General features: G+C 67.4%; 52 protein-coding genes (1 of these 52 cut by a window edge). 36 read left to right on the top strand and 16 right to left on the bottom strand.

Annotated features, from left to right (window positions below):
• Positions 1 to 724 carry the 3' portion of a TerC family protein gene (locus EZJ19_RS13020; RefSeq protein ID WP_131448266.1) on the top strand. Its footprint begins 230 nt before the window's first position, so 724 of the gene's 954 nt are visible here — the last part of the coding sequence; the start codon falls outside the window, past its left edge; its stop codon occupies positions 722 to 724.
• Positions 725 to 728: 4 nt separating this feature from the next.
• Positions 729 to 1,241 (top strand): TIGR00645 family protein, encoded by a 513-nt coding sequence (locus EZJ19_RS13015; protein WP_131448264.1) that lies wholly within the window; start codon positions 729 to 731, stop codon positions 1,239 to 1,241.
• A gap of 11 nt (positions 1,242 to 1,252) precedes the next feature.
• On the opposite strand, the gene EZJ19_RS13010 is transcribed toward EZJ19_RS13015, so the two are convergent.
• Positions 1,253 to 2,194, bottom strand: a complete 942-nt coding sequence (locus EZJ19_RS13010; protein WP_165873573.1) for a Na/Pi cotransporter family protein — start codon at positions 2,192 to 2,194, stop codon at positions 1,253 to 1,255.
• A gap of 16 nt (positions 2,195 to 2,210) precedes the next feature.
• Positions 2,211 to 3,125 (bottom strand): LysR family transcriptional regulator, encoded by a 915-nt coding sequence (locus tag EZJ19_RS13005; protein WP_131448260.1) that lies wholly within the window; start codon positions 3,123 to 3,125, stop codon positions 2,211 to 2,213.
• Positions 3,126 to 3,269: 144 nt separating this feature from the next.
• Between EZJ19_RS13005 and EZJ19_RS13000 the strand changes: the two genes are divergently transcribed.
• From EZJ19_RS13000 to EZJ19_RS12955, 10 genes are all read left to right on the top strand, one after another.
• Entirely contained in the window at positions 3,270 to 4,691 is a 1,422-nt protein-coding gene (locus EZJ19_RS13000) for a form I ribulose bisphosphate carboxylase large subunit (RefSeq protein WP_131448258.1), read from the top strand.
• A 63-nt stretch (positions 4,692 to 4,754) separates the two neighbouring features.
• Positions 4,755 to 5,111, top strand: coding sequence for a ribulose bisphosphate carboxylase small subunit (locus tag EZJ19_RS12995; protein WP_131448256.1), 357 nt, complete (start codon positions 4,755 to 4,757; stop codon positions 5,109 to 5,111).
• A gap of 207 nt (positions 5,112 to 5,318) precedes the next feature.
• Positions 5,319 to 6,119: a CbbQ/NirQ/NorQ/GpvN family protein gene (locus EZJ19_RS12990; protein ID WP_131448254.1), complete on the top strand. Its 801-nt coding sequence runs from the start codon at positions 5,319 to 5,321 to the stop codon at positions 6,117 to 6,119.
• Between the two features lie 13 nt (positions 6,120 to 6,132).
• Complete coding sequence (locus tag EZJ19_RS12985; RefSeq protein WP_131448252.1) at positions 6,133 to 6,693, top strand: LbetaH domain-containing protein; 561 nt, start codon at positions 6,133 to 6,135, stop codon at positions 6,691 to 6,693.
• Positions 6,694 to 6,720: 27 nt separating this feature from the next.
• Positions 6,721 to 9,063: a nitric oxide reductase activation protein NorD gene (locus tag EZJ19_RS12980; RefSeq protein WP_131448250.1), complete on the top strand. Its 2,343-nt coding sequence runs from the start codon at positions 6,721 to 6,723 to the stop codon at positions 9,061 to 9,063.
• A gap of 320 nt (positions 9,064 to 9,383) precedes the next feature.
• On the top strand, positions 9,384 to 11,873 hold the full coding sequence (locus EZJ19_RS12975; protein WP_240754766.1) for a glycogen/starch/alpha-glucan phosphorylase: 2,490 nt from the start codon (positions 9,384 to 9,386) through the stop codon (positions 11,871 to 11,873).
• A gap of 365 nt (positions 11,874 to 12,238) precedes the next feature.
• Entirely contained in the window at positions 12,239 to 13,915 is a 1,677-nt protein-coding gene (locus EZJ19_RS12970) for an NADH-quinone oxidoreductase subunit 5 family protein (protein WP_131448337.1), read from the top strand.
• Position 13,916: 1 nt separating this feature from the next.
• Complete coding sequence (locus tag EZJ19_RS12965; protein ID WP_131448248.1) at positions 13,917 to 14,660, top strand: hypothetical protein; 744 nt, start codon at positions 13,917 to 13,919, stop codon at positions 14,658 to 14,660.
• The gene (locus tag EZJ19_RS12960; RefSeq protein ID WP_131448246.1) at positions 14,657 to 17,770 is read left to right on the top strand and encodes a DUF2309 domain-containing protein; all 3,114 of its coding nucleotides are present in this window, start codon (positions 14,657 to 14,659) and stop codon (positions 17,768 to 17,770) included. Before EZJ19_RS12965 ends, EZJ19_RS12960 begins: the two co-directional genes overlap by 4 nt.
• Positions 17,767 to 18,111, top strand: coding sequence for a P-II family nitrogen regulator (locus EZJ19_RS12955; protein WP_131448244.1), 345 nt, complete (start codon positions 17,767 to 17,769; stop codon positions 18,109 to 18,111). Before EZJ19_RS12960 ends, EZJ19_RS12955 begins: the two co-directional genes overlap by 4 nt.
• Positions 18,112 to 18,190: 79 nt before the next feature.
• Here EZJ19_RS12955 and EZJ19_RS12950 read toward each other — a convergent pair whose 3' ends face one another.
• On the bottom strand, positions 18,191 to 19,177 hold the full coding sequence (locus EZJ19_RS12950; RefSeq protein ID WP_206199425.1) for a LysR family transcriptional regulator: 987 nt from the start codon (positions 19,175 to 19,177) through the stop codon (positions 18,191 to 18,193).
• Between the two features lie 135 nt (positions 19,178 to 19,312).
• Between EZJ19_RS12950 and EZJ19_RS12945 the strand changes: the two genes are divergently transcribed.
• The 12 genes from EZJ19_RS12945 (at position 19,313) to EZJ19_RS12890 (ending at position 26,933) form a co-directional block, all read left to right on the top strand.
• On the top strand, positions 19,313 to 21,649 hold the full coding sequence (locus EZJ19_RS12945) for an alpha-carboxysome scaffolding protein CsoS2 (protein ID WP_206199424.1): 2,337 nt from the start codon (positions 19,313 to 19,315) through the stop codon (positions 21,647 to 21,649).
• A gap of 11 nt (positions 21,650 to 21,660) precedes the next feature.
• Positions 21,661 to 23,220 carry a carboxysome shell carbonic anhydrase gene (locus tag EZJ19_RS12940; RefSeq protein ID WP_131448242.1) on the top strand — a complete coding sequence of 520 codons (1,560 nt, stop codon included), beginning with the start codon at positions 21,661 to 21,663 and terminating at the stop codon, positions 23,218 to 23,220.
• The gene (locus EZJ19_RS12935; protein WP_131448240.1) at positions 23,217 to 23,477 is read left to right on the top strand and encodes an alpha-carboxysome shell vertex protein CsoS4; all 261 of its coding nucleotides are present in this window, start codon (positions 23,217 to 23,219) and stop codon (positions 23,475 to 23,477) included. Before EZJ19_RS12940 ends, EZJ19_RS12935 begins: the two co-directional genes overlap by 4 nt.
• Complete coding sequence (locus EZJ19_RS12930) at positions 23,477 to 23,728, top strand: carboxysome peptide B (RefSeq protein WP_131448238.1); 252 nt, start codon at positions 23,477 to 23,479, stop codon at positions 23,726 to 23,728. The genes EZJ19_RS12935 and EZJ19_RS12930 overlap by 1 nt, the downstream gene beginning before the upstream one ends.
• A 57-nt stretch (positions 23,729 to 23,785) precedes the next feature.
• Positions 23,786 to 24,082 carry an alpha-carboxysome major shell protein CsoS1 gene (locus EZJ19_RS12925; protein WP_126463435.1) on the top strand — a complete coding sequence of 99 codons (297 nt, stop codon included), beginning with the start codon at positions 23,786 to 23,788 and terminating at the stop codon, positions 24,080 to 24,082.
• A gap of 27 nt (positions 24,083 to 24,109) precedes the next feature.
• Positions 24,110 to 24,406 carry an alpha-carboxysome major shell protein CsoS1 gene (locus tag EZJ19_RS12920; RefSeq protein ID WP_131448236.1) on the top strand — a complete coding sequence of 99 codons (297 nt, stop codon included), beginning with the start codon at positions 24,110 to 24,112 and terminating at the stop codon, positions 24,404 to 24,406.
• Between the two features lie 77 nt (positions 24,407 to 24,483).
• Positions 24,484 to 24,822 (top strand): alpha-carboxysome major shell protein CsoS1, encoded by a 339-nt coding sequence (locus tag EZJ19_RS12915; protein WP_131448234.1) that lies wholly within the window; start codon positions 24,484 to 24,486, stop codon positions 24,820 to 24,822.
• A gap of 10 nt (positions 24,823 to 24,832) precedes the next feature.
• Positions 24,833 to 25,282 carry a ferritin-like domain-containing protein gene (locus EZJ19_RS12910; protein WP_131448232.1) on the top strand — a complete coding sequence of 150 codons (450 nt, stop codon included), beginning with the start codon at positions 24,833 to 24,835 and terminating at the stop codon, positions 25,280 to 25,282.
• On the top strand, positions 25,275 to 25,538 hold the full coding sequence (locus EZJ19_RS12905; RefSeq protein WP_165873571.1) for a 4a-hydroxytetrahydrobiopterin dehydratase: 264 nt from the start codon (positions 25,275 to 25,277) through the stop codon (positions 25,536 to 25,538). Before EZJ19_RS12910 ends, EZJ19_RS12905 begins: the two co-directional genes overlap by 8 nt.
• A 13-nt stretch (positions 25,539 to 25,551) precedes the next feature.
• Positions 25,552 to 26,196, top strand: a complete 645-nt coding sequence (locus EZJ19_RS12900) for a ParA family protein (RefSeq protein WP_131448228.1) — start codon at positions 25,552 to 25,554, stop codon at positions 26,194 to 26,196.
• On the top strand, positions 26,193 to 26,408 hold the full coding sequence (locus EZJ19_RS12895) for a hypothetical protein (protein ID WP_131448226.1): 216 nt from the start codon (positions 26,193 to 26,195) through the stop codon (positions 26,406 to 26,408). Before EZJ19_RS12900 ends, EZJ19_RS12895 begins: the two co-directional genes overlap by 4 nt.
• 228 nt (positions 26,409 to 26,636) lie before the next feature.
• Positions 26,637 to 26,933, top strand: a complete 297-nt coding sequence (locus tag EZJ19_RS12890) for a hypothetical protein (RefSeq protein WP_131448224.1) — start codon at positions 26,637 to 26,639, stop codon at positions 26,931 to 26,933.
• Here EZJ19_RS12890 and EZJ19_RS12885 read toward each other — a convergent pair whose 3' ends face one another.
• Positions 26,934 to 27,338 (bottom strand): hypothetical protein, encoded by a 405-nt coding sequence (locus EZJ19_RS12885; RefSeq protein ID WP_131448222.1) that lies wholly within the window; start codon positions 27,336 to 27,338, stop codon positions 26,934 to 26,936.
• A 35-nt stretch (positions 27,339 to 27,373) separates the two neighbouring features.
• A complete protein-coding gene (locus tag EZJ19_RS12880; RefSeq protein ID WP_131448220.1) occupies positions 27,374 to 28,282 on the bottom strand; it encodes a LysR family transcriptional regulator in 909 nt (302 codons plus the stop codon).
• Between the two features lie 177 nt (positions 28,283 to 28,459).
• Here EZJ19_RS12880 and EZJ19_RS12875 point away from each other — a divergent pair, with 177 nt between their 5' ends.
• Positions 28,460 to 29,839 (top strand): ribulose-bisphosphate carboxylase, encoded by a 1,380-nt coding sequence (locus EZJ19_RS12875; protein WP_131448218.1) that lies wholly within the window; start codon positions 28,460 to 28,462, stop codon positions 29,837 to 29,839.
• An 82-nt stretch (positions 29,840 to 29,921) separates the two neighbouring features.
• Here the strand turns inward: EZJ19_RS12875 and EZJ19_RS12870 are convergent, their stop codons facing one another.
• Positions 29,922 to 30,389 (bottom strand): nuclear transport factor 2 family protein, encoded by a 468-nt coding sequence (locus EZJ19_RS12870; protein WP_131448216.1) that lies wholly within the window; start codon positions 30,387 to 30,389, stop codon positions 29,922 to 29,924.
• Positions 30,390 to 30,468: 79 nt separating this feature from the next.
• On the opposite strand from EZJ19_RS12870, the gene EZJ19_RS12865 reads away from it, so the two are divergent.
• Both EZJ19_RS12865 and EZJ19_RS12860 read left to right on the top strand, forming a co-directional pair.
• Complete coding sequence (locus tag EZJ19_RS12865) at positions 30,469 to 31,017, top strand: TetR/AcrR family transcriptional regulator (protein WP_240754765.1); 549 nt, start codon at positions 30,469 to 30,471, stop codon at positions 31,015 to 31,017.
• A 265-nt stretch (positions 31,018 to 31,282) separates the two neighbouring features.
• Positions 31,283 to 32,044: a cation efflux transmembrane domain-containing protein gene (locus EZJ19_RS12860; RefSeq protein WP_206199423.1), complete on the top strand. Its 762-nt coding sequence runs from the start codon at positions 31,283 to 31,285 to the stop codon at positions 32,042 to 32,044.
• A gap of 25 nt (positions 32,045 to 32,069) precedes the next feature.
• Here EZJ19_RS12860 and EZJ19_RS12855 read toward each other — a convergent pair whose 3' ends face one another.
• On the bottom strand, positions 32,070 to 32,726 hold the full coding sequence (locus EZJ19_RS12855) for an SOS response-associated peptidase (protein ID WP_131448210.1): 657 nt from the start codon (positions 32,724 to 32,726) through the stop codon (positions 32,070 to 32,072).
• A 108-nt stretch (positions 32,727 to 32,834) separates the two neighbouring features.
• Positions 32,835 to 33,683 carry a LysR family transcriptional regulator gene (locus EZJ19_RS12850; protein ID WP_131448208.1) on the bottom strand — a complete coding sequence of 283 codons (849 nt, stop codon included), beginning with the start codon at positions 33,681 to 33,683 and terminating at the stop codon, positions 32,835 to 32,837.
• 114 nt (positions 33,684 to 33,797) lie between these two features.
• Between EZJ19_RS12850 and EZJ19_RS12845 the strand changes: the two genes are divergently transcribed.
• Positions 33,798 to 34,136 carry a TusE/DsrC/DsvC family sulfur relay protein gene (locus EZJ19_RS12845; RefSeq protein ID WP_240754764.1) on the top strand — a complete coding sequence of 113 codons (339 nt, stop codon included), beginning with the start codon at positions 33,798 to 33,800 and terminating at the stop codon, positions 34,134 to 34,136.
• Complete coding sequence (locus tag EZJ19_RS12840; RefSeq protein ID WP_240754763.1) at positions 34,133 to 34,870, top strand: HPP family protein; 738 nt, start codon at positions 34,133 to 34,135, stop codon at positions 34,868 to 34,870. The genes EZJ19_RS12845 and EZJ19_RS12840 overlap by 4 nt, the downstream gene beginning before the upstream one ends.
• On the opposite strand, the gene EZJ19_RS12835 is transcribed toward EZJ19_RS12840, so the two are convergent.
• Genes EZJ19_RS12835 through EZJ19_RS12825 form a run of 3 tightly spaced genes read right to left on the bottom strand, consistent with a single transcriptional unit; the run spans position 34,836 to position 38,558 of the window.
• Positions 34,836 to 35,339: an MEKHLA domain-containing protein gene (locus tag EZJ19_RS12835; RefSeq protein WP_240754762.1), complete on the bottom strand. Its 504-nt coding sequence runs from the start codon at positions 35,337 to 35,339 to the stop codon at positions 34,836 to 34,838. The genes EZJ19_RS12840 and EZJ19_RS12835 overlap by 35 nt on opposite strands.
• A 34-nt stretch (positions 35,340 to 35,373) precedes the next feature.
• Complete coding sequence (locus EZJ19_RS12830; protein ID WP_131448206.1) at positions 35,374 to 37,416, bottom strand: HD domain-containing phosphohydrolase; 2,043 nt, start codon at positions 37,414 to 37,416, stop codon at positions 35,374 to 35,376.
• A complete protein-coding gene (locus tag EZJ19_RS12825; protein WP_131448204.1) occupies positions 37,392 to 38,558 on the bottom strand; it encodes an FIST signal transduction protein in 1,167 nt (388 codons plus the stop codon). The genes EZJ19_RS12830 and EZJ19_RS12825 overlap by 25 nt, the downstream gene beginning before the upstream one ends.
• Positions 38,559 to 38,746: 188 nt before the next feature.
• On the opposite strand from EZJ19_RS12825, the gene EZJ19_RS12820 reads away from it, so the two are divergent.
• The 4 genes from EZJ19_RS12820 (at position 38,747) to EZJ19_RS12805 (ending at position 49,393) form a co-directional block, all read left to right on the top strand.
• Complete coding sequence (locus EZJ19_RS12820) at positions 38,747 to 39,556, top strand: CbbQ/NirQ/NorQ/GpvN family protein (protein ID WP_131448202.1); 810 nt, start codon at positions 38,747 to 38,749, stop codon at positions 39,554 to 39,556.
• Positions 39,557 to 39,649: 93 nt separating this feature from the next.
• Positions 39,650 to 41,917: a nitric oxide reductase activation protein NorD gene (locus tag EZJ19_RS12815; protein WP_240754761.1), complete on the top strand. Its 2,268-nt coding sequence runs from the start codon at positions 39,650 to 39,652 to the stop codon at positions 41,915 to 41,917.
• Between the two features lie 453 nt (positions 41,918 to 42,370).
• Positions 42,371 to 48,418 (top strand): ATP-binding protein, encoded by a 6,048-nt coding sequence (locus EZJ19_RS12810; protein WP_131448200.1) that lies wholly within the window; start codon positions 42,371 to 42,373, stop codon positions 48,416 to 48,418.
• Positions 48,419 to 48,775: 357 nt separating this feature from the next.
• The gene (locus EZJ19_RS12805) at positions 48,776 to 49,393 is read left to right on the top strand and encodes a class I SAM-dependent methyltransferase (protein WP_131448198.1); all 618 of its coding nucleotides are present in this window, start codon (positions 48,776 to 48,778) and stop codon (positions 49,391 to 49,393) included.
• 6 nt (positions 49,394 to 49,399) lie between these two features.
• Here EZJ19_RS12805 and EZJ19_RS12800 read toward each other — a convergent pair whose 3' ends face one another.
• From EZJ19_RS12800 to creB, 5 genes are all read right to left on the bottom strand, one after another.
• Positions 49,400 to 49,918 (bottom strand): murein hydrolase activator EnvC family protein, encoded by a 519-nt coding sequence (locus tag EZJ19_RS12800; RefSeq protein ID WP_131448196.1) that lies wholly within the window; start codon positions 49,916 to 49,918, stop codon positions 49,400 to 49,402.
• Positions 49,915 to 50,424, bottom strand: a complete 510-nt coding sequence (locus EZJ19_RS12795) for a metal-dependent hydrolase (RefSeq protein ID WP_131448194.1) — start codon at positions 50,422 to 50,424, stop codon at positions 49,915 to 49,917. Before EZJ19_RS12795 ends, EZJ19_RS12800 begins: the two co-directional genes overlap by 4 nt.
• A gap of 4 nt (positions 50,425 to 50,428) precedes the next feature.
• Positions 50,429 to 51,748, bottom strand: a complete 1,320-nt coding sequence (creD, locus tag EZJ19_RS12790) for a cell envelope integrity protein CreD (RefSeq protein ID WP_131448192.1) — start codon at positions 51,746 to 51,748, stop codon at positions 50,429 to 50,431.
• A gap of 64 nt (positions 51,749 to 51,812) precedes the next feature.
• Positions 51,813 to 53,255 (bottom strand): two-component system sensor histidine kinase CreC, encoded by a 1,443-nt coding sequence (gene creC / locus EZJ19_RS12785; protein ID WP_165873570.1) that lies wholly within the window; start codon positions 53,253 to 53,255, stop codon positions 51,813 to 51,815.
• Entirely contained in the window at positions 53,252 to 53,941 is a 690-nt protein-coding gene (gene creB / locus EZJ19_RS12780; protein ID WP_131448188.1) for a two-component system response regulator CreB, read from the bottom strand. The genes creC and creB overlap by 4 nt, the downstream gene beginning before the upstream one ends.
• A gap of 107 nt (positions 53,942 to 54,048) precedes the next feature.
• On the opposite strand from creB, the gene EZJ19_RS12775 reads away from it, so the two are divergent.
• The 3 genes from EZJ19_RS12775 to EZJ19_RS12765 form a co-directional block, all read left to right on the top strand.
• A complete protein-coding gene (locus EZJ19_RS12775) occupies positions 54,049 to 54,447 on the top strand; it encodes a phosphate-starvation-inducible PsiE family protein (RefSeq protein ID WP_131448186.1) in 399 nt (132 codons plus the stop codon).
• 23 nt (positions 54,448 to 54,470) lie between these two features.
• A complete protein-coding gene (locus EZJ19_RS12770) occupies positions 54,471 to 55,319 on the top strand; it encodes an ATPase (protein ID WP_131448184.1) in 849 nt (282 codons plus the stop codon).
• A 90-nt stretch (positions 55,320 to 55,409) separates the two neighbouring features.
• Positions 55,410 to 56,248 (top strand): hypothetical protein (locus tag EZJ19_RS12765; protein ID WP_131448182.1); only part of this gene is annotated, 839 nt, incomplete at its 3' end.

Below are 56,248 nucleotides of genomic sequence, written 5' to 3'. Positions count from 1 at the left end.
GGCGCTCGAGTTCCTGACCGGCTACCTGATCGAGCTGTCCCTGTCGGTGGACAACATCTTCGTGTTCATCATGATCTTCGCCTTCTTCGCCGTGCCGGCCGAGTATCAGCGCCGGGTCCTGGTCTACGGCGTGCTCGGGGCGATCGTCATGCGCGCGGCGATGATCCTGGGCGGCGCCTGGCTGGTGCAGCAGTTCCACTGGGTCCTGTACCTGTTCGGCGCCTTCCTGGTCATCACCGGCTTCAAGATGCTGATCTTCGCCGAGGCGGCCTCGGACCTCGACCGCAACCCGGTCCTGAGGTGGCTGCGCGGCCACCTGCGCGTCACCGACGGCTACCGGGGCGAGCGTTTCACCGTGGTGCAGGACGGCGTGCGCTGGTTCACCCCGTTGTTCCTGGTCCTGGTCCTGATCGAGACCTCCGACGTGATCTTCGCGGTGGACAGCATCCCGGCCATCTTCGCCGTGACCACCGACCCGTTCATCGTCTTCACCTCCAACATCTTCGCCATCCTGGGCCTGCGTTCGCTGTACTTCCTGCTCGCCGACCTGAACGGGCGCTTCCACCTGCTCAAGTACGGCTTGGCCCTGGTCCTGGTGTTCGTCGGCCTGAAGATGCTGATCGCCGACCTCTACAAGGTGCCCATCGGCCTGGCCCTGGGCATCGTCGCCATCATCCTGCTGTCCTCGGTGGCGGCCAGCCTGTACGCAACCCGAAGGAAATAACCCGATGAAACAAGTCGAACACACTCTGGAACGCCTGATCTTCGGCAGCCGCTGGCTGCTCGCCCCCTTCTACCTCGGCCTGGTGCTGGCCCTGGCCATGCTGCTGGTCAAGTTCGCCAAGGAATTCCTGCATTTCGTACCCCTGGTGTTCGCCGGCGAGGGTGGCGACGTCATCATCGGCATTCTGTCCCTGATCGACGTGGTGATGGTGGCGAACCTGCTGATCATCATCGTGTTCGCCGGCTACGAGAACTTCGTCTCCCGCATCGACACCGGCGAGCACGAGGACCGGCCGTCCTGGATGGGCCACGTCGGCTTCGCCGAGCTGAAGATGAAGCTGATCGGCTCCATCGTCGCCATCTCGGGCATCGAACTGCTCAAGGCCTTCATGCACGTGGAGGCGATGACCAACGAGCAGCTCGCCTGGAAGGTGGGCATACACCTGACCTTCGTCCTCTCGGGCGTCCTGTTCGCGGTCATGGACCGGGTCGCGGCCGGCAAGAACGCCGAGCACTGAGCCGGGCCGGCTCAGTCCGGCTCGCCGCGCTGCAGCCAGCGCTGCAGGCGTGGCCACAGGTAGGGCAGGACCGGCAGGGCGGCGAGGGCGGCGGCCAGGTTGAACAGGGTGTGCACCAGCGCGACCTGGCGGGCGGGCGGCAGGGCGGCGGCCAGCACCTGGCCGATCAGCGGTTGCAGCACGGTGGCGAACAGGCCGACGCCGAGGACGTTGAAACCGCTGTTGAGCAAGGCCAGGCGGCGCGACCGGGCATCCAGCGCCGTGCCGGTGAGGAGGGCGGTGGAACTGGTGCCGAGGTTGGCGCCGGCGACCAGCCAGACGGCCACGGACGGCTCCAGGAGGCCTTGCTGCACGGTCAGCACGGCGACCCCGGTGACCACCGAGGACGACTGCACCAGGGCGGTGAGCACGGCGCCGAAGACCAGGGCCAGGGCGGGCGACTGGAGCAGGGCCTGCCATTCGGCGATGTCCACCCGCTGGGCGACCGGGGCGAGCGCCTGGCTGATCAGGTCCAGGGCCAGGAAGACCAGGCCGAAGTAGAACACCGCCTTGCCGTAGGCCCGCCAGGGCCGCGGCCCGGCCAGCGACCAGAGGCCGCCCAGGCTGACGAACACCGGCCCCAGGCCGGCGATCTGCAGGGCCACCAGCCAGGCGGTCAGGGTGGTGCCGATGTTGGCGCCGATCATCACCCCGAAGGCGGCGCGCGCGTCCAGAGTGCGGTTGTGGGCCAGGGCGACGGCCATCGAGGTGATGGCCGAGGAGGATTGCACCAGAGCCGTGGTCAGGGTGCCGGTCAGCGCCGCCGTGACGTCGTTGCGGGTGAGCCGGCGCAGGGCGTCGCGCAGGCGCTCGCCGCCCAGGCGGGCGACCTCCTCGGTGAACGCCGCCAGGCCGTGCAGGAACAGCATGACGGCGGCGACGACCGAGAATATCCAGGCGATCAGGGGAGACATGCCGGGGGCCCGCCGTTCAGGGGGCCGCGCAGCGGGCCTGGGCGGCGTCCTGGGCCAGCAGGTAGTCGAGGAAGGTGGCGGCCACGGCCGAGAGCGGCCGGCCGGCCGGGTAGACCGCATACCACTGGCGCAGGATGGGAAAGCCGCGCGCCTTCAGGACGGCGAACTGGCCGGGCGGATTCAGGGTCAGCGAATGGGTGGACATCACGGCGATGCCGAGGCCGGCCAGGATGGCCTGCTTGATCGCCTCGTTGCTGCCCAGGTCCATGCGCGGGCGGAACTCGATGCCCTCGTCCTCGAACAGGCGCTCCACCGCCATGCGGGTGCCGGAACCCGGTTCGCGCATCAGCCAGGGCTCCTTGGCCAGGCGGGCGAGCGGGATGTCCACCTGGCCGGCCAGCGGGTGGTCGGGGGCGGCCAGGATCACCAGCGGGTTGCACATGAACGGCTTGGCCTCGACCTCGATGTCCTCCGGAGGCTGGCCCAGTATGTACAGGTCGGCCAGGTTGTCGGCCAGGCCGGCGAGGACCTGTTCCCGGTTGGTGACCTTGAGTGACACCTCGATGCCCGGGTACTTGTGCGAGAACTCGCCCAGCAGGCGGGGTGCGAAGTAGGACGCGGTGGACACCGCCATCAGCGCCAGGCGGCCCTTCTTGAGGCCCTGGCGCTCGGCCATCGACATGGTGAAGCGGTCCATGATGCCGAACACCTCGCGGCTGGCCTGGGCCAGCTCGCGTCCGGCATCCGTCAGCTTGATCTTCTTGCCCACCTGCTCGATCAACTGCACGCCGACCGTGTCGGCCAGCTTCTTCATCTGCATGGAGATGGTCGGCTGGGTCAGATAGAGCTCGTCGGCCGCGCGCGTGAAACTGCCGAGGCGGGCGATGGCCTCGAAGATTTCCAACTGGCGGAAGGTCGTGTGGTGGCGCATGGAAACAAAGTATAGATATATATCTATATCAAATATAGAAAAGTTTGACTGTTATTGATGATCTGGTTTTTGCATCATTCGTCCCACTTCACGCGTCGGCGTGAAAGCCAAGTGAAATGCAACTCGACCAAAAGGAGTACACAGATGGCTGTCAAAACCTATAACGCGGGCGTAAAAGAATATCGCCAAACCTATTGGATGCCCGAATACACGCCGCTGGATACCGACATCCTGGCCGTGTTCAAGATCACGCCGCAGCCTGGCGTCGACCGTGAAGAAGCGGCCGCCGCCGTGGCCGCCGAATCCTCCACCGGCACCTGGACCACGGTGTGGACCGACCTCCTGACCGACCTCGACTATTACAAGGGCCGTGCCTACGCCATCGAAGACGTGCCGGGCGACGACACCTGCTTCTACGCCTTCATCGCCTACCCCATCGACCTGTTCGAAGAGGGTTCCGTGGTGAACGTGTTCACCTCCCTGGTCGGCAACGTGTTCGGCTTCAAGGCCGTGCGCGCCCTGCGCCTGGAAGACGTGCGCTTCCCGATCGCCTACGTCAAGACCTGCGGCGGTCCCCCGATGGGCATCCAGGTCGAGCGCGACATCATGAACAAGTACGGCCGTCCGCTGCTGGGCTGCACCATCAAGCCGAAGCTGGGCCTGTCCGCCAAGAACTACGGCCGCGCCGTTTACGAATGCCTGCGCGGCGGTCTCGACTTCACCAAGGACGACGAGAACGTCAACAGCCAGCCCTTCATGCGTTGGCGTCAGCGTTTCGACTTCGTCATGGAGGCGATCAACAAGGCCGAGCGTGAGACCGGCGAGCGCAAGGGTCACTACCTGAACGTGACCGCCCCGACCCCGGAAGAGATGTACAAGCGTGCCGAATACGCCAAGGAAATCGGCGCGCCGATCATCATGCACGACTACATCACCGGTGGTTTCTGCGCCAACACGGGCCTGGCCAACTGGTGTCGCGACAACGGCATGCTGCTGCACATCCACCGCGCCATGCACGCCGTTCTGGACCGCAACCCGCACCACGGTATCCACTTCCGCGTCCTGACCAAGATCCTGCGTCTGTCCGGCGGCGACCACCTGCACACCGGTACCGTCGTCGGCAAGCTGGAGGGCGACCGCGCCTCCACCCTGGGCTGGATCGACCTGCTGCGCGAATCCTTCGTGCCGGAAGACCGCAGCCGCGGCATCTTCTTCGACCAGGACTGGGGCTCCATGCCCGGCGCCTTCGCCGTCGCGTCCGGTGGCATCCACGTCTGGCACATGCCGGCCCTGGTCACCATCTTCGGTGACGACTCGGTGCTGCAGTTCGGTGGCGGCACCCTGGGTCACCCGTGGGGCAACGCCGCCGGCGCCGCCGCCAACCGTGTCGCGCTGGAAGCCTGCGTCGAGGCCCGCAACCGCGGCGTCGCGATCGAAAAGGAAGGCAAGGCCGTTCTGGAGAACGCCGCCAAGTCCAGCCCCGAATTGAAGATCGCCATGGAAACGTGGAAGGAAATCAAGTTCGAATTCGACACCGTCGACAAGCTGGACGTCGCTCACAAGTAATGAACCGATTCCGGTGCGCCGCAACCGCGTGCCGGAAATTCACACCCATATCAGGAGTAAGACATGTCTGAAGTGATTGATTACAAAAGCCGTCTGAGCGACCCCACCAGCCGCAAGTTCGAGACCTTCTCCTATCTGCCCGCCATGGACGCCGCCGGTATCCGCAAGCAGGTCGAGTACATCGTCGGCAAGGGCTGGAACCCCGCCATCGAACACACCGAGCCCGAGCACCTGATGGACTCCTACTGGTACATGTGGAAGCTGCCGATGTTCGGCGAGACCGACGTGGATCGAATCCTGGGTGAAGCCGAAGCCTGCCACAAGGCGAACCCGAACAACCACGTTCGCCTGGTCGGCTACGACAACTTCGCGCAGAGCCAGGGCGCCGCCATGGTGATCTACCGCGGCAAGACCGTCTAAGCGCGGCGGACTGAACTAGCACAGCCCCCGTCGCGCTCACGCGTGGCGGGGGCTTTGTTCATCCGCGAGGGGCGCGACCAGTCGTAACCGGTGGCTCCGGCCAGCCAAAGACCTGAACGCCAATGCGGCTTAACACCGCGACGCCGTAGGTCGTCGTTCACGACGTACCGCGTGCTGCGCGGATGAATACACCAAGGACATCTCAACATGAGCATCATCGAACAATACCGCATCGAGAAAGAACCCTACTACCGCTCCGTTGCCGACGAGGTGGAGCTCTACGAAGCCGCCTACTCCGTGCGCATGCCCATCATGCTCAAGGGCCCGACCGGCTGCGGCAAGACCCGTTTCGTCGAATACATGGCCTGGAAGCTGGGCAAGCCGCTGATCACCGTGGCCTGTAACGAGGACATGACCGCATCCGACCTGGTCGGCCGCTTCCTGCTCTCCGCGTCCGGCACCGAATGGCAAGACGGACCGCTCGCCATCGGCGCCCGCCACGGTGCCATCGTCTACCTGGACGAAGTGGTGGAAGCCCGCCAGGACACCACCGTCGTGATCCACCCGCTGACCGACAACCGCCGCGTCCTGCCCCTGGAAAAGAAGGGCGAGCTGGTCAACGCGCACCCCGATTTCCAGATCGTCATCAGCTACAACCCCGGCTACCAGAGCCTGATGAAGGACCTCAAGCAATCCACCAAACAGCGTTTCGGCGGCCTCGACTTCACCTATCCCGAACATGCCATCGAGACCGAGATCGTCGCCCACGAAGCCGGGGTCAACGCCGAGGTCGCGGGCAAGCTGGTGTCCATTGCGGAGCGTTCCCGCAACCTCAAGGGCCATGGCCTCGACGAGGGCCTCTCCACCCGCATGCTGATCTACGCCGGCAGCCTGATCGCCAAGGGCGTGGCGCCGCTGGCCGCGTGCCGGGTCGCGCTGGTGCGCCCGATCACCGACGATCCGGACATGCGCGACGCCCTGGATGCCGCCGTGACCACCTTCTTCTGAGACGGCGGACGACATGATCCGAAAGAACCCGAGCGGCGACCTGCCGGTGATCGACGAGTCCGCCTTCGTCGACCCGACCGCCATCCTGTGCGGCAAGGTCTTCGTCGGCGCCAACGTCTTCATCGGACCCTATGTGGTGATCCGCGCCGACGAAACCAAGGACGACGGCACCATGGATCCGATCGTCATCGGCGCCAACTCCAACATCCAGGACGGCGTGGTGATCCACTCCAAGTCGGGCGGCAAGGTCGTCATCGGCGAGTTCAGCTCGATCGCGCACCGCTCCATCATCCACGGGCCGTGCGAAGTCGGGAACCGGGTCTTCGTCGGTTTCAACTCGGTGCTGTTCAACTGCGTGGTCGGCGATGAGGCCGTGGTCCGGCACAACTCGGTGGTGGAGGGCTGCCACGTGCCGCCCCGCTTCCACATCCCCTCGACCACCGCCATCCACTCCGACACCGACCTCAGCACGATCGAGCAGGTGACGCCGGACTTTGCCGACTTTTCCGAGGACGTCGCCCACACCAATATCAACCTCGTCCAGGGCTACAAGAGACTGCAGAACGAGTTCTAGCCCTGCTGGCGGCGAAAGGTAACGAAAATGTCCATCAACCTAGACGACTACGCCGAACTGCTCGAGGACCTCTCCGAGCACACCCGGCATGCGCTGGAGGCCAACTGGCACGAGGTGACCAAGGTCTTCTCCCCGCGCGGGCTGGACAACTATCTGAAGGGCGTTTCCGCCATCCGCGGCCTCGGCCGCGGCGATTCGCTAGTGGAAACCTGGATCGAGGAAGCGCCGCGGGTGGCCAAGGAAGTCGGCGAAGACGTGGTCGCCGACCTGGCGACGGCGTGCTTGATGCTGGCCTCCAAGACCTCCGGCTCGGTGATCGAACTGCTGCTGGCGACCGCGCCGACCGCCGCCAACCGGCTCGGCGACGGCCAGCTGTTCCTCAACTACCTGCAGTTCGTCAATATCCTGATCGCCCAGGCGCCACGTGGCGTCCGGCCGATGCTGGATAAACTCGAAGTGCTGTTCCAGCACCTGACCCTGGGCGGTCTGCGCCGCTGGGCGCTGTGGGGCGCGCACGCGCACCGCACCGACTACCCGGAACAGGTCAAGTACTTCGGCCTGGAGTCCAAGGAATCGCTGGCCATGCTCCAGAAGGAGCGCAAGGGCACCCTGCTGGTCGATGTCCAGCGCCGCATCAACATGTACCTGCGCGCGCTCTGGGCACGCGACTTCTTCATGCGGCCGACCTCGGGCGACTTCGAGAACCGCGAAGGCTACCGTCCATACATCGAGGATTACCTGCTGCACCTGCCCGATGCCTTCGACGACTTCCGGCCATCCGAAGAGGCCGATCCCGTCTCGGGTATCGAGCTCTACCGTGCCGCATCGGCGCACTGTGCCGCGCACGTGGTCGAAACCAAGGTGCCGATTTCGGCCGAGGCGTTGAGCCCGTTCCAGATGGCCGTGATCTCGGCGATCGAAGACGCGCGCGTCGAGACCCTGTCCATTCGCCGCTTCCCGGGCCTCCGGCAGCTGTGGAGCCAGTTCCACACCGCCACGCCGGCCATGGGCGCGACGGTGGCCAACTACCTCGACCGCCTGGCCCGTGCCCTGCTCGACCCGGACTACCAGGACGACGATCGCTGGATCGCCGAAGGCCGGATGCTGTTCGCCCAGGCGCAGGACAAGCTGGATACCAACCAGACCTCCTGGGAAATCGGCGTGCAACTGGCGCACAGCTTCGGCGAGAAGAAGATTCCGTTCAATCCGCGTACCGACCTGCAGACTGCGGTCTATCGCGACGACAACCGCTACTTCTGGGAGTTCGAGGAATTCGATTTCGAGAAGGCCGCCAACGCCGGTTACGACACCGTCAAGCAGGTCCGCAAGTACGTCAACATCATGGAGATGGTGAACGAGGTCGACAACGAGCTGGCCGGCGACGATGCCCAGGAGATTTGGGTCCTGCCGACCGAGTTCCACCTCGACCAGGAAGGCGTCACCATCAATTCGCTGGAAGGCAAGGAGCCGGTCTCCGACCCCTTCCACTATTCCGAGTGGGACTACCAGATCCAGCTCGAACGCCCGGCCTGGGCCACGGTGATGGAAAAGCGCGGCAAGCTGGGCGACCTGCAGATGATCAACGACATCGTCGCCGAGCATAAGCGCGAGATCCATCGCATGAAGTTCCTGCTCGACGCCATGCAGCCGCAGGGCGTGCAGCGCATCCGCAAGCTGGAGGACGGCGACGAGATCGACATCAATGCCGCCATCCAGGGCTTTACCGACATCCGGCTCGGCAACCAGCCCGACCCGCGCATCATGATGCGCAGTGTCAGGAAGACGCGCGACTTCTCCATCCTGGTGCTGCTCGACTTGTCGGAATCGACCAACGAACTGGTGCACGGCCAGGAATACTCGGTGCTCGACCTCACCCGGCGCGCCTGCGTGCTGCTCTCCGACGCCATCAGCAAGGTCGGCGACCCGTTCGCCATCCACGGCTTCTGTTCGGACGGCCGGCACAACGTCGAGTATTACCGCTTCAAGGATTTCGACCAGCACTGGGACGAAGAGCCCAAGTCGCGTCTGGCCGGCATGACCGGCCAGCTCTCGACCCGCATGGGCGCGGCCATCCGCCACGCCGGCCACCATCTCAAGCTGCAGCGTTCGGCCAAGAAGCTGCTCATCGTCATCACCGATGGCGAGCCCGCCGACGTCGACGTGCGCGATCCGCAGTACCTGCGCAACGACACCAAGAAGGCGGTCGAAGACGTGGCCAAGTCCGGCGTGATGACCTATTGCATGAGCCTGGACCCGCGCGCCGACAACTACGTCAGCCGCATCTTCGGCCAACGCAACTACATGGTCGTGGATCATGTCGAACGGCTGCCGGAAAAGTTGCCCCTCCTCTACGCCGGTTTGACCCGATAACGGTGGATTCGACCTGCCTATCCATTCCGTGTGATGGTGGCAACTTTCGCTGCGGGCCAACTTGCGCCGGCAAGCTGAGTCCCCAGCGGCGGCGGGAGCCAAGAACTCCCGCTGCTACATGCGGCCCTGACGCGGTGACGAAACAGGCCGGGGCCGCCCGGGTTGATGTTCCGGACCGGCGTTGTCCAGCCTTGGCTGCCGGCACGCCGGCTGCCGTGTTGTTCCGCGCTGTGTAGCCATCTATGCTTGGGGTCGCTTCCCGAAGACTTGCCAACACGACCATGCCGCCCGACAAATATTCCCCTTCCCTGCAAACTCCGTTGCGTACCAGCAAACCCACTCCCGAGCTTTACCAAGCCCCACCGCTCGGCATGGATCCGGAGTCGCTGGCACTCGATATCCGCCGCTATTTCGGCAACTTCCTCGGCCGCGACCGTCACTGCCATTCCGCCCACTATCCCTACCAGGCCCTGGTGCTGGCGTTGCGCGACCGCCTGATGGAACGCTGGAAAAACACCAGTTACGCCTACGAGGCGCAGGACGCCAAACATGCCTACTACCTGTCGCTCGAATTCCTCATGGGGCGGGCGCTGAACAATGCCCTGCTCAATCTGGGCATGGGCGAGACCACCGACGCGGCCCTGCGCAATCTGGGTCTGGACCTGGAAGAGTTGATCGACGTCGAGCACGACGCCGGCCTCGGCAACGGCGGCCTGGGCCGCCTGGCGGCCTGTTTTCTGGACAGTTGCGCCACCCTGCAATTGCCGGTCGTGGGTTATGGCATTCGCTATGCCTACGGCATGTTCCGCCAGCATATCGAAGGTAGCCGCCAGGTCGAGGAACCCGATCACTGGCTGCGCGATGGCCACCCCTGGGAACTGGAACGTCCCGAGCATACCCACCGTGTCCGCTATTACGGCCGGACCGAGCGGCATACCGACACCCGGGGCCGCGTGCACGTGAGCTGGGTCGACGGCCATGACGTGCTGGCCGTGCCCTACGATGTGGCCGTGCCGGGCTACCGTAACGGCACCGTCAACACCTTGCGGCTGTGGAGCTCCGCGGCCACCGACGAGTTCGATCTGGGCGAATTCAACAGCGGCTCCTACCCCGAATCGGTAGCCTCCAAGAACGCCGCCGAAAACATCACCATGGTGCTGTACCCCAACGACGCCAGCGAGAACGGCAAGGAACTGCGCCTGCGCCAGCAATACTTCCTGGCCTCGGCCAGCCTGCAGGACATCCTGGCTCGCTGGCTTCAGAACCACGGCGAGGATTTCAGCCGGTTCGCCGAGAAGAACTGCTTCCAGCTCAACGATACCCACCCCAGCTGCGCCGTGCCGGAATTGATGCGCCTGCTGATGGACGAACACGGGCTGGAGTGGGAGGAAGCCTGGAACATCACCAGCCGGACCATGGCCTACACCAACCACACCCTGCTGCCCGAGGCGCTGGAAAAGTGGTCGGTGCGCCTGTTCGGCCAGTTGCTGCCCCGCCTGCTGGAGATCGTCTACGAGATCAACGCCCGCTTCCTGGCCGAAGTGGCGCGCCGTTGGCCGGGCGACAATGGCCGCCTGGCGCGCATGTCGCTGATCGAGGAAGGGGACGATCCTCAGGTGCGCATGGCCTACCTGGCCATCGTCGGCAGCTTCTCGGTCAACGGCGTGGCCGAACTGCATTCCGACCTGCTCAAGCAGGGCCTGTTCCACGACTTCTACGAGCTCTGGCCTGGCAAGTTCAACAACAAGACCAACGGCGTCACCCAGCGCCGCTGGCTGGCCGCCGCCAACCCCGAGCTCGGCCGCCTGATCGACGCCCGCATCGGCACCGGCTGGGTCACCCGGCTGGACGAGCTGCGCGGCTTGGCCGCGCTGGTCGACGACGCCGACTTCCGCCAGCAATGGCGCGCCGCCAAGCGGGCCAACAAGGCACGCCTGGCCGCCCTCGTGAAACGCGACTGCGAGGTCGATTTCGACCCCGACGCCTTGTTCGACGTGCAGGTCAAGCGCATCCATGAATACAAGCGCCAACTGCTCAACATCCTCCACGTCATCCACCTGTACGCCAGGATAAAGAGCGGCGGGGTCGGTGACTGGACGCCCCGCTGCGTACTGATCGGGGGCAAGGCCGCGCCCGGCTACTTCATGGCCAAGCGCATCATCACCCTGATCTGCAAGGTGGCCGAGGTGGTCAATACCGACAGCGACATGGCGGGCCGGCTCAAGGTCGCCTTCCTGCCCAACTACCGCGTCTCGGCCATGGAGATCATCGCCCCCGGTACCGATCTGTCGGAGCAGATATCCACCGCCGGCAAGGAGGCCTCGGGCACCGGCAACATGAAGTTCATGATGAACGGCGCGGTGACCATCGGCACCCTGGACGGCGCCAACATCGAAATCCGCGAGGAGGTGGGCGACGACAACTTCTTCCTGTTCGGCCTGACCGCCGAGGAGGTCGAGGCCACACGGCACAGCTACGATCCGAACCTCCTCATCGAAGCCGATCCGGACCTGAAACGCGTGATGACGTTGATCGAATCGGGCCATTTCAACCAGTTCGAGCCCGGTCTGTTCGATCCCGTCATCCACGCCATACGCAGCCCTCACGACCCCTGGCTGGTCGCCGCCGACTTCCGAGCCTACGTCAACGCCCAGGACCGCGCGGCGGCGGCCTACCGCGACGGCGACCGCTGGACTCGGATGAGCATCCTCAACACCGCTTGCAGTGGCAAGTTCTCCACCGACCGGACCATGCAGGAATACAACGCGGAAATCTGGAAACTGGCGCCGGTGGCGGCGAGTGGAGGATGAAACGGGGAACAGCGAGTGCGTGCCAAGGCCTTTAGAGCCGGACTACTGCAGGCGTGCGGAGATCGCACGTCCTGACGTGGCCGGCCAGGTGAATGAAGGTCTGCGACGGCCGCCGTCGCAGAAGCCCACGCTGGCGCAGCTTCTGCCATCCAACTCAACGTACATGCCACGCAGCAGGCACCTCGCGCGAGCCTGCTGATTGATTAACAATAGTTAATATATTTCATAAAAAACGAAAATTTTTGTTTATGTAAGGCCTTGCATACCATCGGCTCGTAACCCAATCGGGACGACTATGCGAGGTCTTCGATGCAGCGCCAGATTGCCTGGATAAACATTCTTGCCGGCCACGGAGAGGTGGCGTGATGGATCGACTGGCCATCCTCCTCCCCGTCGCGCCGTTGCTCTCGGCCGTTCTCATCACCCTGTTCGCGGGCCGCATGGCGCGGCCGTCCGTGGCGCGCCTGAGCGTGGGCTTCGCCGCTTTCACCACCGTGCTCGCCATCGGCCTGCTGACCCTGCACTTCCAGCAGCCGCAGTCGCATACGGTGTCGTTCGGCTGGGGCGCGCTGTACCTCGATCCGCTCGGCAGCGTCATGGCCGTGCTGGTGTCGGCGATCAGCCTGGTGGTGCATGTCTATTCCGTCCGCTACATGGCCGAGGACGCGGGCTATGGCCGTTTCTTCGCGCTGCTCGACCTGATGACGATGACCATCCTGCTGATGGTCACGGCGGGCGATCTGATCACCCTGCTGGTGGCCTGGCATCTGGTCGGCGTGCTGCTCTATTTCCTGCTCGGCCACGACCTGCGGCGCGAGGAGGCGCAGCGCTACGCCTTCTGGACCTTCATCACCTATCGCCTCGGCGACGTGCCCATGGTGCTGGCCGCGCTGCTGCTCTACCAGGCCTTCGGCACGGTGTCGCTGCCGGAGCTGTTCAGCCACATCGCCGAGACGCCGGACGTGGCGACCATCCTCGGCCTGCCGCTGGCGCCCACCGTGGCGCTGCTGGTGGCGCTGGCGGCGTTCGCCCGCTCGGCCCAGTTCCCGCTCCACACCTGGCTGCCCTACACCATGGAAGGGCCGACCCCGGTCTCGGCGCTGATGCACGCCGGCATCGTCAACGCCGGCGGCTTCGTCATCAACCGCTTCGCGCCGGTCTACGTCCATGCCGGCGACGTGCTGCACCTGGTGTTCGCGGTCGGCCTGGTCACGGCCATCCTCGGCTCGGTGCTGATGCTGACCCAGAACGACATCAAGAAGTCGCTCGGCTATTCGACCATGGGCCAGATGGGCTTCATGTTCGTCGAGGTGGGCGTGGGCGCCTTCTCGCTCGCCATCTACCACCTGATCGCGCACGGCCTGTTCAAAGGGACGTTGTTCCTCGGCGCCGGCGGCATGATCGGCAACGCCCGCAAGCAGGACGGCGTGCCGCACGACGAGGTCTACACCTTCGTCGTCGAGCGCCGCGCGGCCGGCTCGCGCCTGCCCTGGCTGCTGGCCGCGGCGATCACCGTGGTGGTGCCGTTCGTCCTGCTCGGCCTGTCGCACTGGCTGCTGGGCGGCGGCTTCGTCGGCGAGCAGGGCGCCATCATCCTGCTCTTCTTCGGCTGGGTCACCGGCGCGCAGCTCTTGTTCGCCACCTACCGCATGCAGGCCGAAAGCCCGTGGCGGCTGATGGCGATGATCGTCCTGTCGCTCACCGTCGTGGTCGCCGGCTACACGCTGATGGAGCATGCCTTCGGCCAGTTCCTCTATCCGGATTCGACGCTCAGCCAGCGCATCTACGAGGCGGCCAGCATTCCGCTGAGCACCTTCTACGGCCTGGTCGGGCTGGTCACGGCGGTGGTGGTGCTGGGCTGGCTGGCAACCTTCTACACCCTGGCCAATCGCGGCCGGCAGAACGGCCCGGCCTCGGCCTTCCGGCTGGCGCTGTATTCGCTGATCTCGCGCGAGTTCTACGTCGCCGACATCTTCGCCTGGCTGTCGCAGGCGGTGCTCGGCATCTCGCGCCGTCTCAACGTCTGGTCGAGGTGGGTGTGATATGACCCTACTACTGATCGCCGCCCTGTTCCTGCCGCTCTATCCGCTGAGCGTGCCGCTCAATGCCCTGCTGGCGCGCGTGCGTTCGCCGGTTGCGCGTTTCGTCCTGCTGCTGATCTGGCCGCAGGTCGGCGTGGCCGTGCTGGCGCAGGCCGGGACCGCCGTGCCGTCGTGGCTGGTCGGCTGGGCCTTGTTCACGGCCGCGCTGTACGCGCTGCGTCTGCTCACCTGCCGCGACCTTGGGCGTGCGGCCGGGTATCTCGCGACTTCTGCAATTGCGCTGACCTGGGGGCTGGCGGCGAGTGCGTCCGGCATCGAGCAGGTCGCGTTGTTTGCCCTCTGGATGAGCCTGCCGGCGGCGTTGACGACGCTGCTCGACGGCATGCTGGTGCGTCGCTTCGGCGCGGCCTACGCCGGGCTGTGTCCCGGCCTGGGCAGTGCCTTGCCGCGTTATGCCGGGCTGCTGGTGGTGACCGTGCTGGCGGCCGTCGCCACGCCGCCGTTCCCGGGCTTCTTCGCCTTGCTGGGGTTGATGCATGGCCTGGGCAGTTCGGCCGCCGTGGTCGTCCTGCTGATCTGGCTGGTCTGGGCCTGGGCGGCGGTGCGCCTGCTCCAGGGCTTTGTCGCCGGCACCTGCCGAGAGGAGGGCATCGAAGATCTGCAGCCGGGTTCCGTCCTGGCCTGGGTCGGCGTGCTGGCCGCCTTCGTCGGCGCCGGCTTCTTCTTCACCGGAGGGGGACTATGAGTCTGCGTCTCGGCCGTCGCCTGAACATCCGCACGCTGGTCCACGTCGCCGGGGAGGCCATTCCCTTCTTCTGGCCGATGCGGACCTTCATCCACCACAACCCGCTCTACGGCCTCGAACACCTGAAGTTCGAGCAGGCGGTGGCCGAGGGCGAACGCCTGTTCCACGGCCACGGCTATCTGGAACGCGGGCAGTACCAGCGCTTCCTGGCGCAGGGCCGCATCGAGGTCGATGCGCTGGCGGCACAGGTCGGGCGCTTCCTGGCCTCGCAGCCAGTCATCGAAGGGCTGGACCTGCACGCGCTGCTGATGGCGCTGCTGACCCGGCCGGACCCGGCGCACGGGGCCGCGGACGCACTGGCCGATCCAGCCGATGTGCACGCCGTGCTCAACGGCGCGGCCCTGCCGGCGCGAGCCATCGGCGATGCCGCGCTGGCCGGCATCGTGAAGGCCGAGGCGCGCCCGGACCGTCCGCTGTATGCCAGCGTCGACGCATTGTTCGGCACCGAGATCGGCAAGACGCTGGATGAACTGGTCATCAAGAGCTGTCTCGATTTCTTCGACGAAGGCCAGTCGGTGTGGCGCATGCCGGGCCGCAGCCAGGGGCTGTTTCAGTCCTGGAGCGCGGTGGCGCGGCGCAACCTGCGCCTGTTCTTCCGCGGCCTCCACGTCAAGCGCATCCTGGCCGTGGACGAAACGCCGGAGGGCATCATCAGCTACGTGATGACCGAGCTGGGCGTGCCCGAGGACGCGTGGATGGAGTACTTCACCGCCGAGCTCACGCGCCTGCACGGCTGGGCCGGCTTCATCCGCTGGCGCACCGGCGCCAAGCGCCACTACTGGAGCCAGCGCTATCCGGCCGACCTGGTCGATTACCTGGCGATCCGTCTGGTGCTCGGCCTGGCGCTGCTGCGCGAGCATGCCCAGCGCCGGAAGACGCCGGCCACGGTCGAGGCGCTGACCGCGTTCGTCGACGGCCATGCCGGCGAGGCCTACCTGCGCCGCGAACTGCACGGCGGCCAGGTCCTGCCGGCCCTCGCCCACACGGTCGAGGATGCGCTCGACAGCGGGAATGAAGTGCGCCTCGCCAAGCTGGTGCCGGTCTACCTCTCGCGCAAACGCGACGAGGAAGCCCGCCGCCTCGCGGCACGACTGCGCAAGCTGGCGGCGGCGGCCGGCCAGGGCGAGACCCTGCACCGGCTGGCGCCGCCGGCCATCGCCCAGTTGCTCGATACCCTGGCGCGGTTCGAGGCCGAGGAAGGCGCGATCTGGCTCAAGGCCCAGGAAGCGCGCTACATGAAACGGCTCCTGGGCGGGCTCAACCTGGCGGCCACGCCGCCGCGCGAGAAGCGGCCGTTCGCCCAGGCCATGTTCTGCATCGACGTGCGTTCCGAGCGCATCCGCCGCCACCTGGAAAAGGTCGGCGACTACCAGACTTTCGGCATCGCCGGCTTCTTCGGCATCCCGGTCGGCTTCGTCGGCCTGGAGAAGGGCAGTGAGACGCATCTATGCCCGGTGGTGGTGGCGCCGAAGAATCTCGTCGTCGAGCTCGACATCGCCCGCAGCGCCGACCAGGAGGCCTTCTTCTCGGTGCTGGACCACGTCTTCCACGAACTCAAGGCCTCGGTCCTGTCGCCCTACATCACGGTCGAGGCCATCGGCCTGCTGTTCGGCCTGGACATGTTCGGCAAGAGCCTGGCGCCGCGCGCCTACCACCGCTGGCGCAGCCGGCTGCATCCGGAAAAGCCGGACAGCCGCCTGTTGCTCGACAAGCTCAGCCGCGAACAGGCCGATTCCATCATCCGTTCGCTGCAGCGCGCCATGATCGTGAAAGCGGTGGTGCGCGAACTGGACATCCAGCGCGAGGCGATCACCGACGAGATCATCCGCGACCTGCGTGAGACCGCGCTCGGCAACTGCGAGGGCCAGACCGAGCTGGCGCGCCGGTTCAAGCTCGACGCGGCCGCCGAAGCACGCCTGATCGAACGCCTGCGCAAGGTCTACCGCATCGACGCCGGCTACGCGCAGATCCAGCTCGAACGCCTGGGCCGCATCGGCTTCACGCTCGATGAACAGGTCAACTACGTCAGCGTCGCGCTACGCTCGATCGGACTCACCGAGGGCTTCTCGCGCTTCGTGCTGTTGACCGGCCACGGCAGCCAGTCCGAGAACAACCCCTACGAGTCGGCGCTCGACTGCGGCGCCTGCGGCGGCAACCACGGCCTTGTCAATGCCCGCGTGCTGGCGCAGATCGCCAACAAGCCGGCGGTGCGCACCCGGTTGCGCGAGCAGGGCATCGACATCGCCGACGACACCTGGTTCGTGCCGGCCCTGCACAACACCACCACCGACGAGCTGAAGTTGCACGATCTCGACCTGCTGCCGCCCAGTCACCTGGTCTACCTGGACCGACTCAGCAACGGCCTGCAGGCGGCCTCGCGGCTGTGCGCGGCCGAGCGTCTGCCGACACTGGCGTTGGCGGCTGGCGAAGTCGACCCGGCGCAGGCCTTCCGCAGCGCGCAGCGCAATGCCACCGATTGGTCGCAGGTGCGGCCCGAGTGGGGCCTGTCGCGCAACGCCGCGTTCGTCATCGGCCGCCGCGACCTGACCGAGAAGCTCGACCTGGACGGGCGTTCGTTCCTGCAGTCCTACGACTACCGCCACGACCCGAAGGGCCGCCTGCTGGAGAACATCCTGGCCGGGCCGCTGGTGGTCGGCCAGTGGATCAACATGGAGCACTACTTCTCGACCGTCGACAACGAGTGTTACGGCAGCGGCAGCAAGGTCTACCACAACGTCGCCGGCCGCTTCGGCGTGATGACCGGCAACCTGAGCGACCTGCGTACCGGCCTGCCGGCGCAGACCGTGCTCAAGGACGGCTTGCCCTACCACGAACCGATGCGTCTGCTGACCGTGATCGAAGCGCCGTTCGAACACGCGCGCAACGCCATCGAGCACGTGGTCAACGTCAAGACGCTGGTTCGCAACGAATGGGTGCGCATGACCGTCGCGGACCCCGAGACCGGCACCTATCACATCTACGAGGACGGCAGCTGGCACGCATATGCGGCCGACGCGTTCGGCAACGACATCAAGGAGCTCGCGGCATGAAGAACCTGAACTTCAGTCCCCTCAAGAAATTGGAGATCATCCTCGAAGGTGCCCACCAGGACTTCGCCACCGATCTCCTGGATCGCGCCGGCGTCACCGGCTACACCATCGTCAACAACCTCTCGGGCAAGGGCCAGCACGGATTCCACGAAGGCCACCTGATGTTCAACGAGGACGCCGTGCTGATCATGATCATCGTGGCCGTGCCGGAGGAGTTGGTGAAGCCGATCCTGGAGGGCTATGCGCCCTTTTTCGGCAAACACACCGGCGTGGTATTCATCTCCGACATTCAGGTCACGCGGCTGGTGAAGTTCACCGGCGCCGGCGAGCAGGCGGGCTGACCGCTGACGTGGTGCCGGGGCGCCGCCGCAACTCGCCACGCAGCCGTGACGCGCGGCTGGCCGGCCGGGCCTCGGCGGCTCAGGTCGATCTCTTGCGCGGCGCGGGGCGCACCGCCTTTGCGCTCGGCGCGGGCGTCAGGTGCGTATGCGGTTGCACCTTTTCCCAGATGCGCGCGCCGTCACGCAGCAGGAAGTCGCGGAACTTGCGTGCCGTGTTCGACAGCTTCTTGCCTTTCAGGTGCACGGCATACCACTGCCGCATGAGCGGGAAATGCTCCACGTCGAGCACCGAAATCAGCCCCGCTTCCAGTTCCACGGCGAGGTTGTGCTTGGATAGCACGGAGATGCCCAGGCCGGCCATCACGGCCTGCTTGATGGCCTCGCTGCTGCCCAGTTCCATGTAGACGTTGGCGTCCAGGCCGTGTTCGGCGAACAGCCGGGTGCGCGCGGCGCGCGTGCCGGAGCCGGGTTCGCGCGCCAGGAAGCGTTCCTCGGCGATGCGCGCCAGCGGGATGTTCTGCTCGCCGACCAGCGGGTGATCGGGATGGGCGACGACCACGATCGGGTTGTCTAGGAAGAGCTCCGCCTCCAGCTCCATGTCTTCCGGCAGGGTGCCCATCACCACCATGTCGTCCAGATTGGCTTCCAGGCGTTCCACGACGCGGGCCTGGTTGGTGATGGTGAGGCGCGGCGTCACCTCCGGATAGTCGCGCAGGAAGGCGCCCAGCAGATGCGGCATGAAGTACTTGGCGGTGGTGATGGCGGCCAGGTTGATCGGGCCCTTCACGCCGCTTTCCAGGCCGATCATGTCCTCGTTCAGGACGCGCAGGCGCTCGAGCACGTCACGCGACGCGTCATACAACTCGCAGCCGGCCTCGGTCAGAAACAGACGCTTGCCCATCTGCTCGACCAGCGGCATGCCCACGCTTTCCTCCAGGCGCTTGATTTGTATGGAGACGGCGGGCTGGGTCAGGAACAGTTCCTCGGCGACCCGGGTGTAGCTCCGGTGAGTGCCCAGGCTATGGAAAAGCCTGAGCTGGTGCAGGGTGACGTGGCGGATGTTCATGATTAACTCCTGTTAATGAACACCATATTAACAATTAACTGTAGTTCATTACACGCCATCCCTATAGTCGCAACCGTCTGGCGGGCATTTAGCGCCAGAGGGATTCCGGATAGTGATTTCTGTAGAGGAAGCATCATGCCAGAACAATCTGCATCGATAAGTACCGCCGGCCTCAGCGGCAAGGAGCTGGCACGCGCCCGTCGCGCCATGCTGGCCCAGGGCGGCAAGAAAGGACTCGGCATGGTCAGCGCCAGGACACGGACCCAATCGCGGACCGCTGAAGCTGCCGTCGCCACGGCCCCGGCCCTCGAGCCGACACCGGTCGGCGCGCCGCGGCCCGCGGGCGAAGGCATCGTCGAAAGCCAGGCCGACACCCAGGCGGTGGCGGAACAACTGGACACCCTGTGCGCCATCGTCGAGGAAAGCCCCGACGCCACCGGCGAGGATGCCAACAGCGTGCGCCAGCTCTGCCGCGACCGCCGTCGCGCCATGTCCAGCCAGGGCAAGTCCGCCGTGCCGAAGAAGTCCTCGGCCAACGGGTATCGCGCGGCCGGCGGCGGCGAGATGACCGGCCGCGACATCGCCCGCAAACGCCGCGCCGAGCAGTGCACCAACGGCCGGTGCGAAACCGCACCCAGCCGCCCGAGCGGCCGCATGCGTCCCCAGTCCATGGAAGCACCGGCCAAGGTCGAGACCGGCACCACCCTGTCCGGCCAGAGCGTGACCGGCAACCAGGTGGACCGCACCAGCAAGGTCACCGGCAATGAGTCCGGCGGCTGCCGCGCCATCACCGGCACCGAGTACGTCGGCAGCGAGCAGTTCGAGTCGTTCTGTTCGAGCAAGCCCGAGGCCGGCCAACCCATCGCGGGTCGGGCCAAGGTCGGCATGAGCGCCACCAGCCGCGGCCAGTGGGTGAGCGGTACCGAAGTCGGCCGTTCGGCCAAGGTCACCGGCGACGAACCCGGCAGCTGCAGGCCGGTCTCCGGCACCGAGTATCTGGGTAGCGAAGGCTTTGCCGAGTTCTGCCAGAGCAAGGGTCTGATGTCGCGTCCCGAGAAGGTCGTGGCCGGCACCACCGAGCGCAAGGGCCTCACCATCACCGGTTCCGACGAGGCCCGCGCCAAGCGTGTCACCGGCACCGAGCCGGGTGCGCAGAAGGCCATCACCGGCTCGCAGTATGCCGACGCCGGCGCTGCCCGCATGACCATCAACGGTCCGAGCAAGGTTGCGCTGACGCACACCCTGGCCGGTCGTCCCGTGTCGGGCACCGAGGTTGGAAACTCGCGCAAGGTCACCGGCGACGAGGCCGGCTCCTGCCGCACCATCTCCGGTACCGAGTACCTGTCGAACGAACAGTTCCAGTCGGTCTGCAACACGCGCCCGGCGCCGGGTCCGGCCAAGGTCGGCATCGACGCCAGCGAACGCGGCCAGCGCATCACAGGCAACCTGGTGGACCGCAGCGAACGGGTGACGGGCAACGAGCCCGGTTCCTGCCAGCGCGTCACCGGTTCCCAGTATGCGCGGGGCACGCTGTGCGGCGGCGCGCCGGACAAGGCCTCGCTGATGCACACCATGGCCGGCCGCGCGCTGACGGGTTCCCGCATGGGAGGCGCCTTGCAAAGCCCAAAATCGACCGGTGACGATCACGGGGGGTGCCAGCCCGTCACCGGTACGGAGTATTACGGCCAGGAACACTTTGCCGGTTCCTGTCCCAGCACCCCCGACGTGGTCTCGCCTGCCGCCTACAAGGTGGGCGTGAGCCAGACCCCGCACGGCCTGCCGGTCTCCGGCACCATGGTCGGCGGCGCCGCCCACGTCACCGGCGACGAGCCGGGCAGCGGCTTGGCCATCAGCGGTACGCCCTACGGCGGCAGCGAGGACATCGCCACCCCGTGCGGCTGCCAGCATGGCGACACCATGGCGCCGCGCTTCCGGAATCCGGCGATGCGGCCCGCCATGGCCATGACCATGAAGCCGGCGGCGCCGCGTCCCGAGTCGTTCAGCGTGTCATCCCCGGCGCGCGAGATGACCGGCCGCATCACCGGCACGGGCTACGGCGGTTCCGGCCGCATTACCGGTCCGGTTAACATGGCCGGCGGCCTGGTCTCGGGTACGCCCGAGTTCCGCTACAACGACGGCTACCGTCCGATGGGCGCGCCGATGGCCATGAGGACCCCGGCGCCGGTCGAACCCGAATCCATGGCCGAGCGCATCACCGGCGAAGGTCGCGAGGCCGGTCCCCGGATCACCGGCGACGACTGGGCCCGCAGCGGCAACGTCACCGGCACCGAGGGCCGCTGGGCGCAGTCGCGCAATCCCACCCTGCGCGGGATGCAGCGTGGCATGGGCGTCGGCGCACGGGCCAACAAGGAGATCGAGCGCCCCGAGGTGCCGATTGCCAAGGTCACCGGCAGCAGCGGCAACGCAGGCAAGGGCGCCGTGATCACGGTCTCCGGCGGCGCACGAGGCTAAGGGGCTGACCGATGAACACCCGCAACGCCCACGCCCTCCGCCTCCGCTCTGCCCAGCGCAGCCGGGCACACGCCCAAGGCGCCGCGCCCTACGGCCTGGGCACGCCGGCGGCGACGATGCAGACGCGTCCGGTCGAAACCAACGACGCCGCGCTCAAGCCGCGTGCCTCCGACCAGCCGCGCCGGCACCCGCTGGCCGACCGCAACACCAATGCCCGCCTGGCGCATTGCGAGGATGCGGTGAAGGGCCGCTTCGAGGCGATCGTGCCCACCTTGCGCAAGCTGTCTTCCCTGCAGCATCTGGAGGACTTCCCGGCGCGGGCCCAGGCCATTGCCCGGGATGAGCTCGGCTACACGCTGCCCGAAGAAACGCTTACCGATTCCTGGGTGGCCGGCATGGACATGAAGGCGCTCTATGCCCACTGCGCGTTCAAGGCCCTGACGGCTTCGGTCGACCAGTTCGCCCGCGACATCAAGGAGCAGCGCGAAGTGGTCCAGGACACCCGCAACTTCTTCCTGGATTGCGGCTACCACGCGGTCAACGTCAGCGCCTGCGCTGACGGACGGCTGAAGGGCCTTTCGCGCTACATCCTGCGCCTGCCGCTGACCTCACTCACCCGCAACAAGGCGTATCGCGGCACGCTGTTCGACGTCGAGAGCGACGTGCGCGACTGGGTGTCCACCGAACTGCGCCGGTTCCGCGAGGGCGTGCCGACCACGGCCGACGCCGGGACGCGCTACCTGAAGATCGCGGTCTACCACGGCAGCTCGTCCGATCCCTGTCACCAGGGCTGCGCCGCGCACGGCAGCAACGAGCACAAGGCGGTCGAGGCCGCCCTGGAACGGCTCAACCAGTTCCGCCAGGCGATCCAGAACTCGTTCTGCTGCGGCGCCAGCACCGACATCCTGATGATCGGGGTCGACACCGACAACGATACGATCAAGATCCACGTGCCGGACGCCAAGGGCGACCTGTCCGCGCACCGCTATATCGACAACGCCAAGCTCTATGCCGATACGGCCGGTCTTTCGACCGACGGCGCGCGCGCGGCGGTCTACGAGACGATCCGCAAGGCCAGTGCCACCACCGGCTGGGGCGCGGGCCAGGGCGAGCCGCACGACGGCATGCGCCGGCTGATCGCCAACCTGCTGATCAACAACTTCTCGCAGATCGAGTACGTGGCCGACGTGTACGGCGACCGCTATCCCGATGTCGGCCATGCCGAACGGTTCATCAGCGTCGGCGACGGCTTCGAGGAAGTCCAGATGCGCAACATCGCCTACTACGCCCACTTGAGCACACTGGAAGAGGGTGCGCCGGATATGGACGTCGGCATCAAGATCTTCAAGGGCCTGAACGTCAAGCACGGCCTGCCGGTTCCGATCGCCATCCACTACCGTTACGACGCCCGCGTGCCGGGTGCCCGCGAACGGGTCGTGGACAAGACCTACCGTGTGCGCGACGCGATCCTGGCCCGCTATCCCGATTTGGCCGCTCAAGGCCTGCTGATCTGCCATCTCTCAGTCCAGGACTTGCCTACGGGCAGCGCCATGGAGGAACTCGAATCATGAAGATCATGCAAGTCGAGAAAACCCTGGTCTCCACCAACCGCGTCGCCGAGCTGGGCCACCGCCCGCTGCTGGTGGTGCGCGAAAAAGTGGGCGGGGGACGCCAGGTGGCGATCGATGCCATCGGCTGCATCCCCGGCGACTGGGTGCTCTGCGTCGGCTCGTCGGCGGCCCGCGAGGCGGCCGGCAGCAAGGACTTTCCGTCCGACCTGACCATCGTCGGGATCATCGACCACTGGCAAGTTGAGGAGAAAGCCTGATGGAAATCATGCGCGTCGAATCCGACCTGGTGGTCACCCGGCGAATCGAGGGCCTGAAGAAGATGTCCCTGCGTGTCCTGACCGACAGCAAGGGCAACCGGAGCGTCGCCTGCGATCCCGTGGGCGTGCCACCGGGGAAGTGGGTATTCACCATCGGCGGCTCGGCCGCCCGGTATGCGGCCGGCGATTACAAGGTCCTCACCGACATGACGATCGCCGGAATTATCGACAACTGGAATCCCGAAGGCTGAGTCCCGAGGAACACGTTAGCAGTACTGATTTTTTACCTGACCTTAAGGAGATTTGAAATGGCTGAAGTGACTGGAATTGCATTGGGCATGATCGAAACCCGCGGCCTGGTGCCCGCCATCGAGGCGGCGGACGCGATGACCAAGGCCGCCGAGGTGCGCCTGATCGGCCGCCAATTCGTCGGCGGCGGCTACGTCACCGTGCTGGTGCGTGGCGAGACGGGTGCCGTCAACGCCGCCGTCCGCGCCGGTGCCGACGCCTGCGAGCGGGTCGGTGACGGCCTGGTCGCCGCCCACATCATCGCCCGCGTCCACAGCGAAGTGGAAGGCATCCTGCCCAAGGCCGGCGAAGCCTGAGCAACCACCGAACTTAGGAGAACTGAAATGGCTGAAGTGACTGGTATTGCCCTGGGCATGATCGAAACCCGTGGTCTGGTGCCCGCCATCGAGGCGGCGGACGCGATGACCAAGGCCGCCGAAGTGCGCCTGATCGGCCGCCAATTCGTCGGCGGTGGCTATGTGACCGTGCTGGTCCGTGGCGAGACGGGTGCCGTCAACGCGGCGGTCCGTGCCGGCGCCGATGCGTGCGAAAGGGTCGGTGACGGCCTGGTGGCCGCCCACATCATCGCCCGTGTCCACAGCGAAGTCGAAGGCATCCTGCCCAAGGCCCCGGGTGCCTGATACGTGAGGGGGTGTAGGCCGGCGCGGCCGATCACCCGACCTCTCCGTGCAATCGAAGATATCGAAGGAGAATTGAAATGGCTGCAATCACAGGGATCGCCCTGGGCATGATCGAAACCCGTGGTCTGGTGCCCGCCATCGAGGCGGCGGACGCGATGACCAAGGCCGCCGAGGTGCGCCTGGTCGGCCGCGAGTTCGTCGGCGGCGGTTACGTCACCGTGCTGGTGCGCGGCGAGACGGGTGCCGTCAACGCCGCTGTACGTGCCGGTGCCGACGCCTGCGAACGGGTCGGAGACGGCCTGGTCGCCGCCCACATCATCGCCCGCGTCCACAGCGAAGTGGAAAACGTCCTGCCCGGCAAGCCGACCTCGGCCGGCGGCGGCCGCGACGGCGAGATCATCACCGAGCGCAGCTGAGAGCGCGAGCATGTGGACCAATCCCCGCACTGCGGGCTTCCTATCCCAGGCCCTGAGCCACGAGATGACCGTGGTCCAGCAGTACCTCACCCAGGCCAACCTGTGTGACTGCTGGGGCAGGGGCGAGGAGTGCGCCTACTTCCGTCGCGAGGCGGGTGAGGAGTTGGAACACGCCGGCAAGATCATCCGCCACATGCTCACGCTCGGCCTGGCGCCCAACGCCACCCGTCTGGAACCGGCGCACCCCGGTCGCGACATGACCGAGATGCTCGGCTTCGACTGGCATCTGGAGGCCGAAGCCGTCCGCCTTTACGACGACGCCCTGCGTCATGCCCAGCGCTGCCGGGACGACGCATCGAGCAGACTGTTCGCCGAGCTGCTGGCCGACGAACAGGCCCATCTTCAGGAACTCGACCGCATGCTGGCCGAGCTCGCCCAAAAGGAGAATCGCCATGGCTGATCGAACCACCGATTGGAACGTGCAACAACGTCCCGCACTGATGACCCGCCGCTACGACTTCGCGTCGTACGCCGAGACCCGCCAGTTCCTGGACGACCTCGCGGCACTGTCGGAACGGGCCGGCTACTACCCGGACCTGAACTTCGGCAAGACCCACGTCAACGTCAGCGTCGCCGCGCAGAGCCAAGCCCTGGGCGCCATCGAGTACGAATTCACGGCGGAGGTCGACACCCTCGCCGCCCGGCTGACCCACTGAGCCGGCCGAGCCCATGGCCGCCCGGTTGATCGCCCTGGCCAGCCTGAAAGGCGGTTGCGGCAAGTCGACCCTGGCCTTCAACCTGGCGGCCGGCTTGCTGCGCAGGGGGTCGGTCGGCCTGGTGGATGCCGACCCGCAGGGTGCGGTCCGGCACTGGCTGGACTGGTCGGCGGATCTGGCCGGGGAAAGCGCGTTGCCCGAGGTATCGGCCATCGGCGACGACCCGCACAGGACGCTGGCCGACATGGCCCGGCGTTATCGGAACGTCGTCGTGGACTGCCCGCCCTCGCTGGACATGGTCGTCACCGGCGAGATCCTGAATCAGGTCGACGTCGTGCTGATACCGGTACTGCCGTCGCCGCTGGATCTGTGGGCCGGCGCCAGCACCGTCGCCGCGGTGCAGCGGGCACGGGAGCGCAATCCCGGACTGCAGGCCAGGCTGCTGCTCAATCAGGTGGAGCCGTCCAGCGCCTTGTCGAGAGCGATGAGCCTGGCCCTGGCACGGCTTGAGGTGCCGACCCTGGCCAGCATGGTCCGCCGTCGCGCCGCCTTCCGCACGGCCGCGGTAGAGGGTGTGAGCGTGTATCAACTGGGTGCCCGCGGCCGCGAGGCGGCGCGGGAAATGGATCAGGTCATTGAAGAGCTATTTCGAACATGAGCAAACTTGACGAAAAGCTGGCCGCGAGCGTGACGCCGGCCACCGAGAAAGCCTCTCCGAACACGCCGGCCGGCAAGGGGGGCGCGACCGCCAAGCGCGCCGCCGCGAGGCCCCCGGCCCGGAAACCGGCCCGGCCCGCGAAACCGGCGTCGTCGGCCGATCTCAATGCGCCGGAGCCGCCGCTATTCCCGGCCCGAATCTGGCCCGATTGAGCCGAGGGGCGCCGCCGGCCGGCCGGCGCGACGGAAGCGAAGAATGCGAAGGTGACAGCCGAGGTGAAAACCTCCTTCCAATGCCCCGCCCGTCGGGGCATCTTTTTTCGCAGGGCCGATCGGGTCGCCGTCGGTTTTGCTCACCCCGAAGGCTGCCGCTGGCAATGCTGGCCTTGTCCTTCCGGGACATGTAGAGTCGTCCTCCAATACGAACAAAGGTGGCGCAGCGTGGAACAAAAATACGTGGGTTTCTTCAACGACAAGCATGGCATCACTCAACTCGGCCGCATCGTGCTGGACGGCTGGCTGTTCGGCCTCATCCCGGAGACCGAGGACTGTTCCGGCTGGGAACTCGGCCGCATGCAGGCATTGACGGAGCGGGTCGAAAAGGAATGGGACAAATACGGCAACCTGCCCAGCCGGTTGCCGGACGATCTGCGCCGGCGCCACTCCGAACTGTACGACCGCGCCGTGTCCGATGCCCGCGGCAAGGGCTGGAACCCGGAACTCGACGACGAGACCTGATCAGCCGGCCGGACGTTCGAACTTGAGTACCCGGGCCTGGCCGTCCAGGCGTTCCTTGCCGGACAGGGCACTCAGCGCCTTGGCGAATTCGGGCTGCAGGCGGCGCATCAGCTCGGTGCCGTCGGCCTGGTAGTAGACCGCCTCGTAGGGAACCGGGTCGTCGAGCGCGGCACGCGCCTGGGGCCGGAAGTTCCGCCAGGCCACCTCGACCCAGCTCTTGTGCTGGTGGTCGAGGAAGATGATCTCCTCGGCATCGACGATGGCCAGGTACTGGGCCGCCCGGATGGGGACGAACAGGGTGCCTGGGCTGCGCGCCAGCAGCGAATGGGCCAGGTTGTAGAGTGCCGCCGGCAGTTGCCGGGGTTCGCTGGCGACCGGGCGGTCGCGGTATACGGTGATCTCCATGGTGCGGCACTCCGGGGGGATACGCCGCGATTATCTCAGACGAAGCCGGCCGCGCGGTTGGCGCGCGTGAGGACGAACTTCGCGAAGGCGCTGGCGGCGAGCGAGAAGTGCTTGTTGCGCCGGTGCACCAGGTGCCATTGCCGGCGGATCGGAAAACCCTCGACGTCCAGGGTGACCAGGCGGCGGGCCGCCAGTTCCAGGATGACGGTGTGGCGCGACACCACGCCCAGGCCCAGGCCGGCCTCGACGGCCTGCTTGATGGCCTCGTTCTTGTTCATCTCCATGGCCGCGCGCAGGGTCAGGCCGTGCGACTGGAAGAACGCCTCGGTCGCGCTGCGGGTACCCGAGCCCGTTTCCCGGGCGACGAAATCCTCCTCCGTGATGCGCGCCAGGGGGATGTCCTTCTGCTGGGCGAGCGGATGGCCGAGCGGCGCGATCACCACCAGCGGGTTCTCCATGAACGGCGTCGACTCGAGGTCCTGGTCGGCCGGCGGCTGGCCCATCAGGGCGAGGTCGACCTGGTTGTTGGCCAACTGATCGAGCAGCTGTTCGCGGTTGACCACGTTCAGGGTGATGCGGACCTCCGGGTGCTCGTGGCGGAACTGGCTGATCAGGCGGATGGCGAAATGGCTGACCGTGCTCACCACGCCGACCGTCAGGGCGCCTTGCTTGAGTCCGCGCAGGTCGTTCAGGGTGTCCTCGAGGTCGACCAGCTGCTGGGCCACGGACTGGCTGGCCCGGAGGACTTCGCGGCCGACCTCGGTGAGGAACAGGCGTTTGCCGAGCTGCTCGAACAGCGGCCGGCCGAGCGCTTCCTCGAGTTGCTTGATCTGCATCGAGACGCCGGGCTGGGACAGGTGCAGTTCCTTCGCGGCGCGCGAAAAGGACAGGTGGCGGGCTGCCGATTCAAAGACTTGGAGTTGACGGAGGGTGAGGTGCAGCATCGCGGATAGGTGTATCGTTGGTGTTCTTAATCATAAGTTATGGCTTATCCAATTCATAAAAAAATATGAATTTTGCTTATGAACGGGCGCGGTTATAGTGCAGCCCTGTTTCAAGTAGGGAAATCGAGCAGCGACGGTTCCCCGGATTTTTATAACGTACCCACCAAGGAGCACAGCATGGATCAATCCGCACGTTACGCCGATCTCTCCCTCAAGGAAGATGAACTGATTGCCGGTGGCAAGCACATCCTGGTCGCCTACAAGATGAAGCCCAAGGCCGGCCATGGTTACCTGGAAGCCGCCGCCCACTTCGCCGCCGAGTCGTCCACCGGCACCAACGTCGAAGTCTCCACCACCGACGAATTCACCAAGGGCGTCGACGCCCTGGTCTACTACATCGACGAAGCCACCGAGGACATGCGGATCGCCTACCCGATCGAGCTGTTCGACCGCAACGTCACCGACGGCCGCTTCATGATGGTCTCCTTCCTGACCCTGGCCATCGGCAACAACCAGGGCATGGGCGACATCGAGCACGCCAAGATGGTCGACTTCTACGTGCCCGAGCGCGCCATCCAGATGTTCGACGGCCCGGCCACCGACATCTCCAACCTGTGGCGCATCCTCGGCCGTCCGGTCGAGAACGGCGGCTACATCGCCGGCACCATCATCAAGCCGAAGCTGGGCCTGCGTCCCGAGCCGTTCGCCAAGGCCGCCTACCAGTTCTGGCTCGGTGGCGACTTCATCAAGAACGACGAGCCGCAAGGCAACCAGGTCTTCTGCCCGCTCAAGAAGGTCCTGCCGCTGGTCTATGACAGCCTGAAGCGCGCCCAGGACGAAACCGGCCAGGCCAAGCTGTTCTCCATGAACATCACCGCCGACGACCACTTCGAAATGTGCGCCCGCGCCGACTACGCCCTGGAAGTCTTCGGTCCCGACGCCGACAAGCTGGCCTTCCTGGTCGACGGCTACGTCGGCGGCCCGGGCATGGTCACCACCGCCCGCCGTCAGTACCCCGGCCAGTACCTGCACTACCACCGTGCCGGCCACGGCGCCGTCACCTCGCCCAGCTCCAAGCGCGGCTACACCGCCTTCGTGCTGGCCAAGATGAGCCGCCTGCAGGGTGCCTCCGGCATCCACGTCGGCACCATGGGCTACGGCAAGATGGAAGGCGAAGGCGACGACAAGATCATCGCCTACATGATCGAGCGCGACGAGTGCCAGGGCCCGGTCTACTTCCAGAAGTGGTACGGCATGAAGCCCACCACCCCGATCATCTCCGGCGGCATGAACGCCCTGCGTCTGCCCGGCTTCTTCGAGAACCTGGGCCACGGCAACGTGATCAACACCGCCGGCGGCGGCGCCTACGGCCACATCGACAGCCCGGCGGCCGGTGCCATCTCCCTGCGCCAATCCTACGAGTGCTGGAAGGCCGGTGCCGACCCGATCGAGTACGCCAAGGAGCACAAGGAATTCGCCCGTGCCTTCGAGTCCTTCCCGGGCGACGCCGACAAGCTGTTCCCCGGCTGGCGCGAGAAGCTGGGCGTGCACAAGTAATCCGCACGTTCCGCCGCGATCCGGAAAAGCCCCGCTTCGGCGGGGCTTTTTCTTTGCCGCCGTCCGCCCGGCGGCCCGCGCTTCAGAGGCCGAGTTCGCTCAGGCCGGGGTGGTCGTCCGGACGGCGGCCGAGCGGCCAATGGAACTTCCGCTCCGTCGCCTCGATGGCCAGGTCGTTGATGCTGGCCAGGCGGCGCTGCATCAGGCCGTCGGCGTTGAATTCCCAGAGCTCGTTGCCATACGAGCGATACCACTGGCCGGTGTCGTCGTGCCATTCATAGGCGAACCGGACCGCCATGCGGTGGTTGCGGAAGCCCCACAGTTCCTTGATCAGACGGTAATCCTGTTCCCGGGCCCATTTCCGCTCAAGGAACTCGCGCACCTGCGCGCGCCCGACCGGGAACTCGACCCGGTTGCGCCAGACCGTGTCCTGCGTGTACACGCCCGCCACCCGTCCGGGGTCGCGCGAGTTCCAGGCGTCCTCGGCGAGCCGGACCTTGAGGGTGGCCGATTCCAGATCGAAGGGTGGGACGGGCGGCTTGGTTTCCATGCTGTTCTCCTTTTATGTAGACAGAGTTGTCTACATGAAAGGCTATCCGATGTAGACAGGTCTGTCTACAATGGAGCCCATGGACTCGACCGCCAAGCCGCCGGCCAGGGAGCGCATCCTCCTCACCGCACACGACCTCTTCTACCGGCAGGGCATCCGGGCCACCGGCATCGACCGCGTCATCGCCGAGTCCGGGGTGACCAAGGTGACCTTCTACCGCCACTTCCCGAGCAAGGGCGACCTGATCCGCGCCTTCCTGGACTACCGGCATCAGCGCTGGCTCGCCTGGTTCCGGGACGCGCTCGGGCGTCATGGCGGCCATGCCCATGCGCTGGTGCCGGCCCTGGCCGAGTGGTTCCGGAGCGCGGACTTCCGCGGCTGCGCGTTCATCAACGCGGTCGGCGAACTGGCCCGCGACCAGCCCGAGGTGGTGGCGATCGCGCGGCGCCACAAGGAGGACATGACGGCGGTCATCGCGGATCTGCTGCCGGCGACGAGCGAGCGGGCCAACCTGGCCGGGACGTTGGCCGTGGCGGTCGACGGTGCCATCGTCCGCGCCCAGTACGACGCCACGCCGGAGCCGGCCCTGCAGGCCCTGGCGACGATCGTCGCGGCCCTGACGCCATGATCCGCCGGCGCGCGCCTCCTCGCCTCGGTGGTCCGCTCCCTGCCGGGCTGACGCGGCCCGCCAAATTCCGGCCAGCCGGTACCGGCGCGGGCCGACGGTGCGAGAATGGCCGCTGATCGGTTGCCTCGGTACGCGGGTGGAGATGAGCACAGAAAAGGGCTGTTCGTGCGCTAGCGGTTGCGCCTCGGTGCAATTGGCGGTGCCGGCCGGCAGAGCCGAGCCGGCCGCAGGACCGTGGTTCCGGTCCCGTTTCCGGATTCCGGGCATGGATTGCCCGTCCGAGGAGCAGATGATCCGCTTGACCCTGTCCGGGCTGCCGATCCGATACCTGGAGTTCGACATCCCGGGCCGGACGCTCGTGGTCGGCCACGCCGGCGAGGTTGGGCGCGTGCTCGAGCGACTGGTCCCCCTGGGGTTCGGCGCCGAACTGCAGGAGTCGCAGCCGCAGGCGGCGGACGAGCCGAGCCCGGCGGCCGGCGATTCGGCGGAGGCCCGGGTACTGTGGCTGCTGCTGGCCATCAACGCGCTGATGTTCGGCGTCGAGGCGGTGTCCGGCTGGTTGGCGGGATCGGCCGGGCTGATCGCCGATGCCGCCGACATGTTCGCCGACGCGGCCGTCTACGGCGTCGCCCTCTACGCGGTCGGCCGCGATGCCGGGCACAAGCTGGCGGCGGCGCGGAGCGCCGGGTTGCTGCAATTGCTGCTCGCCGTCGGCGCCCTCGCCGAGACCGGACACCGGGCCATCGTCGGGGCGGCGCCCGAGGAACTGGCGATGATCGGCGTCTCCCTGCTCGCCCTGGCGGCGAACGTCGCCTGCCTGTTCCTGATCGCGCCGCACCGGGGCCGGGGTGTCCACATGCGGGCCAGCTACATCTTCTCGGCGAACGACGTACTGGCGAACCTCGGCGTCATCCTCGCCGGCGCGCTCGTCGCCTGGACCGGCAGCGCGCTGCCGGACTGGCTCGTCGGCTTCGCGATCGGGGCCATGGTCCTCGCCGGCGCGGTCCGGATCCTGCGCCTGCGCTAGCCGGCCGGCGTCCCGTTGCCCGGCCCTAGACCGGCTCGAGCAGACCGGGATCGTCGTCCACGCTCCGGCTCACCCGCCGGCCGACCGGCCAGGCCTGCATCGGCTCCGGGTCGAACGGCCGGACCAGGCCGGCGACCTGCGCGGCCGGCGCCGCCAGCCAGGCCTGCCAGTCCGGACGCGCGACGATGACCGGCATGCGGTCGTGGACGGGCGCCATGACGGCGTTGGGCCCGGTCGTGATGATGCAGCAGGTGCGCAGGATCTCCCCGTCCGGGCCCCTCCAGCTCTCCCATAGGCCGGCCATGGCCAGCGGTTCGCCGGATTTGAGGCTGAAGTAGTAGGGCAGCTTGGTCTTGCCCTCCGTCTTCCACTCGTAGAAGCCGTCGGCCGGGATCAGGCAGCGCCGGCGCCTGAAGGCATCCCGGAAGGCCGGCTTTTCGGCGACGCTTTCGCCGCGCGCGTTGTTCAGCCGGGCGCCGATGCCGGGGTCGTCGGCCCAGTGCGGCACCAGGCCCCAGCGCAGCAGGTGGAGGACGCGCGTGCCGGCGGGCGAATGGCGGATGACCGGGATGTCGGTGCCGGGTGGGATGTTGTAGCGCGGCCCGAACTCGACCGTCTCGTCGAGTCCGAAATAGGCCTTGAGCAGGCCCGGGTCGGCCTTGAGGGCGAAGCGTCCGCACATGGTGCTAGCCGGCCTCCGCGCCGGCCGGCCCCCGGCCGGGTTGCAAGTCGCTCATGTCGTCCCCCTGCCCGTTCAGTCGTCCACCCCATTCTGCGCCAAAGCCGGCCCTCAGGTGCCGACGCCGCGGCTCAGCTCGCGCAGCCCTTCCAGCGCCTGGGCCACGGCCGGGTTGTCGGTCTCCTTGGGATACACCGCGTAGGCCGGCAGGGCGTAGCGGGGCGCCCCGGCGACGGCGTACAGGCGTCCCGCCGCCAGCATCGGCTTGGCCATGCGGGCGGGGATGTAGGCGCTGCCGCCGTTGCTCAGGATGAGCTGGATGGCCAGCCAGCCGATGTTGACCACCTGGGGCGGCGGCTCCAGGTCGGGGTAGCTCTGGGTGTGCTGGATCTCGAACGCGGTGCCCCACTGGACGTAGATGTAGTCGTCGCCCGGTCCGCCGTCGCCCGGCCGGCTGCTCACCAGCATCAGGGTCTCGTCGAACATCTGCTCGACCACCAGGCCGGGGCTGTGGCTGGGCGTGTACATCAAGCCGACGTCGAGCGTGCCTTCGATCAGGTCGCGCATCAGGTCGGCTTCGAAGCCGATGCCGGCGCGCACGGCGACCTCGGCGTCGCGGGCGCGGATCCAGCCCACCCAGGCGGGCAGGAAGCTCTCCCACAAGGCGATGCGCCCGCCGACCCGCAGGGTGGCGCGGTAGCGGCTGGGCAGGCCGACGTGGTGGCGCGCCTGTTCCGCGGTCACCAGCAGGCGCTTGGCGTATTCGTCGAAGCGCCGGCCGGCGGTGGTCATCACCGCGCCGGCGCGGTTGCGCACGAACAGCCGCGCACCCAACTCCTCCTCCAGACGCTGGATGCGGGCACTGATGGTCGACTGGGTCAGGTGCAGGCGTTGCGCCGCTTCGACGAAGCTGCCGGTGGCGGCGATGGCGAGAAAGGTACGGGCCTGGTCGATGTCCATGGGAGGGATTTTATATCGATGCCATCGATATTATTGTGCAAATAATATCGTTTGATAAATATAACCTCGGCCAATACCGTGTCGCCATCGTCACCTGAATCACTGGGAGCCGACATGGACACCATGCTGACACTCGCCGCCGAACGCGACGGCGAAGGCTATCTGATCGACCCGGAGGCCTGGGACCGGGACCTGGCACGCGGGCTGGCCGCCGAGGAGGGGCTCGTCCTGGATGCGCTCGCCTGGTCGATCGTCGACTTCATGCGCGCCTACTGGCAGGAGCACCGCGTCGCACCCGACGTGCGCCACGTGCTCGAACACCTGGCGCAGGCGCACGGCCTCGGCCGCCAGGCGGCCAAGGACAGCCTGTTCCGGGTGTTTCCATACGGCTACGTCAAGCAGGCCTGCAAGATCGCCGGCATGATGCGGCCGCGCGCCTGGAGCACGGGTTGAAGCGGCGCGCGGGCATCGACTGGGCGGCGCTCGGGCGCCTGGCCGGGCTCGAGTTCAGCCCGGTCGGCCACGGCGAACGCCTGCTCTCCCTGCTCGGCGGGGCACTCTCGATGCTGGCGCTGTTCGCCGCCGGCCACCTGTACGTCGAGGCCGACGCCCTGGTTCCGGTGGTCGCCTCGATGGGCGCCAGCGCCGTGCTGCTGTTCGCCGTGCCGCACGGGCCGCTGTCGCAGCCGTGGCCGGTGCTCGGCGGGCACGTCGTCTCGGCCCTGGTCGGGGTCGTCTGCGCCAAACTGATCGGTCCGCCGATGCTGGCCGCGGCGCTCGCCGTCGGCCTGGCCATCGGCGCCATGCACTACCTGCGCTGTATCCACCCGCCCGGCGGGGCGACCGCCCTGGTGGCGGTGATCGGCGGCCCGGCGGTGACCGGCCTGGGCTTCCAGTACGTCCTCACGCCGGTGGCGGCGAACGCCCTGATCGTCCTGGCGATCGCCTTCCTGTTCAACACGCCGTTCCCGTGGCGCCGCTACCCGGCCCAGCTGCGCAGCCGCGCGCCGGGCCCCGCGGCCACGGGCGACGGCGGCATCCGGCACGAGGATTTCGTCTACGCCCTGAGCCAGCTGGATACCTTCGTGGACGTCAGCGAGGAGGACCTGCTGCGCATCTACGCCCTGGCCACCGGGGCCCGCCCGGCGCCGGTCAATCCGCTCCGGCCAGGGCGCGCCAGTCGCTGAACGCGGCGGCCTGGCCGACCGCGCGGCCGTCCGCGCCGAGCAGGTTCCAGACCCGCGCGTCGGCGATCCGGAAGCGCCGTCCGGTGGCCGAGACACGCACCCCCGCGTAGTCGTCGATGTAGCCCTGGCCGGCCACCCGGTCGAGCAGGCGCTGGCGTTCCTCGCGCGCGACCGGTTCGGCGGAATGGCGCGACGGCAGGCGCACGAAGTCGGCCCAGGCCAGCTCGAACAGGCGCTGGGCGGTCAGGTTGGCGTAGAAGAAGACCGGGTCAGCGCCGGCGTCGTGGGCCAGGACGACGAACGGGGCGCGATAGAGGCGCTCGCCGAGATCGGCGCCCTCGGCCAGGAGCGGGCGGCCGAGCAGGTGCAGGTGGCTGTGGGCGATCAACTCGGCATGGCCGGCCTGGTAGCCGTTGCCGGGGGCGGGTTCGCTGCGGTCGTAGAGCATGGCGGTGAGGGGGCGGGGCATCGCCGCCAGCATAGCGGCATTGCGCCGGCGCCGGCTATTCGAAGCGGAAGCCGCGCTCCCGGAACACCCGCACGCAGCCGTCCACCATGTCGGCATCGAACTGGCTGCCGCGGCAGCGGACGATCTCCTCGAGGGCGCTGTCGACGCCCAGGGCGGCCCGGTAGGGCCGATGGCTGGCCATGGCCTCGACCACGTCGGCGATGGCGAGCAGGCGCGCCTCCGGGATGATCCGGTCGCCGGTCAGGCCGTGCGGATAGCCCTTGCCGTCCAGGCGTTCGTGGTGCTGCAGGATGATCTCGGCGACCGGCCAGGGCAGCTCGACGCCCTGGAGGATCTCGTAGCCGACCTCGGGATGGCTGCGGATGAGGCCGAACTCCAGTTCCGAGAGCTTGCCGGGCCGGCTCAGTATCTCGGAGGGCACGTAGATCTTGCCGATGTCGTGCAGCATGCCGCCCAGGCGGACACCCTCGATCTGGTCGGGCGGCCAGCCCAGCTCGGTGGCGATCGCCACCGCCAGCCGGGCGACCTTCTGCTGGTGTCCGGCGGTGTACGGATCGCGCTTTTCCACCGTCATGGCCAGGGCCTGGATGGTGCCCAGGAGGGCGCGCTTGAGGCGGTCGTTGCCGGCCCGCCGGGCGGCCTCGAGGCTCTCCCGCTCGGCGCGGGTGCGCAGGGTGACGATGCCGAAGGCGAGGTCGTCGGCCAGTTCGGTGAGCAGGGCGATCTCCTCGGTGCTGAAGGCGTCGCGCACCTCGGCATAGACGTTGAGGACGCCGAAGGCGGCGCCGTTGTCGCGCAGCGGCAGGGCGATGCTGGCGGCGATGCCGCCATCGGGGCCGGAGCCGTCGGCGCCCTGGGCGAGCTGCGGCTGGCCGCTGTGCAGGGCGCGCAGGGCCGAGTCGGCCACCCCGCAGTTGTCCGCCCGCGTGCGCTCGAAGGCCTCCGTGTCGGCGTGCGCCATGCCGGCGCGCGCCACCTGGCGCAGGCCGCTGCCGGTGTCGGCATAGCCGACGCAGGCACCCCGGTAGCCGCCGGCCTCGACGATGAGGCCGCAGATGTCGTGCAACAGCCGGGTCTCGTCGAGCGCGCGCACCAGGATGCCGTTGCAGCCGCTCAGGGTCTTCAGGGCCCGGTTGGCCCGGTGCAGCGCGAGTTCGGCGGCGCGCCGGTCGGTGATGTCGCGCATCAGGCCGACCGCGTTCCAGTGGCCCTGCAACTGCAGCGCGGAGATGGACAGTTCGATGGGGAATTCGCTGCCGTCCTTGCGCAGGCCCTCCACCTCGACGGTCTTGCCGACCACCGGGCCGGTGCCGTCGACCAGGAAGTGCTCGAAGCCGGCCTTGAAGGCGGCGCGGTAGCGCTCCGGGGTCATCAGGGCATGGGCGTCGCGGCCCATCACCTCGTCGGCGCGGTAGCCGAATATGTGCTCGGCGGCCGGGTTCCAGTAGGCGATGCGGCCGTCCCGGTCGATCATGACGATGGCGTCCTGGGCCACCGTGGTGATGCTGCGGAAGCGCACCTCGCTCTCGGCCAGGGACTGCTGGGCCAGGTCCCGCTCCGCCACCAGGCCGGCGGTATAGGCGTCGTTGTGCCGGCAGAGCAGGATGGCCTTGGCCAGGTTGGCCATGACCGGCCGGAATATCTCGGTCAGGGGCAACTGGGTGCTCGGCTGCCGGGGCGCCAGCATGAGCAGGACGCCGCAGTGGTCGATGGGCAGGCGCAGGAAGACGTTGTAATGGCGCGTCGCACCGGGCAGGGCGGCGAGCAGTTCGGGCGCCTCGCAGACCTCCGGGCCGCCGCGCAGCAGGGGCGCCGGCAGGCTCAGGGCCTGGCCGACCAGGGCGCTGAAGCCGAAATCGCCGATCGCCACGGCGGGCGTCGCCACCACCGTGTCGCCGTCGCCGGGCGGCACGTCCAGGAATACCAGGCCGGTCGGGAACGAGGTGTGGTAGAGCAGGCGCTGCAGGGTCTTGGTCAGGAGCGGCTTGATGCTGACCTCGCCGCCGATCACCAGGCCGATGTCATAGAGGACGGATAGGATGTGTTCCCGGTTCATGGCCGCGCGCTGGCGTTCCACAGGCTGGCCACCAGGGTCGCATTGTGGAACAGCGGATAGCCCCATTGCGTGGTGCTGCCGATCTCGCCCAGCGAGAGGGCGCCGGCCAGGCTACCGGCCCGGCTCAGTTCCGCCAGTCCGCGCAGCTCGCCGCGCGCCGCGTCCAGGCCCAGGTGCAGGCGGCGGCCGGCGCAGTAGAACAACAGCAGGTCGCGGCCGTCGAGGCTGCCGTCCAGTTCGGCCAGGCCGCGGGTGACCGTCTTCAGGGTATGGCGGGAGTCCACGGCCGGGGCGCGCAGCAGGGCGAGCATGGCGTTGGCCGGCACCTCGCCGACGCAGAACAGGGAACCGTCCTCTTCCAGGGCGACCGGGATGCGTACCACGGTGATGCCGTTGGCGCGCACGATGCCGAACGGGAAATGGACGCCGAGCTGGTAGAAGTTGTCGCGGGTGACCTCGACGCCGTACTGCTCGGCGGCCAGCTCGCGATAGACGTCGAAGGCCGGCCGCCAGTCGATCTGCAGGATGCGGTTGCCCTCGGTCGAGGTCGCCGTGATGGTCTGCTCGGGCACCTCGTAGCCGTGTTCCAGGATGGCGCCGCGGTGGGCCTCGACGAGCACGGCCAGAAGGCCGTTCTGGGCGATGCGCGACTGATCGAACAGGCAGGGCATGGGCTGGAAGGTCTCGCTGCCGGCGTTGACGCCCATGTAGTGGACCCGGTTGGACAGGCGCAGGTAGAGCTCGTCCAGGATGCTGCCGATGTTCGGCACCATGCCGTCGAAGAGCATGAACAGCGTGGTGTCGGGGCCGTCGCCCAGCTTGCCCAGCAGGTCCGCCACCATGGCGTCGAGGACCCCGGGCAGGCGTTCGTCGTGCGGCAGGTCCGGGTACAGCGCGACGTAGGGCATGTGGTCCAGGCGCAGCAGCCAGGTCCCCTGGGTGACGAACTCGCCGGACTCGACCAGGGCCGGGAACACGCCCCCGGCCAGCGCCACCCCGGCGTCCGTGCAAGCCCGTTGCAGCACCGGCACGGCGGCCCGTTCCGCTTCCGGCACCAGGGCCAGGACGCCCATGCCGGGGCGGTCGGCACGCCAGCGGGCCAGCACGGGCTCGACGTCGGCGGTTCGGATGTCGGGGAGGTAAAGCATCGCGGATGCGGTCATGGCCAGGTCTCGAAGGCGGCCGGACGCTGGGAAGCGTCCGGATAATCAAGTCTAGTCCACCGTTACTCGGGCGCTACGTCGCACATAAGCCCGGGCTTATCGTCTGGATAAGAAAACGTTGCTTTCGTTTATGAATGGCCTGCGTACAATACCTGCCACATCGAGTGTGGATATGTTGGGAGCAGCGCATGAGCAGTGTCGACAAGGACCAATACCGGGTCGCCAGGGAACCCTACTACCAGCCCCAGGGCAACGAGGTGGCGCTCTACGAGGCGGCCTACCGCAACCGTCTGCCGGTCATGGTCAAGGGACCGACCGGCTGCGGCAAGTCGCGTTTCGTCGAATACATGGCCTGGAAGCTGGGCAAGCCGCTCATCACCGTCGCCTGCAACGAGGACATGACCGCCTCCGACCTGGTCGGCCGCTATCTGCTGGAGGCCAACGGCACCCGCTGGCTGGACGGCCCGCTGACCACCGCGGCCCGCATCGGCGCCATCTGCTACCTGGACGAGATCGTCGAGGCGCGCCAGGACACCACGGTGGTCATCCACCCGCTCACCGACCACCGGCGCACCCTGCCGCTGGACAAGAAGGGCGAGCTGATCGAGGCGCACCCCGATTTCCAGCTGGTGATCTCCTACAACCCCGGCTACCAGTCGCTGATGAAGGACCTCAAGCAGTCCACCAAGCAGCGCTTCACCGCCTTCGACTTCGATTACCCCGAGGCCGAGCTGGAGACCATCATCCTGGCCAAGGAGACCGGCCTCGACGAGGCCACCGCCGGCAAGCTGGTGAAGATCGGCCAGACCGCCCGCAACCTCAAGGGCCACGGCCTCGACGAAGGCATCTCGACGCGCCTGCTGGTGTACGCGTCCACCCTGATCAAGGACGGCATCGACCCGCACGACGCCTGCCGCATGGCCCTGGTGCGCCCGATCACCGACGACGCCGACATCCGCGAGACCCTGGACCACGCCATCGACGCGACCTTCGCGTGACACCGCAGCGTCGTTCCCGCTCCGGCGGGAAGCCAGTCCCGACCATACCGGGCTCCCGCCAGCGCGGGGGCGACGACCGAGGTTAGCCGCCTGATGACCGAGACCGAATACCAGCACCCGTTGATGGTGGCCTACTGGAAGCAGCTCGACACCCGCTTCAAGCCGGTGGAGGAGGTGTTCGAGGACGTCATGGCCGAGGCCCTGGCGGTGCTCAGCCGCGAGGACATCTACCACTACCTCGACGCCGCCCGCGTGCTCGGCAAGCTGGGCCGCGGCGTCGAGCCCATGCTCGCCTTCCTCGAGGAATGGCCCTCGGTGGTCAAGGCCCTGGGCGAGGAAGCCGTGCTGTCCGAGGTGATGGCGTTCGTCATGCGCATGCAGAAGTCACCCAACGGCAAGGCCATCACGCCGTTCCTGGAGACCATCGCGCCGGTGGCGCGGCGCCTGCACTCGCGCGAGCAGATGCGCGACTACATGGACATCGCCCTCGACCTGATGAACCGGACCACCGGTTCCATCCACGGCCACCACACCACCTTCCCGAGCCCCGGGCTGCCCGCCTTCTTCGCCCAGGCGCCCTTCCTGCTCGCCCAGCTGGCCCTGACCGGGGTGCGCAACTGGGTCGACTACGGCATCCGCAACTACCGCAACCACCCCGAGCGCCAGGAAGAGTATTTCGCCCTCCAGTCGGCCGACAGCCGGGCCGTGCTCCAGCGCGAGCGCCACGGCGTCCTGTTCGCCGACGTCGAGCGCAAGCTGGACCTCTACCTGCGCGGCCTCTGGCGCCAGGCCGAGCAGTTGGTGCCCTATTCGACCGCCTTCGACGAGCTGCGCAAGCCCATCCCCTACTACGACAAGCTGGGCATGCGGGTGCCGGACGTGTTCGACGCCGCCAACGGCATCGACGGCATCGACCGCTACCGCGCCGTGCTCGCCCACATGGTCGGCCACCGGCGCTGGACCACGGCCATCGTCGCCGACAACTACAGCCCGCTGCAGCGCATGGCGGTCGAGTTCTTCGAGGACTGCCGCATCGAGACCCTGCTGTGCCGAGAGTACCCGGGCCTGCGGGCCATCTTCCTGGCCCTGCACCCGCACCCGGTCGAGGCCGCCTGCGACAGCAAGACCACCTCCTGCCTGCGCCACCGCCTGGCCATGCTGTCGCGCGCCCTGCTCGACCCCGAGCACGGCTACCGCAACCCGGACATCCTCGATTTCGTCGCCCGCTTCCACGCCCTGCTCGCGCAGGGTGCCGCCAGCACGCGCGAGATCGCCGACCTGGCGCTCGCCTTCTCGGCCCGCACCCGCCTGCAGAGCGACCAGTTCGCCAACGTCTGGTTCGACGACACGGTGGTCGACTATCGCGACGACAACCGCCACATGTGGCTGTACATCGAGGACAGCGACGACGAGGACTTCTTCGAGGACCCGGACAAGAAGCAGAAGAAGGAAGCCGAGGTCCAGTCGCTGCCGCCGCGCCACTACCCCGAGTGGGACTACAACAGCCAGACCTACCGGCCGGACTGGGTGAGCCTCTACGAACACCTGCACCCGAAGGGCAGCGCGGCCGACATCGACCGCCTGCTGGCCAAGCACGACGCCCTGGCCAAGCGCCTGAAGCGCATCCTCGACCTGCTCCGGCCGCAGGACAAGGTGCGCATCCGCTACCAGGAGGAAGGCAGCGAGCTCGACCTCGACATCGCCATCCGGTCGCTGATCGACTTCAAGGGCGGCGCCACGCCGGACCCGCGCATCAACATGAGCCACCGCACCAGCGGCCGCAACATCGCGGTCAGCCTGGTGCTGGACCTGTCCGAGTCGCTCAACGAGAAGGTCGCCGGCGGCGAGCAGACCATCCTGGAACTCAGCCAGGAGGCGGTTTCCCTGCTGGCCTGGGCGATCGAGCACCTGGGCGACCCGTTCGCCATTGCCGGCTTCCATTCCAACACCCGCCACGACGTCCGCTACATGCACATCAAGGGCTATGGCGAGCCGTTCGGCGACGAGGTCAAGGCGCGCCTGGCGGCCATGGCGGCCGGCTACTCCACGCGCATGGGCGCCGCCATGCGCCACGCCGCCCACTACCTGCAGGCGCGTCCGGCCGACAAGAAGCTGATGCTGATCCTGACCGACGGTGAGCCGGCCGACGTCGACGTCCAGGACGAGCGCCTGCTCATCGAGGACGCCCGCCGCGCCGTGCGCGAGCTCGACGAAAAGGGCATCTTCACCTACTGCATCAACCTCGACCCCAAGGCCGACGAGTACGTCAGCGACATATTCGGGCCCCGCTACACGGTGGTCGACAACATCGCGCGTCTGCCCGAGAAGCTGCCCGAGCTGTTCATGGCGCTCACGAAGTGAGGGGCTGCGTGGGAGGGGTAGAGAAGGGCCTAACGGTACCGGCACGCCAGGCTGTGCCGCGACGGTAGAACGTGAGGTCGATCGCTGAGCGAAGACCCCTTCCCACGCAGGTCGCAGGTTTGGCGCTTCCAGCAATACGTCAAGGCGGAAGATTCCTTTTGAGGACCGTAAGCCTGCGGCAGGTGTTGGAGGTACCGGGTCTGAACTTCGGCTTCTCGGCCCAAGCGGACGGTCACAGCCGCAACCCAAGACGTCCGATTAAGGCTGATCTGAGTCATTCACGATCGACCTCGCCAATGACCGCTTCGATCGGCACAGGCCAGACTTCGTTTCAGAACGGCGTTCGATGACTCAGCAGCATGTATCCTCTAGTGCTGGATGCCCTAGGTGATGCAGAAGCGGTTTTTTCCCCGGTTGGCGTCAACTACCGAACCCATTTCTATGGCTCCTAAAATGTCCAAGAAACCGAATCCATCCACTGCTGCAGCTCCTGTAACTGCGCCGGCGGAAGGCGAACGCCGAGCACTCCGTGGATATATCGGCCAGTATGAGCGGGCGGGCGCTGCCATCTACGCAGCGCTTGAGCGCGACGAGTTGCTCTGGATCGGCGTCGCCGACCGCAAAGCGGGTATTGCCGACGACTTGGTACTCGGCTTCGATGGATTGGTGGTCGGCTATCAGTTCAAGACGTCCAAGTTCCCGGGAACCTTCACTGTTGAGACGCTTTTTACTGGCGCCAAGGGCCTCTGGAAGCCCCTGGTTCATGCTTGGCAGTGCCTCCGCAAGGACAACCCGGGAAGCCGTGTCGAGATTCGCTTGGTCGTCAACGACTACCCATCGACTACTGACAAGCCAGGCGACGGCACGCCGCCCCACAGTGCAGCATTTCTTGAAGAGTTCCAGCAGCATGCAAATCGGTCGCTGACGGATTGGTACACGCCGGAATGGAGCCGACTGATCGACCACCTGCGCCGTGAAGCCGACCTGAGCGATGGCGACTTCGAACAGTTCTTGCACAGCCTCCGTGTGGTGTACGGAGCTGCGGCGGACTTCATCCAGTCGCACAAGCTGAACACCGAGCAGGCGCGGCAGGCATCCGAGATTGCAAGCGTACTGCCCAAGCTGGTCGCCGATGTACGCGACAAAGACAGGTGGACGCGTGACGAGCTGCTTCGTGAGCTTGGCTGGCGCGATCCCGCCAAGACGCTGCTCATCCATCGGTTTCCGGTCGGCGCCTATGTCCAGCGCAACCGCGACACTGAGGTCAAGCTGCTAGCCGCGCTGCATGCCGCCGACCAGGGCTACGTCTCACTCATAGGACCGCCTGGCTCCGGGAAGTCCACTCTCCTGCAGGTTGCGCTGGCCACTGAAGCAAATGTCCGGCTCGTTCGCTACTTGGCGTACGTGCCGGGCGCTGCTCAAGGCGTGGGTCGCGGGGAGGCCGACAACTTCCTGACCGACGTCGGCACGCAGCTGCGCAACAGCGGTTTGGTTGGACTTCGTCTTCGCGATGACTCGCTGCATGAGCGCCGCGAACAGTTCGGCGTCCTGGTGCGGCAGGCTGGTGAACGCTTCGACCGCGACGGAATCCGAACAATCATCGTCGTCGACGGGCTCGACCATGTGCCTCGCGAAGAGCGGCCGACCAATTCGCTTCTGGGCGAGCTGCCTCTTCCCACGGCCATCCCCAACGGGGTTGTGTTCGTGCTCGGCACGCAGCGGCTGGATCTCGCGAATCTGAAGCCCGCCGTAAGAGAGCAAGCGGAGAAGAGCGAGCGACAGGTTCTCATGGGGCCTCTCGGCCGCGTGGAGGTCGCCCGTATGGCGGATGCGCTTGACCTGCCTGCCGAGATTCCGAGGTTGGATCTGAGCAATCTCACGCATGGCCACCCGCTGGCAACGCGTTACCTAATTCAGGCGCTGTTGCACGCGGACGAAGCCGGCCGTAAGCACCTTCTCAGCGGCGGGATGCCGTTCGACGGCGATATTGAGACCGTGTATACCGCTGCTTGGCGCGAGATCGCAAGCGATGTCGATGCCATGGACGTGCTGGGCTTCATCGCTCGGGGTGAGGCACCCATGGACCTGCGGCTGCTGGCCACGATGGTCAAGGAGTCCGCGATTGAACGCGCCCTGATCGTTGCACGGCACCTGCTCCGCAGTTCATCCCGGGGGTGGAGTGTCTTCCACAACAGCTTTAGGCTGTTCGTCATCGCTCAACCGCGAACCCGCCTCGGAAGCGTCGACGCCGAATACTCGCAGCGCGTGTACCGCGACCTCGCCCAGTTGGCGAAGAACGCGCCGCCCGAATCAGCGCAGCACTGGCTTGAGCTGCGCTACCGCGCCCGTGCCGGCGACGGTGCCGATGTACTTGCACTGGCGATGCCCGCTCGCTTCAGGCAGCAACTAGCTGACGGGCGTTCTATCGCCGAGATCCACGCCGATATCCGCCTGGCGCTGCTGGCAGTGCGTGGAACGCACGACGCTACTGCCTTCGCACGGCTGCTGCTGTGTCGTGACGAAGTGGGGCGGCGCGAAACAGCCCTTGAGTACGCCAACCAGCTTCCGCTGGCGATGCTGGCGGTCGGGGACATTGATGCAGCCCTCTCCTTCGTGCAGTACTTCCCCAGCCAGGGCTACGAGGTCGTCGACGCCCTGTTGGCGCGAGGCGACTTCGAGCGCGCGAAGGAACTGTTTGAAAGCCTCGAGCCACTGTCGCAGCTCCATACGTCCAAGTTCCAGAACCACGGGCACGACCATAACATCAAGGAATTCGAGAGGTGGGCAAGGCGCGCCGTCCACTTCCGAGACACCGAGCAGATCCAGATAGCGATTGACCACCTCGCCGCAGAGGGGCTACGCCAGCCCGAAAAGGTGGATCCGAAAACTGTCGCCGCGCTGCAGCTGCATCTGAGGAGGGAAGCCGCAGAGGCTATGCTCCTTCAGAAGGTTGGCGCCGATCCACAAGAACTCTGCAGCAAGCTCGGGGTAGCCAACGAAGACGAGCCTTTGGTGATGGTTCACGCAGGGCTTGTGGCCAGTCGGCGTGGCGACGTTGCGCAAGCGCTTGCCCTGTTTGATGCTGCCGCCGCCCTTCCTGGCTTCGGAGAGGTACCCAACGGCTACCGCCGCCGGATGGCACTGATTGCATTCGAAGCTGACCGTCGTGACCTAGCCGAGGCCCTGTTCGACAAGCTGGTCGCACCGATGATCTCCATGTGCGACGACGACACGGACTTGGCTGGGCTGGGTAATCTGGTCGGCGCGGTGATGCATCACGCGAGGCTTTGCACGCTGCTCAATAAGCCGCTGCCAAGCGCGACACCGTCGAAGCACACCTTCCTTCATCCGTTCCAGCAGCACGCCTCGACGATAGGCGTGCTTCTAGGTCGCGCCGCCGTCGACAACGCGTCAGTGCCGGCTGGCAGCATCCAGGACGAAGCCCGCATTGCCCTTGGGTACGTCCTACGTCTGACATCAGAAGGCGGCAGCAAGTCATATCGCATCCAGCAGGCCTTCAAAGCGGTCCCCATGCTCGCGCAAGCGCTGCTGAGGCTCGGCGCCAAGCGCGGCGAGACTGAGTACCGCGCGGTACTTCGGGAAGTTGACGCAGCCATCGCCTCATCGACGCTGGGGGGCACAGCGTACCTGCGACGCAGATTGGCCGTCGATGCGTATCGGGTTGACGGTGACCGGGTGGCGGCCGTCGATCGACTCAACGCACTCGTGGCGGAGCTTCAGGAGAGCACGCCGAGCGAGCAGATCGACGGGTTGGCGGATCTAGCCATCGCGTTGGCTGCGGTCGGGGACTTAGAGCGGGCGAAACAGTTGCTGGCGACAGTTCCCGAGCAATGCCTTGGCTACGCGTTGGCCCCCAAAAAAGACCCGCAGTACGCAATCTGGCGAGACATCCTGGTCATTGCGAACGCCGCTGACCCGGGGAACCGTATCAAGCGGATCTCAAACTTGATGCGCCAAGTCGGCGGCATGACCGAAACTGAAGGGTCGTCGGCCGCGCATCGCCTGACGATGTCGCTCATTGAGGAAGCGATTCAGGTCGGACCTCGATTCGGCTTCGAGGTGTCAAGGACACTGGCGGAATGGCATTTGATTGGCTGGCCGAACCGCGTCGACCTGCTCATGACGGGGATGGTCCGGCGAAGCCCTGAACTCGTCTTGGCCTGCGCGACCGTCTGGTGCGGGCTGTGCCTGCCGTTCTACATGGAACCGTACTACCGGGATCCGTACCACGTCGGCGACTTCATCGACATCGCCGCCGACGCCGCCGGACCTGGACAGATTGAACCGCTCGCGCTGATGCTTTTGGGGGTGATCGAGGTAGCCAGCAGGGCACACGAGAGGGTCGGACTGCTCCAGCGCCTTCGCACCGCGGCCGGAAGACATGGGTTTTCGTCGGCCGAGCTCGACGCCGCCGTAGCCCGGTGGACGTCAGAAGCGCCGGAACCTCGACACTCGTTCACGCCCAGCAAGTACGACTCGGACGCCACTCTGGAAGAGCTTGAGCGCGCGTTTGAAGCGGATGGCGACGAACTGAACTACAACGCGCCGTACCGCTTCAGGGATCTGGCTGAGGCAGCTCCGCTTCATCTGGCGCAGAGGATGTTTGAGCGCTGGCAGGTCTTGCAGGACAACGCGCGCTGTCGTTTCCTGATGGTGAAGCGGTTTGCTTTGGCGGGTGAGGTCGAGTACGCCAACAAGCTGATGCAAGGCTACGAGGCAAGCAAGGATCCCTGGAGCTCCTGGAGCCAGTGGATGGGTGGCGGCAAGTTCTTCTACTTTGAGGCGAAGAAACTTTTGCAGGGACCATCCACATGCCCTGCTGCCTTCGAGAACATCGTCGATTCAGTGACGGCGGGACAGGAGAACACCCAGTCGCTGCTAACAGAACTGGATTCGATACTGCCGGTAATCAGCGCGGCGCCGGATTGGCCGGCCATCTGGTCGCTGCTTGAGGAGCAGATAGCCTGCACTCGCGAGTTCCAGTTGGGGCAGCCCTTCAAGCCGAGCGAGCTACCGCTCAGCGACACGGAACTTCTGGAGGATTTGCTGCACTTTGCCTATCGGCTGCCCATCACAGAAGTTCAGCGACACGCACGCAATTGCACGCTGCGCTTGGCAGGGCAAGCCGGACTGGGTCAATCTTTGTTCAAGTCCCTTATGCGGCGACTTATGGCCGGCGAGTTAGATGCCCCCTCGCAGGCGCTCGGAACGCTGCTGGCTGCTGACAGCGCGCACCTTGCACCCGAGTTGGGCAGCGTCGTGGCTGCGTTGGTCAATCACCGTGACATCGCGGTGGCAGAGTCAGCCGCGCTCTTGTCGCATCGTTGGGGGCTGGCTGTCCCCTTGGACGCGGTGCCACTGCCCCTCTTCTATCGCCTCGAACTCGAGCACCCGCCAGAGGGCGACCAGGCATTCACGGACGAGAGAACTGGTGCAATGCGCGTCGAGTCGCCGCTTGGCTGGACCGATATGTTGCGCTCGACGGCACGTCACATTGCGAAGGCGGCAGGCATCGAAGAAATGACAGTCCGACGGCGCGCGGCGATGTTCATCCAAGATTGGGGGGGACTTGAGGCATTCGGGCCCTCTGGCGTCCAAAGGCTTGAGGCTCAGCTTCGCGCCCTCGACATGCAGATTACTTACCTGAAGCCCCACGCCTACATTGCCATTGCCGCCCTTCGCCACGTCGCGGGAGAACTGCGGCTGGCCGGCAAGCTGAAAGACCGCGACAGGCCGACGCTGTTGGAGAGTTTGGGTTCCCCGCTTCCGCCTCGGCCGCTGAAGCTGCCACGAGTGCGTCCTGAATGGATTCGCATGCCGCTGCTTGACCGACACGCGAGTTGGTCCGAGCGAGAGAGGAAGTGGGTTGACGAGGTCGACAGCGACATTGCGCTTTTCCCTGCACACCACGATGGCCAAGTCGTGGCTGAGGTCTCGCGCTTCAAAATCTTCAAGCCACGCCTGTCAGAGCATCGTCTCTACCGATTTCGAGCACCCTCGGCACAAACCGACGGAGAGGACTTCGACCAGTGCTATGCCATGTTGCCCATCGCTGTGTGGCTAGGCCGGCACGTTGCCTTAGACGAAGAGTTGGCACCAACGCTTGTAAGGCGAGTTGTTTGCTCTGTGGACATGGGCTTCGACGCAGCGGCCTATCCACTCGCGTTGTGTCCAAACTGGTTGGTGAGGCTTCGCTGGCACGCGCATGACGAAGAACCCAGCGTCTTCCTTGACGCGAGCGGAGCTGTGGTCGCGAAGCTCCATTGGTGGCGTGACGCTGGCCCGGTTGATATCGATGAGGAGTCTCTGTGGGGCGAGGGATGCTACCTCGTTCTGACGCCGGTAGGCCTTGAACAGATCACCACTGCCCGTGGGAGGCTGGACCTGGACATCAACGTGTTCGCAAGCAGGCAGATCAAGCAGCCGAGCAGCTACGGGCAATCTCTCTTGAAGACGGCGAAGAACGGCTATTCGCTCTAAGCCATGCACATTCAGCGGCGATGCCAGGCGAGAGGGATCACGCTGGCTTGAGCCGGCTGTCCCGGAGGACTGCTTCCGGCCGGGGGGGCTAGCGTTCGTAGTGCCTCAACGCCCGACCGCTCCCGCGGCTTAGCGGTCGTTTATGGATTGCCTCTTGACCGACCGCTATGGCCGAGAAGCGGAAGACCGGACTTGCCGCAGGGTGTGGTCGGTGCGGGCCTGTGGCTTCCGTACCGGCTTCGGAGGCACGAATCTCCCCGGCCGTGCTTGCCAACCGCTACTCTGCCCGCATCCCGATCTTCCCGCCCTCGCCCCATCCCGCTAGCATCGTATCCGGCATATCGACAGGGGCACGTCATGGCGGGCGCTCGGCATTGGGACAACGTCTACCGGACCAAGGCGACCGACCAGGTCAGTTGGTTCCAGCCGCATGCGGAATCCTCGCTCAGGCTGATCAAGGGCCTGTGCCCGGATCGGGAGGCGCGCATCATCGACGTCGGCGCCGGCGCCTCGGTGCTGGTCGACGACCTGCTGGCGGCCGGTTACCGCAACCTGTCGGTCCTGGACATCGCCGCGTCGGCGCTGGCCATCGCCAAGGCCCGCCTCGGCGCGCGCGCTGAGACCGTCGGCTGGCTGGTCGGCGACGTCACCCGGGTCGACCTGCCCGCCGCGGCCTATGACGTCTGGCACGACCGCGCCGTATTTCATTTCCTCACCGACGCGAACGACCGCCGCCGCTACGTCGAACGGGTCCTGCGCGCCGTGCGGCCGGGCGGCTACGTCATCGTCGCCACTTTCGGCCCCAACGGCCCGGAGCAGTGCTCCAACCTCGACGTCTGCCGCTATGCGCCGGAGGCCCTGCACGGCGAGTTCGGCAAGCCGTTCGAGCTGGTCGGCCACCACACAGAGCCGCACCTGACGCCGGCCGGCAAGACCCAGGAATTCGTCTACTGCTACTGTCGCCGCCGGGGTTGATGCGGCTCAGGGCAGCAGCCGGCCGGGGTCGCGGTAGAACATCGCCTTCCAGCCCTGCGCCCCGGGGCGGGCCGCCCATGGCCGGGGCACCAGGGTGACCACGGCGTAGTGCAGGTGCGGCGGCTTGCCGCGGGCGTTGCCGGAGTCGCCCACCGTGCCGACCGGGTCGCCGGTCGCGAGCCAATGGCCCGATTCGGCGCCCAGGGTGCCGAGGTGGGCGTAGTAGTGCAGCCAGCCGCGCGCGGTGAGGACCAGGACGACCTTGCCGCCGCGGGCGATCTCGCCCCGGTAGACGACCAGCCCGGCCTGGGCGGCGCGTACCGGGGTGCCGCGCCGGGCGAAGATGTCGATGCCCTTGTGCACGCCGGATTCGCCCCAGGGCGCGTACCAGTAGCTGGCCGGGTTCCAGTCCCGGCGGCCGGCCCCGGCGACCGGCATGGCGACGCCGCCGGCGGGCAGCAGGCTTTCCAGGACCAGCAGGGCGGCGACCGCGACGGCCAGGCGCCGGCGGCGACGCCCGGTCATGGCCGGCTCCCCGCCAGGGCCGGCAGCACCGGGGCCCGGCCCTCCCACCACGCCGCGGCGGCCACGATGGCCATCTCGACGGCGAAGGTCCAGTGCAGCAGGTAGGCCAGCCACCAGCGGCCCGGGCCGGCGGCGACGTCGACCAGGGAATAGGGCCGGTCGCGCCAGGGCGCCAGCCACCAGATGTCGCCGGCCACGCTGTCGAGCAGCAGGTGGCCCCAGACCGCGAGCAGGAAGACGGCGACGACGTGGCGCCCGGCGCCGGCCCGGCGGCCGAGGGGCGCCGCGGCGGCGGAGACGGCCAGCCAGAAGGCCGGCAGGTGGGTCCAGTAGCGGTGGTGGTGGATTGCCCCGGCATCCGCGAGGGCGCCGTAGACGAGGTCGAGGTCGGGAAACAGGCCGCCCGCCATCCCGGCCAGCAGCACCCCGGCGAGCGGGGCGCCGCCGACGTGCCGGGCATAGACGCGGGCGGTCAGGTAGCCGGCCGGCAGGTGGGCGACGAACACGGCGTCAGTCCTGGCTGGCCGGCAGGCCGGCCCGGTTCCAGTCGAGCCGGCGGGTCAGCCACATGGTCAGGGCGAGCAGGCCGAAGATCAGCCAGGCGCCCATGAGCAGGGCATAGTCCTCCGAGGCCAGCAACTGGTAGAGGCCGAGGTAGAGCAGGCCGTAGCCGGCCGCGAGGACGCCGGCGCCGCGCCAGCCGCCCACCAGGCTGCGGCCGTACGCGGCGATCAGCAGGGTGCAGGCGGAGGCGGCGACCAGGTAGGCGGCGGCGAAGGCGACGTGCTCGGACAGGGCCAGCAGGAGCAGGAAGAAAAGCACCACGGCGAAGCCGACCAGCAGGTACTGGAGCGGGTGCACGGGGCGCCGCCGGAGCAGCTCGAACAGGAAGAAGCCGCCCAGGGTGAGCAGGATGAACAGGAAGCCGTAGCGCACGGCGCGGTCGGTCTGGGTATAGGCGTCCACCGGGTCGACCAGGGAGACGCCCAGTCGGGTCGTGAAGGCGCCGGCCCGGCCGTCGCCCGCCGGCCCCGTCTCGTTGAGCACGCGGTCGCCCCCGCTGGCGAAGTCGTTGACCCGCCAGCGCGCGCTGAAGCCGCTCGCGTCGACGGTGCGGGCCTCGGGCAGGAAGCGGCCGGTGAAGCTCGGGTGCGGCCAGGCCGAGCGCAGGCTGAGATCGTTGTCGCCGGCCACCGGCACGATGTCGAGGCCGCCGCTGCCGGCCAGTTCGAGTTCCAGGGCGAGGTCGAGGCCGCTGGCCAGCCGGCCGGCGTCGAGCGGCACGTGGAAGCCGAATTCCAGGCCGCCGCCCGGCACGCCCGGGCGGGCCGCCAGCACCCGGCCGGCGGCATCGGTGACCTGGATGCGCTTGAGCCCGCGCGGGTCGCTGACGCCGAACACCAGGGCGGCCTCCTTGATGGTCTGGCCGGGTTTGGCCTGCCAGGCCGGCACGCTGGCCGCCAGCTTGAGCGAGGCCAGGTAGACGCGCGCCCGGTAGATGCCGCGATAGCGTTCGCTCACTTCCAGGGCGCCCTGGCCGGCCAGGCGGGTGGGCCGGACCAGGCGCGAGCAGTCGCGTACGACCCGGCGGCTGCGCGTCTCGCCCTTGGCGTCGGTCTCGGTGACGGTGGCGGGTTCGCTGCACTTCAGCCAGAGCAGGGGGCCGACCAGTTGCTGGTCGCCGGCGTACTGGTCGGCGATGGAACGCACGGCGGCATCGCGGGTGGCCTGGCGTTCGGACGCCTTCCATTCCACCTGGCCGAGGGCGAAGGACAGGATCAGGGCGAGCAGGACCAGGCTGAGCAGCTTGGCGACGAGTGGGCGGTTCATGGCGGTCTCCGGTGCGGGTACGCCATGCAGACTGGACCCCGCGTGTGGGGATCGCGTGGCCGGACTATGTGGATGCGGTGATCTTTTCCGGCAGGCTCAGGCAGGCCTCGGCGCCGCCGCCGGGATGGTTGGCGAGCGCGATGTCGCCGCGGTGCAGGCGCGCCACCTCGCGCACCAGGTTGAGGCCGAGGCCGCTGCCGCGTTCGCCGGTGTCCGGCCGGGGCGTCGAGTAGAAGCGTTCGAACAGGCGCGCCCGGGCGTAGTCGGGGATGCCCGGGCCGCGGTCGCGGACGCGCAGCGTGGCGCGGCCGTCGGCGTGGTCCAGGGTCACGGCCAGCCGGCTGCCGGGCGGGCCGAAGTCGATGGCGTTGTCGACCAGGTTGGCGACCGCCTGGCGGAGCAGGAACCGGCTGCCGTCCAGGCGCACCGGCGCCAGCTCGGCGTCGACGCCCAGTTGGCGCGCGGCCAGGCGCTCGGCCCGGCCGGCCAGGACCTCGCGCACCAGGTCGTCCAGGGCGACCGTCTCGACGTCGTCCAGGCGGCCGCGGCTCTCCGCCCGGGCCAGGCTGAGAACGCCTTCGACGATGCGTTGCAGGCGCGCGCTCTCGTTGGCGATGTTCGCCTCCAGGCGGGCGCGCCGGCCGGCGTCGGTCTCGTCCGGCAGCAGCTCGATGGCGCCCCGGACGGCGGCGATCGGGCTCTTCAGCTCGTGGGCCAGGAGCTGGGTGACCTTCTCGACGTGGGCCTTGCCGTCCAGCTCGGCGCGCAGGTGCTCCAGCGCCTGGGCCAGGCGGCGCAGCTCGCTGCGGCCCTCGATGGGGATGCGGTCGCGGCGGCCCTCCGCGACCTCGTTGGCGTAGCCGACCAGGCGGCGCAGGTCGCGCGTCATCCAGTAGGAGAAGGCCAGGGCCAGGAGGAGGGCGAGGGCGAACAGCCAGAGCGCCGACTCCCAGGCCTTGGTCCGGGCCAGGTCGATGAAGCTCTGGAACGAGCGCGACGGCTTGCCGACCGCGAGCACGCCGACCAGGCGGCCGTCGCGCAGGATGGGCGCGGCCACGTACATGACGCTGCTGGCGCTGTCGGCTTCGTTCTCGCGCGTGGTGCGGGCGCCGTATTCGCCCCGCAGGGTGCGGGCGACGTCCTGCCAGTGCGAGTAGTCCCGGCCGAGGTCGCGGCCCTGGCTGTCGAACACCACCCGGCCGGCTCGGTCGGTGACGTAGATGCGCAGGTCGGGGTCGCGCTTGACCACGCCGTAGATGCGCGCCTCGAAGCGGCGTGCCGCGTAGGCCCTGAACACGGTCTCGATGCCGGCCGTCGGGTCGCTCCGGCGCCCGGCCATCTCGCGCGCCGCCATCTCGGCGAGCAGGTTGGCGGTCTGCACCAGGGTCTCCTCCACGGACTGGCGCACGCCCGGCACGAACTGGCTGGTGAACAGCTTCATGGCCAGCAGGACGGCCAGGGCGGCGACCGCGACGTAGCCGACGAAGAAGCGGATGAAGAAGTTCAAGGCGACCGGGCCAGGCTGTAGCCGAGGCCGCGATGGGTGCGGATCGGCTCGGCGTCCGGGGCGCAGGCGGCCAGCTTGGCGCGCAGGGCCTTGATGTGGGTGTCCACGGCGCGTTCCAGGCTGGCCTCGGCGAGGCCGGCGGCGTCCATCAGCTCGGCCCGGCTGAACACCTTCTCGGGCCGCGCCGCCATGGCCTTGAGCATCAGGTATTCGGCCCGGCTGAGGTCGAGCGGCCGGCCCCGGCAGGTGATCCGGGCGCGCTCCTCGTCGACCTCGACCAGGCCGGCCGGGGCCGGTCCGGCCGGCGCCGCGGCGGCGCGGCCGCGGCGCAGGATGGCCTTGACCCGGGCCGCCAGTTCGCGCGGGCTGAACGGCTTGGCGACGTAGTCGTCGGCGCCGATCTCGAGGCCGACGATGCGGTCGATCTCGTCGGCGCGGGCGGTCAGGAAGATGACCGGGACGTCGGAGAAGGCGCGCACCGCGCGGCACAGGTCGAAGCCGTTGCCGTCCGGCAGGCCGACGTCCAGGATGGCCAGGTCGAAGCCGCCGGCGCGCAACTGCGCGAGGCCGTCCGAGGCCAGGCTGACGTGCCGGCAGGCCAGGCCCTCCCGGGCCAGGGCCAGGATCACGTTCTCGGCGATCGGACGGTCGTCCTCGACCAGCAGGATGGCGGCGGTCACGGGCATGGTAAGGGCAGGGACTGCCCCGGAGTTTAGCCGAGCCGCGCCGGCGGCGTCTTGACGCTGGCCGAAAAAGCCGCCTTAATCGGGCGATCCGTCGTCCGCCTCCCGCCATGAAGCAAAACGCCTTTTCCGGTTTCGCCCTCACCTTGCTCGGCGTGATCGAACACGTCGGCCTGGCCATCATCACCGTCGCCACCGTCATCGCCGGCGTCGGCGAGGTGCACACCATGGTCGGTGCCGGCGCGGTCACCCTGGCCGACCTGCTCCTGCTCTTCCTGTACCTGGAAATCCTCGCCATGGTCGGGCTGTATTACCAGTCCGGCAAGCTGCCGGTGCGCTTCCCGATGTACATCGCCATCGTCGCCCTGGCCCGCTATCTGGTGCTGGACATGAAGAACATGAACGAATGGCGCCTGCTCGGCGTCGCCGCGGCCATCCTGCTGCTGGCGCTGGCCGTGCTGGTAGTCCGCTACGGCCACGTCCGCTTCCCCTACGGCGAAGGCGAATAGCCCCGCGTCACGAGATTCCCCCGATGAAATTCAACCCCGCCTCCTTCCGCGCCTGGAAGAACAAGAGCATCACCTTGCTCGGCATGTCCGGCGTCGGCAAGACCTACCTGTCCGGCATGCTGCGCGAGCACGACTGGTTCCACTATTCCGGCGACTTCCGCATCGGCAAGCGCTACCTGGACGAGCCCATCCTGGACCTGATCAAGCAGCAGGCCATGCAGGTGCCGTTCCTGCGCGAGCTGTTGCGGCGCGACTGGATCGACATCCGCAACAACATCAAGATCGAGGACCTCGGCCCGGTCCTGGCCTTCGTCGGCAAGGTCGGCAACCCGGAACTCGGCGGCGTGCCGCTGGCCGACTTCCAGCGCCGCCAGGCGCAGTACCGCGACGCCGAGATCGCCGCCATGCTCGACGTGCCCAGCTTCATCCGCAAGGCGCACGACATCTACGGCTACGCCCACTTCGTCAACGACGCCGGCGGCAGCCTGTGCGAGATGGAGGACGAGCGGGTCATCGACTGCCTGGCCAAGCACACCCTGATCCTGTACATCCAGGTCACCGACCAGGAGGAGGAGCGCAAGCTCATCGAGCGCGCCGTCTCCGATCCCAAGCCGCTCTACTACCGGCCCGCCTTCCTGCGCGAGCAACTGGCCCTGTACCTGGAGGAGGCCGGCGTCCAGTACGTCGCCGAGATCGACCCGGACGCCTTCGGGCGCTGGGTGTTCCCGCGCCTGTTCCGGTCCCGCATCCCGCGCTACGAGGCGATCGCCGGCCCGCACGGCTACACGGTGACCTCGCGCGAGGTGGCCCAGGTGCGCGACGAGCAGGACTTCATGGCCCTCCTGGAAACGGCCATCGCGCGCGCCGGCTGACCCCCCGGAACGCGGGGGTGGCGTGCCCCCGGGCACTGCCTAGAATGCCGCCATCGGCCCGGATTCCGGGCGCTTGCGGCAGGTGCCCAGTTGCAGACCCTCGTCCCTTCCCTGTCGGCCGCATCGCGGTCGCCGGCGCCCCGGGCGCCACGCCGGTCCTCCGCGTCGACCACTCCGGCGGCGATTGCGACCCGCCTGTCCGCGCGGCTCCTCGTCCTGGCCTGCCTGGCCGGCGCCACGCCGGCCCGGGCGGCCGACGGCGTCCCCCCGTCCTGCATCGGCGCCTACGACCAGCTGCGCGCCGGCAAGCTGAGCGAGGCCGCGGCCGGCATGGCGGAATGCGGCGCCGCCAGCCGGCCCGGCCCGGCCCGCACCGTGCTGCTCTATGACCGGGTCCGGGTGCTCGACCGCCTGGGCCGCGCCGACGAGGCCCGGGCGCAGTTGCTGGCGTTGACCGACAAGGCCGATTTCGAGACCGGCCTGGCCGACGAGGTCAGCGGCCCCGGCGCCTGGTCGCGCGACCCCGAGCTGGTGCGCGCGCGCCGGGCGACCGGGGTCAACCGCGCCGACCTGCTCCTCGACCTCGCCTGGCGCGCGCTGCGCGCCAAGGACGCCAAGGGCGCCGTCGACTGGGCCGAGCGCTCCGCCCGCCACGCCCTGACCCGTTTCCGGCCCGAGGCCGAGTGGCTGCCCATGGACCGCGACGCCGGCTGCGCCATCGCCCTGCGCGGATTCGCCCGGGCCGACCTGGGCGACGACCAGGGCGCCCTGGTCGACATCGTGCGCGGCTACATCCGCGGTTGCGACAAGCTGCCGGTGGCCGAGAAGGCCGGGCTCCTGGGCGAGGATTCGCGCCGCCGGGTGGACGAGTTGAAGCGCCGCTTCGACGCCCTCCAGGACGAGGTGCGCCGGGTCACCGAGGCGAACCG

Source organism: Parasulfuritortus cantonensis (assembly GCF_004337445.1).
In the GTDB taxonomy this organism is placed as follows: Bacteria; Pseudomonadota; Gammaproteobacteria; order Burkholderiales; family Thiobacillaceae; genus Parasulfuritortus; species Parasulfuritortus cantonensis.
Note: the sequence above shows the minus strand (reverse complement) of the source record. Positions and strands in the feature narration are given on the sequence as shown.

What these genes read in the sequence shown, in the direction of transcription:
- EZJ19_RS12930 (WP_131448238.1), top strand. Translation starts at nt 23,477, where the DNA reads ATGGAAATCATGCGCGTCGAATCCGACCTGGTGGTCACCCGGCGAATC.
- EZJ19_RS12815 (WP_240754761.1), top strand. Translation starts at nt 39,650, where the DNA reads ATGACCGAGACCGAATACCAGCACCCGTTGATGGTGGCCTACTGGAAG.
- EZJ19_RS12875 (WP_131448218.1), top strand. Translation starts at nt 28,460, where the DNA reads ATGGATCAATCCGCACGTTACGCCGATCTCTCCCTCAAGGAAGATGAA.
- EZJ19_RS12925 (WP_126463435.1), top strand. Translation starts at nt 23,786, where the DNA reads ATGGCTGAAGTGACTGGAATTGCATTGGGCATGATCGAAACCCGCGGC.
- EZJ19_RS12980 (WP_131448250.1), top strand. Translation starts at nt 6,721, where the DNA reads ATGTCCATCAACCTAGACGACTACGCCGAACTGCTCGAGGACCTCTCC.
- EZJ19_RS13015 (WP_131448264.1), top strand. Translation starts at nt 729, where the DNA reads ATGAAACAAGTCGAACACACTCTGGAACGCCTGATCTTCGGCAGCCGC.
- EZJ19_RS12895 (WP_131448226.1), top strand. Translation starts at nt 26,193, where the DNA reads ATGAGCAAACTTGACGAAAAGCTGGCCGCGAGCGTGACGCCGGCCACC.
- EZJ19_RS13005 (WP_131448260.1), bottom strand. Translation starts at nt 3,125, where the DNA reads ATGCGCCACCACACGACCTTCCGCCAGTTGGAAATCTTCGAGGCCATC.
- EZJ19_RS12910 (WP_131448232.1), top strand. Translation starts at nt 24,833, where the DNA reads ATGTGGACCAATCCCCGCACTGCGGGCTTCCTATCCCAGGCCCTGAGC.
- EZJ19_RS12935 (WP_131448240.1), top strand. Translation starts at nt 23,217, where the DNA reads ATGAAGATCATGCAAGTCGAGAAAACCCTGGTCTCCACCAACCGCGTC.
- EZJ19_RS12775 (WP_131448186.1), top strand. Translation starts at nt 54,049, where the DNA reads ATGAAGCAAAACGCCTTTTCCGGTTTCGCCCTCACCTTGCTCGGCGTG.
- EZJ19_RS12850 (WP_131448208.1), bottom strand. Translation starts at nt 33,683, where the DNA reads ATGGACATCGACCAGGCCCGTACCTTTCTCGCCATCGCCGCCACCGGC.
- EZJ19_RS12985 (WP_131448252.1), top strand. Translation starts at nt 6,133, where the DNA reads ATGATCCGAAAGAACCCGAGCGGCGACCTGCCGGTGATCGACGAGTCC.
- EZJ19_RS12805 (WP_131448198.1), top strand. Translation starts at nt 48,776, where the DNA reads ATGGCGGGCGCTCGGCATTGGGACAACGTCTACCGGACCAAGGCGACC.
- EZJ19_RS12860 (WP_206199423.1), top strand. Translation starts at nt 31,283, where the DNA reads ATGGATTGCCCGTCCGAGGAGCAGATGATCCGCTTGACCCTGTCCGGG.
- EZJ19_RS12770 (WP_131448184.1), top strand. Translation starts at nt 54,471, where the DNA reads ATGAAATTCAACCCCGCCTCCTTCCGCGCCTGGAAGAACAAGAGCATC.
- EZJ19_RS12825 (WP_131448204.1), bottom strand. Translation starts at nt 38,558, where the DNA reads ATGACCGCATCCGCGATGCTTTACCTCCCCGACATCCGAACCGCCGAC.
- EZJ19_RS12995 (WP_131448256.1), top strand. Translation starts at nt 4,755, where the DNA reads ATGTCTGAAGTGATTGATTACAAAAGCCGTCTGAGCGACCCCACCAGC.
- EZJ19_RS12880 (WP_131448220.1), bottom strand. Translation starts at nt 28,282, where the DNA reads ATGCTGCACCTCACCCTCCGTCAACTCCAAGTCTTTGAATCGGCAGCC.
- EZJ19_RS12800 (WP_131448196.1), bottom strand. Translation starts at nt 49,918, where the DNA reads ATGACCGGGCGTCGCCGCCGGCGCCTGGCCGTCGCGGTCGCCGCCCTG.
- EZJ19_RS12835 (WP_240754762.1), bottom strand. Translation starts at nt 35,339, where the DNA reads ATGCCCCGCCCCCTCACCGCCATGCTCTACGACCGCAGCGAACCCGCC.
- EZJ19_RS12900 (WP_131448228.1), top strand. Translation starts at nt 25,552, where the DNA reads ATGGCCGCCCGGTTGATCGCCCTGGCCAGCCTGAAAGGCGGTTGCGGC.
- EZJ19_RS12810 (WP_131448200.1), top strand. Translation starts at nt 42,371, where the DNA reads ATGTCCAAGAAACCGAATCCATCCACTGCTGCAGCTCCTGTAACTGCG.
- EZJ19_RS12905 (WP_165873571.1), top strand. Translation starts at nt 25,275, where the DNA reads ATGGCTGATCGAACCACCGATTGGAACGTGCAACAACGTCCCGCACTG.
- EZJ19_RS12965 (WP_131448248.1), top strand. Translation starts at nt 13,917, where the DNA reads ATGACCCTACTACTGATCGCCGCCCTGTTCCTGCCGCTCTATCCGCTG.
- EZJ19_RS12955 (WP_131448244.1), top strand. Translation starts at nt 17,767, where the DNA reads ATGAAGAACCTGAACTTCAGTCCCCTCAAGAAATTGGAGATCATCCTC.
- EZJ19_RS12885 (WP_131448222.1), bottom strand. Translation starts at nt 27,338, where the DNA reads ATGGAGATCACCGTATACCGCGACCGCCCGGTCGCCAGCGAACCCCGG.
- EZJ19_RS12855 (WP_131448210.1), bottom strand. Translation starts at nt 32,726, where the DNA reads ATGTGCGGACGCTTCGCCCTCAAGGCCGACCCGGGCCTGCTCAAGGCC.
- EZJ19_RS12990 (WP_131448254.1), top strand. Translation starts at nt 5,319, where the DNA reads ATGAGCATCATCGAACAATACCGCATCGAGAAAGAACCCTACTACCGC.
- EZJ19_RS12940 (WP_131448242.1), top strand. Translation starts at nt 21,661, where the DNA reads ATGAACACCCGCAACGCCCACGCCCTCCGCCTCCGCTCTGCCCAGCGC.
- creD (WP_131448192.1), bottom strand. Translation starts at nt 51,748, where the DNA reads ATGAACCGCCCACTCGTCGCCAAGCTGCTCAGCCTGGTCCTGCTCGCC.
- EZJ19_RS12960 (WP_131448246.1), top strand. Translation starts at nt 14,657, where the DNA reads ATGAGTCTGCGTCTCGGCCGTCGCCTGAACATCCGCACGCTGGTCCAC.
- EZJ19_RS12845 (WP_240754764.1), top strand. Translation starts at nt 33,798, where the DNA reads ATGGACACCATGCTGACACTCGCCGCCGAACGCGACGGCGAAGGCTAT.
- EZJ19_RS12870 (WP_131448216.1), bottom strand. Translation starts at nt 30,389, where the DNA reads ATGGAAACCAAGCCGCCCGTCCCACCCTTCGATCTGGAATCGGCCACC.
- EZJ19_RS13000 (WP_131448258.1), top strand. Translation starts at nt 3,270, where the DNA reads ATGGCTGTCAAAACCTATAACGCGGGCGTAAAAGAATATCGCCAAACC.
- creB (WP_131448188.1), bottom strand. Translation starts at nt 53,941, where the DNA reads ATGCCCGTGACCGCCGCCATCCTGCTGGTCGAGGACGACCGTCCGATC.
- EZJ19_RS13010 (WP_165873573.1), bottom strand. Translation starts at nt 2,194, where the DNA reads ATGTCTCCCCTGATCGCCTGGATATTCTCGGTCGTCGCCGCCGTCATG.
- EZJ19_RS12865 (WP_240754765.1), top strand. Translation starts at nt 30,469, where the DNA reads ATGGACTCGACCGCCAAGCCGCCGGCCAGGGAGCGCATCCTCCTCACC.
- EZJ19_RS12950 (WP_206199425.1), bottom strand. Translation starts at nt 19,177, where the DNA reads ATGAACATCCGCCACGTCACCCTGCACCAGCTCAGGCTTTTCCATAGC.
- EZJ19_RS12915 (WP_131448234.1), top strand. Translation starts at nt 24,484, where the DNA reads ATGGCTGCAATCACAGGGATCGCCCTGGGCATGATCGAAACCCGTGGT.
- EZJ19_RS12820 (WP_131448202.1), top strand. Translation starts at nt 38,747, where the DNA reads ATGAGCAGTGTCGACAAGGACCAATACCGGGTCGCCAGGGAACCCTAC.
- EZJ19_RS12920 (WP_131448236.1), top strand. Translation starts at nt 24,110, where the DNA reads ATGGCTGAAGTGACTGGTATTGCCCTGGGCATGATCGAAACCCGTGGT.
- EZJ19_RS12970 (WP_131448337.1), top strand. Translation starts at nt 12,239, where the DNA reads ATGGATCGACTGGCCATCCTCCTCCCCGTCGCGCCGTTGCTCTCGGCC.
- EZJ19_RS12945 (WP_206199424.1), top strand. Translation starts at nt 19,313, where the DNA reads ATGCCAGAACAATCTGCATCGATAAGTACCGCCGGCCTCAGCGGCAAG.